Source organism: Helicobacter felis ATCC 49179, from assembly GCF_000200595.1.
GTDB classification, from domain to species: Bacteria; Campylobacterota; Campylobacteria; order Campylobacterales; family Helicobacteraceae; genus Helicobacter; species Helicobacter felis.
Genome location: NC_014810.2, coordinates 1381384 through 1439054, shown reverse-complemented (window position 1 = coordinate 1439054; position 57671 = coordinate 1381384). Strand labels below are relative to the sequence as shown.

At 44.1% G+C, this 57671-nt stretch carries 52 protein-coding genes, 1 tRNA gene, 1 other RNA gene and 1 pseudogene (2 of these 55 only partly in view); 33 read left to right on the top strand and 22 right to left on the bottom strand.

Translation table 11 applies throughout. The features are described from left to right. On the top strand, positions 1-915 hold the 3' portion of the coding sequence (locus tag HFELIS_RS07280; protein WP_013469905.1) for a COG3014 family protein. 456 nt of this gene lie to the left of the window's left edge; 915 of the gene's 1371 nt are visible here — the last part of the coding sequence; its start codon lies off the left edge, out of view; it ends in the stop codon at positions 913-915. A gap of 35 nt (positions 916-950) precedes the next feature. Next, positions 951-1880 (top strand): LPP20 family lipoprotein, encoded by a 930-nt coding sequence (locus HFELIS_RS07275; protein ID WP_013469904.1) that lies wholly within the window; start codon positions 951-953, stop codon positions 1878-1880. Here HFELIS_RS07275 and HFELIS_RS07270 read toward each other — a convergent pair. Continuing rightward, on the bottom strand, positions 1877-2725 hold the full coding sequence (locus tag HFELIS_RS07270; protein ID WP_013469903.1) for a glycosyltransferase family 2 protein: 849 nt from the start codon (positions 2723-2725) through the stop codon (positions 1877-1879). The two genes, HFELIS_RS07275 and HFELIS_RS07270, sit on opposite strands and share 4 nt — an antisense overlap. An 82-nt stretch (positions 2726-2807) precedes the next feature. Between HFELIS_RS07270 and HFELIS_RS07265 the strand changes: the two genes are divergently transcribed. The 10 genes from HFELIS_RS07265 (at position 2808) to HFELIS_RS07220 (ending at position 12919) form a co-directional block, all read left to right on the top strand. Next, positions 2808-4478: a 30S ribosomal protein S1 gene (locus HFELIS_RS07265; RefSeq protein ID WP_013469902.1), complete on the top strand. Its 1671-nt coding sequence runs from the start codon at positions 2808-2810 to the stop codon at positions 4476-4478. Positions 4479-4488: 10 nt separating this feature from the next. Further along, positions 4489-4962, top strand: coding sequence for a hypothetical protein (locus tag HFELIS_RS08565; RefSeq protein ID WP_013469901.1), 474 nt, complete (start codon positions 4489-4491; stop codon positions 4960-4962). Positions 4963-4970: 8 nt separating this feature from the next. After that, complete coding sequence (serA, locus tag HFELIS_RS09130) at positions 4971-6548, top strand: phosphoglycerate dehydrogenase (RefSeq protein ID WP_013469900.1); 1578 nt, start codon at positions 4971-4973, stop codon at positions 6546-6548. Then, positions 6549-8381, top strand: coding sequence for a menaquinone biosynthesis decarboxylase (locus HFELIS_RS09125; RefSeq protein ID WP_013469899.1), 1833 nt, complete (start codon positions 6549-6551; stop codon positions 8379-8381). Next, positions 8371-9027 carry a YggS family pyridoxal phosphate-dependent enzyme gene (locus tag HFELIS_RS07245; RefSeq protein ID WP_013469898.1) on the top strand — a complete coding sequence of 219 codons (657 nt, stop codon included), beginning with the start codon at positions 8371-8373 and terminating at the stop codon, positions 9025-9027. Before HFELIS_RS09125 ends, HFELIS_RS07245 begins: the two co-directional genes overlap by 11 nt. Before the next feature lie 39 nt (positions 9028-9066). Beyond that, positions 9067-10215, top strand: a complete 1149-nt coding sequence (locus HFELIS_RS08810; RefSeq protein ID WP_013469897.1) for an FtsW/RodA/SpoVE family cell cycle protein — start codon at positions 9067-9069, stop codon at positions 10213-10215. Continuing rightward, positions 10177-10253, top strand: a tRNA-Ile gene (locus HFELIS_RS07235). Before HFELIS_RS08810 ends, HFELIS_RS07235 begins: the two co-directional genes overlap by 39 nt. Positions 10254-10269: 16 nt before the next feature. Beyond that, the gene (rpe, locus tag HFELIS_RS07230) at positions 10270-10905 is read left to right on the top strand and encodes a ribulose-phosphate 3-epimerase (RefSeq protein ID WP_013469896.1); all 636 of its coding nucleotides are present in this window, start codon (positions 10270-10272) and stop codon (positions 10903-10905) included. A 28-nt stretch (positions 10906-10933) separates the two neighbouring features. After that, positions 10934-11701: a flagellar biosynthetic protein FliR gene (fliR, locus tag HFELIS_RS07225; protein ID WP_013469895.1), complete on the top strand. Its 768-nt coding sequence runs from the start codon at positions 10934-10936 to the stop codon at positions 11699-11701. Between the two features lie 9 nt (positions 11702-11710). Further along, positions 11711-12919, top strand: coding sequence for a molybdopterin molybdotransferase MoeA (locus tag HFELIS_RS07220; protein ID WP_013469894.1), 1209 nt, complete (start codon positions 11711-11713; stop codon positions 12917-12919). Here the strand turns inward: HFELIS_RS07220 and HFELIS_RS07215 are convergent. The 9 genes from HFELIS_RS07215 to HFELIS_RS09390 form a co-directional block, all read right to left on the bottom strand. Beyond that, on the bottom strand, positions 12914-14305 hold the full coding sequence (locus HFELIS_RS07215; protein ID WP_407918933.1) for an outer membrane family protein: 1392 nt from the start codon (positions 14303-14305) through the stop codon (positions 12914-12916). The genes HFELIS_RS07220 and HFELIS_RS07215 overlap by 6 nt on opposite strands. A 77-nt stretch (positions 14306-14382) precedes the next feature. Then, entirely contained in the window at positions 14383-16071 is a 1689-nt protein-coding gene (locus HFELIS_RS07210) for an outer membrane family protein (RefSeq protein ID WP_013469892.1), read from the bottom strand. A gap of 198 nt (positions 16072-16269) precedes the next feature. Continuing rightward, positions 16270-17754 (bottom strand): outer membrane family protein, encoded by a 1485-nt coding sequence (locus tag HFELIS_RS07205; RefSeq protein ID WP_013469891.1) that lies wholly within the window; start codon positions 17752-17754, stop codon positions 16270-16272. Between the two features lie 120 nt (positions 17755-17874). Further along, a complete protein-coding gene (locus HFELIS_RS07200) occupies positions 17875-19215 on the bottom strand; it encodes an outer membrane family protein (protein WP_013469890.1) in 1341 nt (446 codons plus the stop codon). An 8-nt stretch (positions 19216-19223) separates the two neighbouring features. Then, on the bottom strand, positions 19224-20723 hold the full coding sequence (locus HFELIS_RS07195) for an outer membrane family protein (RefSeq protein WP_104686896.1): 1500 nt from the start codon (positions 20721-20723) through the stop codon (positions 19224-19226). A gap of 166 nt (positions 20724-20889) precedes the next feature. After that, positions 20890-22365, bottom strand: a complete 1476-nt coding sequence (locus tag HFELIS_RS07190) for an outer membrane family protein (RefSeq protein WP_013469888.1) — start codon at positions 22363-22365, stop codon at positions 20890-20892. Positions 22366-22540: 175 nt separating this feature from the next. Beyond that, a complete protein-coding gene (locus tag HFELIS_RS07185; RefSeq protein ID WP_013469887.1) occupies positions 22541-23476 on the bottom strand; it encodes an ACP S-malonyltransferase in 936 nt (311 codons plus the stop codon). 25 nt (positions 23477-23501) lie between these two features. Further along, positions 23502-24125, bottom strand: coding sequence for an outer membrane protein (locus tag HFELIS_RS07180; protein ID WP_324725631.1), 624 nt, complete (start codon positions 24123-24125; stop codon positions 23502-23504). 8 nt (positions 24126-24133) lie between these two features. Continuing rightward, positions 24134-24457 (bottom strand): hypothetical protein, encoded by a 324-nt coding sequence (locus tag HFELIS_RS09390; protein ID WP_013469885.1) that lies wholly within the window; start codon positions 24455-24457, stop codon positions 24134-24136. 70 nt (positions 24458-24527) lie between these two features. Here HFELIS_RS09390 and recG point away from each other — a divergent pair, with 70 nt between their 5' ends. From recG to HFELIS_RS07135, 8 genes are all read left to right on the top strand, one after another. Then, complete coding sequence (gene recG / locus HFELIS_RS07170) at positions 24528-26381, top strand: ATP-dependent DNA helicase RecG (protein WP_041303351.1); 1854 nt, start codon at positions 24528-24530, stop codon at positions 26379-26381. A 93-nt stretch (positions 26382-26474) separates the two neighbouring features. Next, on the top strand, positions 26475-27968 hold the full coding sequence (ccoN, locus tag HFELIS_RS07165; protein WP_104578524.1) for a cytochrome-c oxidase, cbb3-type subunit I: 1494 nt from the start codon (positions 26475-26477) through the stop codon (positions 27966-27968). Positions 27969-27977: 9 nt separating this feature from the next. Continuing rightward, positions 27978-28715, top strand: a complete 738-nt coding sequence (gene ccoO, locus HFELIS_RS07160) for a cytochrome-c oxidase, cbb3-type subunit II (protein WP_013469882.1) — start codon at positions 27978-27980, stop codon at positions 28713-28715. Between the two features lie 2 nt (positions 28716-28717). Then, entirely contained in the window at positions 28718-28927 is a 210-nt protein-coding gene (locus HFELIS_RS07155; RefSeq protein ID WP_013469881.1) for a cytochrome c oxidase, cbb3-type, CcoQ subunit, read from the top strand. Continuing rightward, complete coding sequence (gene ccoP / locus HFELIS_RS07150) at positions 28928-29791, top strand: cytochrome-c oxidase, cbb3-type subunit III (protein WP_013469880.1); 864 nt, start codon at positions 28928-28930, stop codon at positions 29789-29791. Beyond that, the gene (locus tag HFELIS_RS07145) at positions 29791-29985 is read left to right on the top strand and encodes a DUF4006 family protein (RefSeq protein WP_013469879.1); all 195 of its coding nucleotides are present in this window, start codon (positions 29791-29793) and stop codon (positions 29983-29985) included. Before ccoP ends, HFELIS_RS07145 begins: the two co-directional genes overlap by 1 nt. A 178-nt stretch (positions 29986-30163) precedes the next feature. Beyond that, positions 30164-30697, top strand: a complete 534-nt coding sequence (locus HFELIS_RS07140; RefSeq protein WP_231844167.1) for a hypothetical protein — start codon at positions 30164-30166, stop codon at positions 30695-30697. Next, positions 30687-31238, top strand: coding sequence for a hypothetical protein (locus tag HFELIS_RS07135; protein ID WP_013469876.1), 552 nt, complete (start codon positions 30687-30689; stop codon positions 31236-31238). The genes HFELIS_RS07140 and HFELIS_RS07135 overlap by 11 nt, the downstream gene beginning before the upstream one ends. On the opposite strand, the gene HFELIS_RS07130 is transcribed toward HFELIS_RS07135, so the two are convergent. Both HFELIS_RS07130 and HFELIS_RS07125 read right to left on the bottom strand, forming a co-directional pair. Then, positions 31228-32049, bottom strand: coding sequence for an outer membrane protein (locus HFELIS_RS07130; RefSeq protein WP_013469875.1), 822 nt, complete (start codon positions 32047-32049; stop codon positions 31228-31230). The two genes, HFELIS_RS07135 and HFELIS_RS07130, sit on opposite strands and share 11 nt — an antisense overlap. 88 nt (positions 32050-32137) lie before the next feature. Further along, positions 32138-32830, bottom strand: a pseudogene (locus tag HFELIS_RS07125) (outer membrane protein); the annotation flags it as partial. Between the two features lie 681 nt (positions 32831-33511). On the opposite strand from HFELIS_RS07125, the gene HFELIS_RS07120 reads away from it, so the two are divergent. Next, the gene (locus tag HFELIS_RS07120) at positions 33512-35047 is read left to right on the top strand and encodes a BspA family leucine-rich repeat surface protein (protein ID WP_231844166.1); all 1536 of its coding nucleotides are present in this window, start codon (positions 33512-33514) and stop codon (positions 35045-35047) included. Here the strand turns inward: HFELIS_RS07120 and pseC are convergent. Continuing rightward, positions 35033-36163, bottom strand: a complete 1131-nt coding sequence (pseC, locus tag HFELIS_RS07115; protein WP_013469872.1) for a UDP-4-amino-4,6-dideoxy-N-acetyl-beta-L-altrosamine transaminase — start codon at positions 36161-36163, stop codon at positions 35033-35035. The genes HFELIS_RS07120 and pseC overlap by 15 nt on opposite strands. A 252-nt stretch (positions 36164-36415) precedes the next feature. After that, entirely contained in the window at positions 36416-36955 is a 540-nt protein-coding gene (locus HFELIS_RS07110; RefSeq protein WP_013469870.1) for a phosphorylase family protein, read from the bottom strand. 54 nt (positions 36956-37009) lie between these two features. On the opposite strand from HFELIS_RS07110, the gene HFELIS_RS07105 reads away from it, so the two are divergent. From HFELIS_RS07105 to HFELIS_RS07065, 9 genes are all read left to right on the top strand, one after another. Further along, positions 37010-38623: an inorganic phosphate transporter gene (locus HFELIS_RS07105; RefSeq protein WP_013469869.1), complete on the top strand. Its 1614-nt coding sequence runs from the start codon at positions 37010-37012 to the stop codon at positions 38621-38623. Between the two features lie 62 nt (positions 38624-38685). Then, positions 38686-39975, top strand: a complete 1290-nt coding sequence (locus HFELIS_RS07100) for a hemolysin family protein (RefSeq protein WP_041302882.1) — start codon at positions 38686-38688, stop codon at positions 39973-39975. Continuing rightward, positions 39975-41426: a TolC family protein gene (locus HFELIS_RS07095; protein WP_013469867.1), complete on the top strand. Its 1452-nt coding sequence runs from the start codon at positions 39975-39977 to the stop codon at positions 41424-41426. The genes HFELIS_RS07100 and HFELIS_RS07095 overlap by 1 nt, the downstream gene beginning before the upstream one ends. 7 nt (positions 41427-41433) lie before the next feature. Then, positions 41434-42420 carry an HlyD family secretion protein gene (locus HFELIS_RS07090; RefSeq protein ID WP_013469866.1) on the top strand — a complete coding sequence of 329 codons (987 nt, stop codon included), beginning with the start codon at positions 41434-41436 and terminating at the stop codon, positions 42418-42420. Further along, the gene (locus tag HFELIS_RS07085) at positions 42420-43487 is read left to right on the top strand and encodes an ABC transporter permease (protein WP_013469865.1); all 1068 of its coding nucleotides are present in this window, start codon (positions 42420-42422) and stop codon (positions 43485-43487) included. Before HFELIS_RS07090 ends, HFELIS_RS07085 begins: the two co-directional genes overlap by 1 nt. Further along, positions 43388-44572 carry an ABC transporter permease gene (locus HFELIS_RS07080; RefSeq protein ID WP_231844164.1) on the top strand — a complete coding sequence of 395 codons (1185 nt, stop codon included), beginning with the start codon at positions 43388-43390 and terminating at the stop codon, positions 44570-44572. Before HFELIS_RS07085 ends, HFELIS_RS07080 begins: the two co-directional genes overlap by 100 nt. After that, a complete protein-coding gene (locus HFELIS_RS07075; protein WP_013469863.1) occupies positions 44565-45242 on the top strand; it encodes an AzlC family ABC transporter permease in 678 nt (225 codons plus the stop codon). The genes HFELIS_RS07080 and HFELIS_RS07075 overlap by 8 nt, the downstream gene beginning before the upstream one ends. Continuing rightward, complete coding sequence (locus HFELIS_RS07070) at positions 45239-45589, top strand: branched-chain amino acid transporter permease (protein ID WP_013469862.1); 351 nt, start codon at positions 45239-45241, stop codon at positions 45587-45589. The genes HFELIS_RS07075 and HFELIS_RS07070 overlap by 4 nt, the downstream gene beginning before the upstream one ends. A gap of 20 nt (positions 45590-45609) precedes the next feature. Then, positions 45610-47835, top strand: a complete 2226-nt coding sequence (locus HFELIS_RS07065) for a polysaccharide lyase family 8 super-sandwich domain-containing protein (protein WP_231844163.1) — start codon at positions 45610-45612, stop codon at positions 47833-47835. Between the two features lie 65 nt (positions 47836-47900). On the opposite strand, the gene HFELIS_RS07060 is transcribed toward HFELIS_RS07065, so the two are convergent. From HFELIS_RS07060 to HFELIS_RS07030, 8 genes are all read right to left on the bottom strand, one after another. Next, positions 47901-48230, bottom strand: a complete 330-nt coding sequence (locus HFELIS_RS07060) for a hypothetical protein (protein WP_013469860.1) — start codon at positions 48228-48230, stop codon at positions 47901-47903. A gap of 3 nt (positions 48231-48233) precedes the next feature. Further along, on the bottom strand, positions 48234-49100 hold the full coding sequence (rsmH, locus tag HFELIS_RS07055) for a 16S rRNA (cytosine(1402)-N(4))-methyltransferase RsmH (RefSeq protein WP_013469859.1): 867 nt from the start codon (positions 49098-49100) through the stop codon (positions 48234-48236). A 9-nt stretch (positions 49101-49109) separates the two neighbouring features. Further along, an RNA gene (gene rnpB / locus HFELIS_RS08665) (RNase P RNA component class A) lies at positions 49110-49428 on the bottom strand. A gap of 17 nt (positions 49429-49445) precedes the next feature. Next, entirely contained in the window at positions 49446-50006 is a 561-nt protein-coding gene (locus tag HFELIS_RS07050) for a hypothetical protein (protein ID WP_013469858.1), read from the bottom strand. A gap of 33 nt (positions 50007-50039) precedes the next feature. After that, positions 50040-51596, bottom strand: a complete 1557-nt coding sequence (locus HFELIS_RS07045; RefSeq protein WP_013469857.1) for a phospholipase D family protein — start codon at positions 51594-51596, stop codon at positions 50040-50042. 17 nt (positions 51597-51613) lie between these two features. Beyond that, positions 51614-52342 carry a fumarate reductase iron-sulfur subunit gene (locus HFELIS_RS07040; RefSeq protein ID WP_013469856.1) on the bottom strand — a complete coding sequence of 243 codons (729 nt, stop codon included), beginning with the start codon at positions 52340-52342 and terminating at the stop codon, positions 51614-51616. Next, positions 52339-54324 (bottom strand): fumarate reductase flavoprotein subunit, encoded by a 1986-nt coding sequence (locus HFELIS_RS07035; protein ID WP_013469855.1) that lies wholly within the window; start codon positions 54322-54324, stop codon positions 52339-52341. Before HFELIS_RS07035 ends, HFELIS_RS07040 begins: the two co-directional genes overlap by 4 nt. Next, entirely contained in the window at positions 54321-55097 is a 777-nt protein-coding gene (locus tag HFELIS_RS07030) for a fumarate reductase cytochrome b subunit (protein WP_013469854.1), read from the bottom strand. Before HFELIS_RS07030 ends, HFELIS_RS07035 begins: the two co-directional genes overlap by 4 nt. A gap of 109 nt (positions 55098-55206) precedes the next feature. Between HFELIS_RS07030 and HFELIS_RS07025 the strand changes: the two genes are divergently transcribed. The 3 genes in view from HFELIS_RS07025 to HFELIS_RS07015 are tightly spaced (each overlapping or abutting the next) and all read left to right on the top strand, a layout consistent with a single transcriptional unit that may run on beyond the window. After that, entirely contained in the window at positions 55207-55926 is a 720-nt protein-coding gene (locus tag HFELIS_RS07025) for a triose-phosphate isomerase (RefSeq protein WP_013469853.1), read from the top strand. Then, positions 55923-56942, top strand: a complete 1020-nt coding sequence (lpxD, locus tag HFELIS_RS07020) for a UDP-3-O-(3-hydroxymyristoyl)glucosamine N-acyltransferase (protein WP_013469852.1) — start codon at positions 55923-55925, stop codon at positions 56940-56942. The genes HFELIS_RS07025 and lpxD overlap by 4 nt, the downstream gene beginning before the upstream one ends. After that, a protein-coding gene (locus HFELIS_RS07015) for an MFS transporter (protein WP_013469851.1) crosses the window boundary here: on the top strand, positions 56930-57671 show its 5' portion. It continues 515 nt past the right edge of the window; only the first 742 of its 1257 coding nucleotides appear in the window; its start codon is at positions 56930-56932; the stop codon falls past the right edge of the window. The genes lpxD and HFELIS_RS07015 overlap by 13 nt, the downstream gene beginning before the upstream one ends.

The window sequence follows — 57671 nt, the reverse complement described above, 5'->3', positions numbered from 1 at the left end:
AGGCGCGCTAAAGAGTTCTACCACAAGCAGATCGAAAAAGCCGTAGAAAAAATGCGCCATGAAGGTTCTTCAAAATTGAGTGAAGGCACTTCAGAATCCAAAGTTAACGAGGTGTTGAGCGAAAATTATTCGAACTTGGATCGCTTTACCGCTTATAATAATTTGATTAACCCTGCCGTGTCGTATCTCTCAGGATTATTCTTTTCATTGGATAACGACCCTTCTAAGGGGATTGATTATCTCAAAGAAGCCTATGGGATGAGTCATTCCATCACGATAGGTGAGGATGTCTTATTTTTTCAAGACCCCACTAAGCAAAAGTTCACCTGGATTTTTATTGAGGATGGAAAACAAGCTAGCAAACAAGAATTTAAAATTAGTCTCCCTGTCCCTCTCCCAGATGGGATTTATGCCGTAAGTTTAGCATTGCCACAACTTGTAGATGGAGTAGATTTTCACCCTAGTTTTGATTTGCAAGCAGGAAGACACCATAAAAGATTTGAACAATTAGTGATGCTGGATGGGTTGATTGGAAGCGAGTTTAAAAAACAGCTCCCCTATGTGCTCACTCGTGCGATCACCTCAGCAGTGTTAAAAGTGGGCTTAGAAGCCGTTTCTAACCAATTTTTGGGCGTTTTGGGCGGTCTTTTTTCTTCTATCTATGCTGAGGCGAGCACTTCAGCAGATATTAGAATGCCTAGCGTGTTTCCCCGTAGAATTTACTTCGCACGCACCAACAATGTTGCCAAGCGACAAGTAGATATTCGATCTCAGGGGCAAAGCCTCTTCAAATTCACTTTTCAATTTTGCCACCCCAATACCCCACTTCCACCCAACACGCTTTGCTCCAACAAGCACAATATCCTCTATATCCGCAGTTTCTACTACAATAACATTGTCAGGGCACTTTGGTAAAGAATTATGTTAGAATCCACCAAAAAGGAGTTTTTATGTTGACTAAAAGCATGCGCCTTGCCTTAGTGTTTGCCCCTCTCTTGCTTGGAGCTACACCTCCAGCTTGGTATCAAAATTTTAATGGCAACCCCTCAGCATATTTTTATGGATATGGCTCAGGCGAGACCAAACAGGCAGCCAAAGAACGAGCTCTTAATGATCTGGCAAGCAGTATTGTCGTAAGTGTTTCTTCGACAACAAGTAGTCAAACAACTCGTGTGAACAAGACTCTTGATAAGCGTTCTTCTCAAAATATCAACCTAGTTGTCGATTCGATCAAATTTGTCAATGTTAAGGTAGACAAACAAGAATGCGCGCAGAACATTTGTTACACCCGCTTAAAACTTGAGAAGAATATGTTTTTAGACACTTTGGCAAAGCGTTACAACAATTTGTATAATAATCTGAGCGCATTGCACCCCCTAGAAGGTTGTAGAGGTATTTTCCTCAAAGAGATGCAAAAACTTGTAGTGGGTGTCAATAAGGCTCTACCCTTGCAAGAGTTGCTGAATGCTTATGGCCGCAATGTCGCCTCTTTAACTCCCTATCAAAATCTTCTCAAAGAGAATAGTCCTCACCCAAAGGCGCGTATCATCTACGCTCCTGGTTCTGATGAAGAGATTGCCGATGCGCTCACAGGGCAATACGCTCGCTTTGTCCAACAAGATGATGGACCCGGTCTTTATAGCATTGAAAACAAGATTTATCAGAGCAGTTCTAACGGGCAGTTCCACATTGGGCTTAATCTTAAAATTAAAAATTGTCAGGGCAATATCATTTACTCGAAATTGCTCAGTGCCGATCAATCTAGCCGTAGCGCAGCTATTGAGCGCATCAAGGCGCAGGCATTCAAGCAACTTAGAAATTACCAACAAGGTGTAGGAGCGGGCACAGCAGATGTTAATTCCAATAAGATCGATTTTTAAACAGGGGGGTCTTTCCAACTAATCTTTTTGCCTAGCAGAGTTTTTGTATGGAGGATGTGGTTAGCATGGGCGTTATGGCGGCTGTTTTCTTGGTGGTGGATATGATAGGCTAGCGCGCTAAAGCGTAACTTTTTAGCTTCTCCGCCATTAAAGAGAAAACGCGTTACAAACTCGCTGTCTTCACCACCCCAACCGATAAACCCCTCATGGAAACCTTCTATGGCATCAAAATCTGCCTTGCTAAAACTCATGTTTGCGCTTCTTACCCATTTAATCCCATCGCGCCAAATTTTAGCCTTATCCAACAATTTGCGTTGGTATGTTCGGCAAGCGACCAGCCTAGCAAACAAAAGTGAGCGGAAATTTTTCCATGAACGCTTGTTATAAGCTAGCCTAAAATTCATGTTCTCAAGCAAAAAAGCACTCTCTTGGGCATTGAGCGTGATTCGAGTGCCTTGCAGTAAAAGTTTAGGGCGCGCAAAATAGAGATGATCGTAAATAAACATAGGAGAGAGAATCATATCTGTGTCAACAATAATGATATATTCTGAGTGCGCCTCTTTAATCGCATTATTGCGACTCTTGGCCGCCCTAAAGCCCAAATCCTCTTGCCAAATATGTTTTAGGGGCAAAGATTTTTCTTGGAAGAGAGGTTGGTAGTTTTGAACTAAAGATCGGGTCGATTCTGTGCTACCATCATCAGCAATCAACACCTCATTGGGTAAACATGTCAAATGGAGCACGGAATCTAACACCATGGATAAGCGCGCTTCTTGGTTATAGGTGGTGATCACAAGTGCGACAGAAGAAAAATAAGTTTTCTTGAATACCAAAGGTGTATCCATGCTAGTGCCTTTCCATCAATGATCGCCAATTATAAGGAAAAAAGGCTATAATGGACTGAATGTTATTTTTGAAAAGGTTGGTATGGAAGAGTTAGGATCTTTGGGGAGTAGCGAATCTGAAGAATTTAAAAGATACATGGATGCCTACATGCATGAAGAGAGCGAAGCAGAACTCAAAGGTGCGCTCAAAGAGGGCATGGTTGTTTCCATTAATGAGGCTGAAAATTATGCGATGGTCAGTGTTGGGGGCAAGACAGAAGGACGGCTTGCTTTAGAGGAGATTAGAGACACTGAGGGTAGACTTCTCTTTGGTGTAAATAGCCCTATCCGCGTCTATGTTTCTCAAAGAGGCGAGAGACCTCATGTGTCCTACAAGCGCGCGTTAGTTTTTGAGAGAGTGCAGGCTAAAATCGCGCAACTGGGTCAGGATTATAAAGATAAGGTCATTGAAGGTAAGGTGGTGCGTGAGAATAGAGGAAATTATATTCTTGCTGATAAAGAAGGGGCGGAGTATATTTTGCCTAAATCTCAATCTTCTCTACGCCGTGATAGTAAACCCATTGGCAAGCATATTCGGACTTGTGTAACCAATGTTGATCCTGAAGTTGGTTCTATCGTGGTTTCTAGAAAGCGTTTTTTTGATGTTCATGATAAACAACAGCATGAAGGCGCACAAAAACTCATGGAGTCCCAAGCTGTTCACACCGGTGTTGTGAAAAGCGTAACAGGCTTTGGGATTTTTGTAGAGGTCAATGGAGTGGAGGGCTTGGTGCACTACAGCGAGATCACTCATAGAGGCTCAACCAACCCCGCCAAACATTTCAGAGAAGGCGATGAGGTGCAAGTAAAAGCTATCGCTTATGACCCGGAGAAAAAACGCCTCTCTCTTTCTATCAAGGCCACAATGGAAGATCCTTGGGAGGAGATCCAAACCAAGTTAAAAGTCGGTTACGCCATTAAAGTTGTGGTGAGCAGTATTGAAAATTACGGCGTGTTTGTGGACATTGGGAATGATATTGAGGGCTTTTTACATATCTCTGAAATTTCTTGGAATAAAGATGTCAAGCACCCCGGGGATTATCTCTCTGTAGATCAAGAAATTGATGTCAAAATCATTGAAATTGACAGTAAAAACCGCCGTCTTAGAGTTTCGCTCAAACAGCTTTCTGATAAGCCTTTTAACGAGTTTGTGTCCAAGCATCGGGTTGGGGACCTTGTTGAGGGCAAAGTGGTGAGCCTTACAGATTTTGGAGCCTTTGTAAACTTGGGGGGCGTGGATGGTCTTCTGCACAACAAAGATGCGTTTTGGGAGGCGGATAAAAAATGCGTGGATCATTTCAAAGTAGGCGATACCGTGCAAGCTAAGATTGCTCGCATCAATAAAGAGGATGAGAAAATCTCTTTGGAAACTAAATCTAAACAACCCTCGCCTGTGGAAATTTTTAACAGACAATACAAGGTTGGTGATACGATCCAGGGTAGTGTGGTGAGCATTAAAGATTTTGGAATTTTTGTGCAAGTGGATGGAATTGATGTGCTCATTAAGACTGAAGATCTAGGCCCACTGAAAAAAGAAGAGATACAAATGGGACAGGATGTGAGTAGTGTTCTGATCTCCGTTGACAAGGCTACAAATAGAGTGCGCGCTTCTGTGCGCCGCTTGGAACACAAGCGCGAGCGCGAACAATTGCAAGCCTTCAATGCCACTGGAGGGAGAATGACATTAGGAGATAAACTTAGCGGAAAATTCTAGTGTGTAGGTGATGAAGAAGCAATACTTCAGGTTTGTGGTTTTTCTTGCCGTGTTGGGGGTGGTGCTCTTGGTGGTGGTAGACATTGGGCGTAAGATTTATGTTAATCATCTCAAGTCTGCTCCTCCTCAAACACAAATTCTTGATCGAATCGATTCCGATCTGATGCCACCAACTTCTTCAAACCCTCCAAGCTCTCAAGTTGATAAGTTAGAGGAGGCTACGGATTTTAATTACCCCACTTTTCAGAGCCGTTTTACTTTGGAGTTTCGTAGCCATCCCCCTGTACAAAAATTACGCGTGCAAAATTTGGACAGCTACCAGCTTTTTTGTTTGAATGAAATTCTTAAAACTAGACATATTGATTTTGCTACAGACACAAAAGGGCGGGCCACAACTCTTATTATCTATCTTCCCAGAACCCCTATACGCCAAGCCCTCCTCAATGATCTTAGTTACTACAAAATTCCCTATAAACTTGATTAAGGATACCTATGCCCAAAATTGCCATTTGTGATCCCATACACCAACGAGGCCTAGATCTGTTGCACCAACAGGCAGATTTAGAGGTCTTAGACCTCTCAAGTGCCGAAAAATCCACCCTGCCTCAAGCCATCAAAGAAGTCGATGCTCTCATCACAAGGAGCATGACCCCAGTAAATGCCCACTTACTAACCCATGCCACAAAACTTAAGGCCATCGTGCGTGCAGGAGTTGGGGTGGATAATGTTGATGTGCCTTATTGCTCACAAAAAGGTATTGTAGTGATGAATGTTCCTACAGCTAACACCATAGCTGCTGTGGAGCTCACTATGGCACACATGTTAAACGCTGTGCGTCGTTTTCCCGGGGCAAACAAACAACTCAAGCAAGACAGGCTTTGGAGGCGGGAGGATTGGTATGGCACAGAACTTTTTGGCAAGAAGCTAGGAATTATTGGCTTTGGCAATATTGGCTCAAGAGTTGGAGTTAGAGCTCTTGCCTTTGGTATGGAGGTTTGCGCTTATGATCCCTATATTCCCAAATCTAAAGCTACGGACTTGGGTGTGCGCTATACTAAGGATTTTAAAGATATTTTAGATTGCGACATTATCACCATCCACACACCTAAAAATAAAGAGACCATTGATATCATTGATAAAGAACAAATCGCTCAAATGAAAGAGGGAGTGATTTTAATCAACTGCGCTAGAGGGGGGCTTTACAATGAAGAAGCTCTCTATGAAGCTCTAAAATCTCAAAAAGTGCGTTGGTTAGGTTTAGATGTTTTTAGCAAAGAACCGGGCACCAGTAATCCTCTTTTAGATTTAGAGAATGTCTATGTTACCCCACATATTGGGGCGAATACTTTAGAATCCCAAGAGCAAATCGCCCTACAAGCCGTCCAAGCAACAATCCAAGCTCTTAAAGGAAGTAGCTACCCCAACGCCTTAAATATCCCCATACAGGATGATATTGCTCCCTACGCCAAACCCTATTTACAACTCGCCCAACAGCTTGGTTTCTTTTGCGCCCAAGTGCATAAGGGAGCGTGGAGCGCGCTAGAACTCACCTTGGCCGGTTCTATTTGCGAATACGGCAATTCTTTACTTACCTTTGCGCTCATGGGGTTGTTAAAACCCACACTCGGAGATAAGATCAATTATGTCAATGCCCCCTTTATTGCCAAAGAGCGCCAAATTCATTTAAGCACTAAAACCCTAGAGAACGCGACCCCCTATACAAACCTCATCACCTTGCAACTCAGCGCGCCAGATTACAGCACACATATCAGTGCAACCGTCTTTAGCGAGGATATTTTAAAAATCACCAATATCGATGGTTTTGAAATGGATATTCAACCCCAAGGCACGATGATTCTATTTAAAAACACCGACAAACCCGGTGTGATCGGTAATGTCGGGCACACCCTAGCCAAGCACGGCATCAATATTGCTGACTTTAGATTAGGGCGTAATGCCAAAAAAGAAGCCCTAGCTGTGATTTTGGTTGATACCCCCATTAACTCGGCAATTTTACACGACCTGCAAGAAGTCCCTCATTGTCTAGGCGTGTCCTTGGTTTCCATCTAATTGCAAGAACTCGTTGAAAAACTTAAAGAGCGAGGGGTTTTGCGTGTAGTAGACACGCCCCTAGACATTTATTTAGAAATCCCTCATATTGCTTACATTGAGGCAAAAAAGCCCAAAGGGGGGCAGGCTTTATTATTCACACAACCCAAAAGAGGCGGCACGCTCTTAGATATTCCCATCTTAATGAATCTCTTTGGCTCACAAGATCGCCTAGAGTTTATCATCAACCGCCCCATTACAAGTTGTCAAGCACAACTAGAGAATCTATTAAATCTACAAAAGCCTAAGAACTTGAAAAATTTTATCTGCTTGGTCAAAAATCTTTGCAATTTGCGTTTTAGTTTGCCTAAAATTTGCAAGAACCCTCCACCAAGAGAGATTTTTAGGGGCGATCAAGTGGATTTAAATAAATTGCCTATTTTAACCACTTGGCAAGATGACGCTGCCCCCTTCATCACGATGGGACAAATTTACACCAAAAGTCTAGACAATAAACACCACAATCTAGGACTTTATCGCTTACAAGTGCATGGCAAAAACCGCTTAGGGTTGCACTGGCAAATCCACAAAGATGCGAACCATTTTTTCCACGCCTATAAAAAAGCTGGGGTAAAGATGCCCGTGAGTGTAGCTATTGGTGGGGACGCGCTCTATACTTGGTGTGGGCAAGCACCCTTACCTTATGGGGTTTTTGAGTTAGCTCTCTATGGTTTGATTAGGGGCAAACGGGCCACACTCGCCCCATGTGTGAGCAATCCGCTATGTGTGCCTATAGATGCAGATATTATCTTAGAAGGATGGGTAGATACGAGTCATTTAGAGATTGAGGGTCCCTTTGGGGATCACACGGGTTTTTACACCCCCAAAGAGCCCTATCCCGTGCTAGAAGTGAGCGCGATCAGCCTTAAGCCAAATCCTATTTATCTAGCTACCATCGTGGGCAAGCCCCCCTTAGAGGATAAATACATGGGCTATTTCACTGAGAGGCTGTTTTTGCCCTTGCTCAAAAAGAGTGCGCATGGACTTATGGATTATCACATGCCTGAAAATGGAGTCTTTCATAATTTAATTCTAGCCCAAATCAACCCAAGCTACCCTGGACATGCCCACCAAATTATGCACCATTTTTGGGGCACGGGGCAGATGAGTTTTGTCAAACATGCTATTTTTGTTGGTCCTAATGCGCCAAAACTCACCGATTACCCTGCGATTTTTACCCATATTTTAGATCACTTGGATTTGAGTCAAAGCCTGCTTTCTCAAGGTGTGTGCGATGCGCTCGATCACGCTAGTCCAAACTACGCCTTTGGGGGTAAGTTGGGTTTAGTCGCCCTAGAGCCTAGCCCACATCCTAAAATTCCCTTAGAGAGCCCTGAACTTTTAAAACGCCTCAAAGACTTGCTTCCCCAAGTGCAAAATTTGCAACAATACGGACTTGAGAGCAAAAACCCTATGGCGATAGTGAGCGTGGCCAAAAGCGTCCCCCTTGTTCCTCTTTTTAAAGATCTGCAAGTCTTAGCCCCCCATATCAGTGCTTTAATCTTTGTGGATAGCTCTAAAAACGATCTCAATAATCCCTATATGCTTGTATGGCGCATTGTCAATAATATAGATGCAAGTAGGGATATTTGGCTAGACCCTCCCTTAATTTGCATCGATGCGACCGATAAAGGCGCGCTAGAGGGACATTTAAGAGAATGGCCTAAAGAGACTGATTGCACCCTCAGCGTGCTTGAGGAGCTGGCCACAAAAGGACTTATCCCTCCCTTGAGCGACCCACTCTATCATAAATACCATATCTATAACTCCCCGAAAGGTGAAAATGGAACTTAAAAAACGCCTTGAAAATTTATTGCAATGCATAGAAAAAGCCCGCCTAGCCTACAGCCGTCATCACATCGTGCAATTAATCGCCGTGTCTAAAAACGCCACAATTGAGCAAGTGCAAGGGCTGTATGCTTGTGGACAAAGAGCTTTTGGGGAGAACTATATCCAAGAGTTGCAACACAAGAGCACAACTTTAGAAAATCTACCCCTAGAGTGGCACATGTTAGGTCCTCTGCAACACAATAAAATCAATAAACTTTTAGAATTAAAGCCCGCTTTATTGCATAGTTTGCACTCTTTAGAATTGGCGCAAGCCATCAATACTCGGGCCAAAGAACCTCTAAAAGCTTTATTGCAGGTGAATATTGCCGGTGAAACACAAAAGAGTGGCGTTTCTGCAGAACGCGCCCTAGAAATTTATGCTCAAATCCAAGAAACTTGCCCTAAAATTTCTTTACAAGGTTTGATGGTGATAGGTCCACTAGGAGGCATGGAAGCCCAAAATGAGAAAGTCTTTAGCCAAGCAAAAAATCTTTTTGACAAACTCCCTGATGCGAAAGTTCTCTCCATGGGCATGAGTGGGGATTTTGAACTCGCTATTGCCTATGGGGCAAATTTAGTGCGCATAGGCAGTCTTCTGTTTGCGCGTTAAACAATCTCCTAAAAATCAATTTTATGCTATTCTAATGGCATGCAAACCATGTTCGATCGCCGTATTGTTATCCACTTTGATTTCCTGTTATTATTCTTTCTGCTCCCCCTTATGGGGGTTTCCTTCTTTTTAATCTATGAGGCTAATTCTACTTTAAGTCTTAAGCAGGCGTTTTATTTTGGGATTGGTTTTGTGGTCTTTTGGTCTGTCTTTTTTATTCCCTTTAGGCGTTTGGATCGGAGTTTCCATTTCCTCTATTGGTTTTGTATTCTTTTGTTGCTGTTGGTCAATTTTGCAGGCACGAGCAAACTAGGCGCGCAACGCTGGTTGACCATTCCAGACACTTCTATTTCCATACAACCTAGCGAACCGGTTAAGATCGCTATCTTGCTGTTACTGGCCCATTTGATCCGCAGCAATCCGCCTCCTAATGGAGGTTATGGATGGAAGGCTTTTGGTAAATTTAGCTTATATATTGGACTTCCTTGCCTACTCATTTTAAAGCAGCCGGATTTGGGCACAGCCTTAGTGATTTTGATCATGGGTTTTGGGGTGCTTTTCTTGGTGGGGGTGCATATCAAAATTTGGCTTACGATCATTTTGGCAGGGGCGATCGCCTCCCCCCTCATTTATAGCTCTTTGCATGATTACCAAAAAAAACGCATCCATGACTTCATCGCCGAAAAGCCTAATTACCATGTGCGTCAATCCATTATCGCCATTGGATCGGGAGGGTTCTTGGGAAAATCTCAAGAGGAATCCACGCAGGCAAAGCTTAAATTTCTCCCCATTGCTACGAGTGATTTTATCTTTGCTTATTTTGTAGAGAGGTTTGGCTTTTTGGGGGCTTTTGTGCTTTTGAGTTTTTATATGTTCTTTGTGATGCATTTCCTCTCTTATTTTTCAAGCGATCCTAGAGATCATTTTTTGCAGGCAGTTACCGCTGGGATTGCCATTCTTATTTTTGTCTATGCGAGTGTCAATGTGGCGATGACTTTAGGGTTAGCCCCTGTGGTAGGGTTGCCCCTGCCTTTGTTTAGCTATGGGGGAAGTAGTTTTATCACTTTCATCGCGCTTTTTGGAGTCTTTGAGCATCTACTTGCATTTAAATTTGGTTTTGGTTATAATCCTGCGCATTCTAAAAAAAGGGGATTCTTAGCTCAGCTGGTTAGAGCACTCGGCTCATAACCGATTGGTCGTAGGTTCAAGTCCTACAGAATCCACCAGCCTTCAAGGTTTTTAATGCAAATCGCCCCCAGTCTTCTAAGCGCGGATTTTATGCGCCTCCAAGAGAGTTTACACCCCCTGCAACAAGCCGATTTTTTTCATATTGATGTGATGGATGGGCATTTTGTGCCCAATCTCACTTTTGGGCCATGTGTGCTCAAAAATTTAAAACAATATTATAATACGCCCTTAGATGTGCATTTAATGGTAGAAAATCCCCTCTTTTTTATCGATCTCTACAAAGATTTACAGCCTGCTTTTATCACTCTGCACATAGAAAATACCCCACATTTGCACAGAAGCGTGCATTACATCAAGAGTTTGGGAATCAAGGCAGGCTTAAGTCTTAATCCAGCCACTTCCCTAGAGGGTTTGGACTACATCATTCAAGATTTAGATTTAGTGCTCTTGATGAGTGTTAATCCGGGATTTGGAGGGCAAAAATTTTTACCCCTCGTATTGGATAAACTCCAAGCTTTCAAAAAGCGTTTTCCCAACTATCAAGGTGTGCTTGAGGTAGATGGGGGTATTAATCTCCAAAATGCGTCCCTTTTAGCTTCTTGTGGGGCCAATTTACTCGTGGTGGGGAGTTATCTTTTTAACCACCAAGACCCCAAAAACGCCCTTTTAGAGCTACAAGCGATTAGTTAAACTCTAGCATTCCGCGCTATAATACGCCATGCTTGATTGGTTAGTGTGGATGCAGGGTCAGAATATCACAGGGTTTTGGCTTCTCTTTGTGCGCATTGCTGGGGTATTAGCTTTTTTTCCTTTTTTTGATAATAACCTTGTGCCCCTCTCTGTGCGGGGTGCGTTGGGATTTTTTCTAACTTTGGTTTTTTACCCCACCATTCCCCACGCGCCCCTGCATTTGAACACGGAGGGTTTTTTGATCGCCCTGCTTTCAGAATTGCTCTTAGGACTGTGCGCCTCATTTTTCCTACACCTTGTTTTTAGCACCCTTGCCTTTGCTACAGACACCATTAGCTTTTCTATGGGTTTGACGATGGCTAGTGCCTACGATCCCATCTCAGGCGCGCAAAAGGCGATTGTAGGGCAGGTGGTCTTACTCCTAGCCATTTTAATTATGCTCCAAACCTCCATACACCACTTTATTATTTTATGGGTGCAACATAGTTTAGCTAAAGTGCCTCTGGGGAGTTTTGTTTTTTCTGCGGATGTAGTCAAGGCTAGCGTTAAAGCCTTTGCGTATTTGTTTAGTATCGGTTTTAGCATGGCTTTTCCCATTTTGGCGATCATTATGTTAAGCGATGTGGTTTTTGGGATGATTATGAAAACCCACCCTCAATTTAATCTATTGGCGATCGGTTTTCCTTTGAAAATTGCTATCGCGCTTATGGGACTAATCATGATTTTGGGCTCAATGATGCACCGCTTTAAAGACACGCTGTTACAAGCTTTTCAAACCCTCTCTACTTTATTTTAAAGGAGTCCTATGTCTGCTAAAAGTTTTAATGTGGCGCTTGCCTTGAGTTTGGATTTAGTCAAAGGCACACCCCAACAAGAGGAAATCCCCTTAGAATCTAGCTTAAATAGAGTGCTGGCCCAAAGTGTGGCCGCACTAGAACCCCTGCCCAAAGCCACAAATTCGGCGATGGATGGCTTTGCGCTCAAATGTGAGGATTTGGGCAAACCCTTAGAGATCGCTCATACCATTTATGCCGGGCAAAGTGTGGAGGGGATAGAAGTCCAAAAAGGGCAGTGCGCTAAGATTATGACAGGCGCGTTAGTGCCTGCGGGTGTAGATTTAGTTGTGCCTTTTGAGGCAATGGATTTTTGTAATCATACGCGCGCCCAAGCCCCTGCACAAGGGTTTAAAAAAGGGGCAAATATCCGTCTTCAAGGAGAGGATATTCTCAAAGATGAGCTGATTGCCCATGCTGGGCAGAGGATTCACGCTGGGTTGATTGCCCTGCTAGCCTCTCAAGGCATCACGCATGTTAGAGTTTTTAAACCTCTTAAAATTGCGATCTTTAGTAGTGGAGATGAAGTGGTCGCTTTGGGCACAAAGGCTAAAGATCATCAAATTTATGATAGCAACGCTCCCATGCTTGTTTCTTTGCTTAAAAGTTATGGGCATGAGGCCACACATGTCGGCAAGCTTAAAGATGATTTGCACGCCCAACAAGAGATGATGGAAAATTGGAAAGATTATGATGTTGTGGTGAGCAGTGCGGGGGTGAGCGTAGGAGATAAGGATTACTTCAAAGACGCGTTGCTACAAAAGGGAGCGACTATCCACTACCATGGGGTTAATCTCAAGCCCGGTAAACCCATCATGCTAGCAAGTTTTGCCAACACGCCTAGGCCCACCTTTGTCTTTGGTATGCCCGGTAACCCCGTGAGCTGTATGCTCACTTGTTTAACCCTTGTTTTGCCCATGTTAGAAAAGCTTGCCGGATCGAATGCGCAGAGCACCCTATTAGAATTGCCTTTAAGCACACCCTTATATTTCAAGGGTGAGCGTCTGCATTTAGTGTTAGGGCGCGTTGAAAAAGGGGTTTTTGTGCCCTACAGGGGGGGGCGTTATGGATCGGGAGCGATCGATGCTTTAGGGGCTTGCCACGCGCTGGCATTGATTGCCCCGGGCGTTTTAGAGGTCAAAGATAAGGTAGAGGTTTTGCTCTACCAACGCTTTTTATAAGAGTTGAAACCCATAGGTGAGAGTGAACATCAAATGGCTACGATTGGAGTCAATATTGCGGGGCAGGCGGGGGGCCCAGTTATTGGTTTCAGGGTCCCATGAACCGCATTGATTCGTGCCAACAAAGCCAAAGCCAAAACAATAGCCCTTTTTGGTGATATTGTTGTAATACTCAAGCTTGAGATCAAACTCTAAATTATAACGGCTCAAAAAGTAGCTTAAAAACAGGGCGACACTTTGCTCATCAGCGCGCGGGGAGGTTGTGAGTCGGCCTAAAACTTTCCAATGAAACCCCCGGTAATGTGAGCCAAAATATAAAAAGCCATTGAGCGCGTCCGCGCCTACAATGTTGTTAATTTCGGCATCGTAAATCGTGTTGGTCCACATATTGTAACCGAGTGGGTCGCCATAAATGCCAATGTCCCCATTGGCATTACCAATATTCTTATAAATGCTCCCCCCAAACTGCCACTTATTGTAATAAAAACGCGAGCGGAACATTAAAGTTTGGGCGGCCTTGCCCATCTTTTCTTGCCCAAATAAGATCATGTCATAGCCCCGCCCAGAGGGAGGGAAAAAGGGGAAAAGCCCTACAAAAGTCCCCACCCATCTAAAGCCCTTATCTCTAAAATTGGGGTTAGTGTCATAAGTAACATTGATCCCGGGGGCATACATTCTATTAAAGATGGCATAAAAATAGGGGTTAACTTTCCAATGATTTTTTTTATAAGCCACTTCGGCAATCATGAGAGGCTGGCCACTGGTGTAGTAACGCCCATAGGGCCAAAACCAGTCGCTAGAGGCAGAGGCGCGCGCGTCTGAATACAGAATGCGGAATTTTGTGTCTTTGTATTTGGCGTAAGCTTCTACGCCCTGACTAAAAGAGGTGAACCAGTCATAATCAGATAGTTCGTAACGCCCGCCCTTGATCCCAAAAATGCCCTTGTAGTCGTAACTCAAATAGGCGTTGTGCACCATCGCGTATCGGGGTTTTTGCACATCTTGGCCACTATGCCCGGCATACCAGCCAATATATTCCCAGAAGATCCCCCCACTATGTTCGTAATAATCTCCCGGCCCTCCGGCTTGCCCGGGTTGGATATTATTACCTTGATGGCTTGTGGAGTCGTAGGGCAAACCTGCCATCATCGCCCCCACCTCCGCGCGCAAGCCTTTATAAATATCCATGCTGACATTTAATTCTGCAAGCAAAGAAGTATAGCTACCGGTGGGGTAGATGAATTTAGAGGGTTGGTATTTTTTATTGTTAAACCCAATTTGGGTAAAGGAGCTTAGTTTGCCCGTCAGGCTCAAGTCAAAAGCTGCGGCGTGTCCTAGAAAAGCACATAAAAAGCCCAAAGAAATAAAAAATAGTCTGCGTGTGATGGGAATGCCCTTAATCGATTTGGATCAGTGAGGCGATTATAGCTAAATTGCCCCGTTTTTAAGCACGGGGCGGCTTATTAGAAGCTGTAACTAATATGAGTCATCAAGTGGCTACGATCTTGCCAAACCGTCTTGCCAACACCGCCCACATTGGCGTAGTTTTGCGCAAAAGAGTCAGAGGAGAAAACACCTGTAGTCATATTGAAAGGTTGTCCATAACTGCTTAAGAAGCCTACGCCGGGGTTGTAACCCGCATTAATACCAGCATAGAACCATTCAAGCTTGATTCCTGCCTTTACATGCTTACCAAATTGGTAATTCAAATACAAGGCTAGAGCTTGCGCTGTGGTGCGTGGAGCGTGGGTAAAGCGTTCGGCTAGCTCCCAATCAAAGTTACCATAAACACCCCCGCCTTTCCAATACACTGTAACAGCGTCAGCGGCGGTGATGTTGTTGATACTCGCAAACCCTAGACCATAGATACTTCCAGTCCATTGTTCCACACCATCGATCGCCACTGGGTTACCATAGGTTCCGATGTTGGGGTTAGGGTTACCGATATTGAGATAAATCCCAAAAGAAGTGTTGTGGTTATTGATATCAAAGCGTTGTTTAAAAAGCAAGGTCGCCCCCCCGGGTCCTTGATAGCCGTCCCAGCCACAACTACCTGTTTGCGCGCGATTCACGACATTACAGGTCCCACTGTAAAGACCCCAAGTATCCCAGGTGTTATAGCGCGCTAGCCCATAACGCCCAACATGCCCAATACCCGGAACATAGTCATTTTTCCACTGGTAAACATACATGGCATAGAATGTAGTTTGCGATCTAAACCCGCTCCCCGCAAATTCAGGGTTGGTGTCGTAGTGAAACTTGACCTCAGGAGCGGTGAACACCTGTGGGGAGAACCATACATGGGGGTGGATAGAGAAATGCTTATTGACTTGGTAGATCAAGCCGATCTTATGCTCACCCCAAGGCTTCTCGCGGTAGATAGGGAACATCCATTGCCCATCAGCAATACCACGGCCCCAGGAGCTGAAAACTTGAAGTTTGACTTTAGAGTGTAGCTTAAAGAGCCCATAAAAACCCTGCGTGAGTTGGTAGAACCAGTCGATGTCTTCAACTTGTGTGGTGTCATAACGCCCTAAGATCATCCACACTTTGTCGCTTTTATACTGAATATTGGCCTTGTAAACTTCATAGGGCCGTGATTGTCCGGGGGAGTAAGCGTAAGCGGGGTAGTAGTTAGGAAACAAGCCATTCCACTCACCCATAAACATATAACCTATCCCCCTAGGATCAGCAATGCCTCCAGGAACTCCCGTATTGGCATATTTTCCACCATCTAAAATAGAGCCACAACCCCATTTACCACCACAGGAGTTTTTTTGCTGCTCCCACACCTCCAAATATGTCTTTCCTGCATACTGCCCCTGTGTTATTTTAGTGCTTGCTGCATCCTGTATAAGATTTTTAGAATAGCGATCGTAACGGGTGCCATCATAGGGCATGCCTCCTAGTGCGCCCCCAATGCTCACACTCCAACCCTTGCCCAAATGCATGGTGCTTTCTAATTTACCGGTGAGCTCTACAAAGGTTCCGGTAGGGTAAAGCCCCTTGACCGGGTTGATGGGATTATTATTAAAACCCACCTTAGAGAAGTTGATCAAGTCGCCATGCACTTCATAGGTTATTGCGTCTAAAGCGCACAGCCCCAAAGATGAGGAGGCAAAAAGGGCAGGAATGAGCCTGCCAAGTCCCATCCTGGAACTCCGCGTGTAACTCTTCTTTGATTTCTCCATACTAAAAAATTCTCCTTTTATCATGCAATAAATGGGGGATTTGACACCCAATCTAGTGTATCGATTTTAGTATTTTTTTTCTTAAAAAAAGGCTTAGTTTTTCATTTCCTACAAGTGGCTAAGAGTGTTATCTGTAGGTATTTTATCATATCAAAATTTTTAAAATTTCAGGGTGAGATTGGTCATCATGTGGCTGCGATCTTGGTAGTTGGCGTTATAGCCGGGCTGATTAAATTTTGGAAGTCCAAAATAGCCCACTTTATACCCCTGATGGATTTGCACGCCGTAATACTCAAACTTGATATGGGCAAGAATGGATGGCGTGAAAGCGTAGTCAAAGCTGATCGCAGCTGAATATTCATTGCTACGCCCCCGGTGCCCTTGCGCGTCTTTATTGGCATTGCTCACCCGCCCAAAGATATGCCAAGCAAACTTTTTATACACACTGCCCACTGAGCCATAGATGGTTGTGGTGTTGGCATTACTGAGCGCATCAGCTAGACCATCATAGCCGATATTGTCCCAAAAGTCATAAGCTACAATCCCATAAATATTATTCACATAGGAAGTGTTATTTCCCATAGGCATGGTGTGGCTACCCAATAGAGCATCAGAGTTGCCAAAGGTATTATAAAGTCCCAAAATGTAAGTAAATTTATTCCAACGGAAAATTTGGCGGATATTTAAAGTTACGCCGTATTTGCCGGTGGGCGCGCCGTGCTGGGGGTTGTCCCAAATGCTGTAAAGCCCTGTTTTAGGGTTATACCAGCCTGAATAATAAATGGGCACGGTTACCATCAGCAAAGTTTGGGAGCGAAAGCCCACTTGCTGAAAATTTTTATTGGTGTCATAAGTGAATTTGAAACCCGGAGCGTTATAGGTTTTAGGGGCAAAGTAGTAGTAGAACTCTGCACTTAAATTCTTATAGTCGTAAGTGGCAGTGATCCCATGCCAGCCGTAGTTAATCCATGAGTTGTCATTAGCACGAGTGCCTCCGGGCTTGAGATAGGGCACAACGGCATAGAATTGGTAAATCCAAGAGTTAAACGCCAAGCCCCGCCCAAAAGAGCTCCACCACCACAATCTAAGATTTTTTATAGGTCGGTAGTAAAGCTCCCAACCCTGATTAGACCCACTCATAAAGTTGATATTGGCCTCATAACGCCCTAACTTGAACCCAAAGATATTCTTATAATCGTAATCGATATAAGCCGTGTCCAAAATATAAGGGCGGGCATTCCATGCGCCAGATTGTGCATGCCCAGCATAATCAGGACCAAAATACTTGTTAAAAAAGTAACCATGCCAACCCCCGATGAAGTTATAGACATCCGAACCAATGAGTTGACCATTCTGATCTTTCAAATATTTCGTAGAGTCGTAGGGAACCCCCGCTATCTCGCCTCCCAAACTAAAACTTAGCTTGTGATCTGTGGTGTGTTTGGGCAATAGACCTAATTTAATTTGGGCAAAACCTGCTACATCTACAAAACTCTCTGTGGGATAAATGCCTTTCTTAGTATTAATGGGCGAATGGTTGAAACCAATTTTAGAGAAAGTATCCAAGCGACCTGAAAAACTATAGTCAAAAGCTTTTAGAAAAAGACAGCTCAGTATCCAAAGACCTAAGAAACGCCTATACATTACTAAACTCCTCAAATGGATGTTCTCATTCTAAAATATTCCCTAGTGAAAAGACCTTTTAGGCGGATAAACAAGTTAGACAAAGAGATTTGAAGTTTCATGAATGTTACCAAAAGATACCTAAAATTGGGCCTTAAGAGAGGTCATTAGAAAACTGCGGTTTTGAAGAGTGGGGGCGAAATTAGGGTTGTAGGCATTGCTCCCCACTAGATAACCTCTATGTGTGCTCACTTCATGGTAAACAAGACGCACATCACTTGTAACAAAGCGACTCCATCTAAAGCCGATATTGAGCGAAGCGGTTTGCTCATTGGCTCGGGGTGAAAAAGTGAGTTTTCCTAACAAACCCCAATAAAGTTTCTTATACACCCCACCCCCAAAAATAAACCCGGTAACTGCGTTGGGCGAAACCATATTGTCTATCAAGCCTCCATAAACGCTGTTGTCCCGGTAATCAATCCCAATGGGCGCACCATACCAGCCAATCTTTGCATTGGCATTGCCAACATTTTGATAATACCCGCCCCCAAAGTTAAATTCGTTGTAATCAAAACGCTGTTGGGCATAAATACTTGCCCCCCATGAACCTAAACGCGTGCCTCTGTAGTAGGTATCATAAAGATGAGGGCTGTAGGTAGGGAAGATCACCACAACTTGCGTTAAAGATTTAAAACCCACCCCCTTAAATTTAGGGTTACTATTATAGTGAAACTTAAAACCCGGAGTGATGTAAGTATTTGGGGAAAAATAGAGCAGAGGGGAAAAGGCAAAGTGATCGGTGTGGTAGTCTATGCCGATTGCATGGACGCCTAAATTAATCGCCTGCCCGTTCTTAGTGGTGGTGATGGGGGCATACCAATCCCTAATAAATTCCCCTACGGCTAACGCTCTTCCAAAAGAACTAAACCATCTTGCTTGAAAATGCTTTAAAAAACGATAGGAAACCTCAAAACCCTCTGTATACCCGCTCATAAAGGTCGTTTTAGCTGGATACCTTCCAGCAATGAGAGTAAAGGACTTTCCATAATCATAACGCAAATACGCATTATAAAGCACATAGGGGCGCGCGTGCCGATCAGATTCTACGGCCGAACTCTTCCAAGGAGCATTGCCCAAGAAGCCCCACCAACGACCCATGTAATAAAATACTTTAGAACCATAGACTTCTCCCGTGCTTTGATCGATCAAATAACGGGTTGAATCGTAAGTAATGCCCCCCAATCCTCCCCCTAGTCCACTTTTGATTTTATGCGCTTGATGTTGCCATAAAGTGGCATCTACTTGGGCTTTGATAGTGATTGTTACAAAACTCTCAGTAGGGTAAATCCCCTTAGAAGAATTGATGGGGGAATGATTAAAACCGATCTTAGACACCGATTCAGCAACCCCGCTTAAGTGATAATCAAACCCCCACAACGACACGCTACCGGTAAAAACCAGCCTGCAAATGCGCTTGAGCATTCAAACTTCTATAGACTTACTTTAATTTCGGTAAAAATATGGCTTCTGTCTTGTTGGGTGGCGGATTGAAGTGGCAAGTAAGGACCATTCCAGCCTATTTTATACCCATGGTGCATGTCCACATTGTAGTATTCCACTTTAATATCGGCATAAAAATGTTTGGAGAATTGGTAACCCAAGTTCACAGAAAAAACTTGTTCATTAGCGCGTGGCCCATAGGTGAGTCGCCCCAAACAACCCCACAAAAATCTGTCATGCACACCCCCTCCAAAAAGAAATCCTGTAAAAGCGTCCCCATCCATCATGTAAGAGAGGGAGTTAATGGTGTTGGCATAAACGCTATTGGTCCAAAAGTCAAAGCCTAAGCGGTTCCCGTGGTAGCCAATCATCCAGTTAGCGTTGCCAAAACTCTTATAAATCCCGCCCCCAAAGTTGTAGTTATTGAAGTCAAAGCGTTGTTTGATCATCAAGCTATGCGCGTTTTTCTTGGAGAGCATGCCAAATTGATAGGTGTCCCAAAAACGCTTGGCATAAAAGGGATTGAGCACGGTAATATCTGTTTGGGAACGCCAGCCCACCCCTTTAAAATTTGGGTTGCTGTCATATAGGAAAGTGAAGTTAGGATCGTATTCATTATTGGGTGAAAAATAGAAGAAAGGCACAATACTAAAGCCCTTATATTCCCATGTAACATAAAAGGCGTGCACCCCGGGGTTGATTTTTTTACCATTAGCCAAGACATAAGTTTTTGGCGAATAAAAGTTATACAACCATTCGTTATAAGCAAAACCACGACCAAAGGAACTAAACCACCAAAGTTTGAAATGCCCTAGCTTTAAGGTCATGTCCAACCCCTGCGTGTAACCACTCATGTAGTCCGCCGGAGATTCGTAACGCCCCCCTCTAAAGCGAAAAATATCTTTATAGGAGTAATCGATATAGGCGTTGTAAATTACATAATCTCTCGTGTTGTCGGCATAGCCTTGCACACAATTAGAGGCTGCTTGAGCACTCATGGTGCCTTTGGGAGGAGGGTTTGTTGTTGAATAGTCTGATAGCGTTTGGAGTTCCTGTGCGCTCATTCCCGCATAGTCTGCTTTTGAGCCCCCACCTAGCCCATACCAACACTTTGCCCATGGCTTTTGCCCGACTAACCCCCCCCAATAACCAAAATAGTTCCAAGCCATGCTGCCATAGGGCAAACCCGTAGCTTGGTCTTTCAAGTGCTTTGTGCCATCATAAATTAGGCCCCCGCCCATACCCCCTAAACTCCCTGAAAGATGGTGTCCGGCTGCTGTGGCGCTTTTGGAGAGTAATTCCGGGAAATCCAGTTGCAAATACGCCACCACAGTCATAAAGGTTTCTGTAGGATAAAGCCCTTTTTTCGTGTTGATAGGTTTGTTATTAAAGCCCACTTTGGCAAAGGACTCGGCCCCTGCTTTAAACTTAGCAAAGGATTCCAAATTGCGCCAATCTAAGGCTTCTGCTTCGCTCAACACTCCTAACACTGCTAGTAAGCTCTTAGAAAGCAAGGTAATTTTTTTCAATGCGCGTTCCTTGTATATGATGAGGAATGAATGTTAGCGCACACCCAACGCCTACATTTACCTTTGAGTGATAATAGCATGCTAGGCGTGTTTTTTTTCTTAGTTTGCTAGTCCTTTTAGGAAATCCCTAAAATGTCGCTACCAGGCTTGTAGTCAGACTGCTACGATCTTGATACCCGCCTTGACAGCCAGTTTTGCAGGGTGCATTTAAACCAGCTTGATAGCCCTTATTAGTGTGTATACCAAAATAAGCCAAAGTTACGGTCGCGCTTAAGATTTTATTAAAGGTATAGCCTAAAAGCAAGGTAACACGGCCATCATGAGAAACCGGCGAACTACTCCATTGCCACTGCATTTCCCAGTTAAATGTGTCTTTAAAATGTTTCCCTCCATAACCAAAGTTACCCGTTACCGCATCCGCTTTAATGGAAGTGCTCCAGTTCCCCGCATAGATACTATTATCTCCCGTGAGCACCCCGGCAGGGTTACCCATATTCCCAATCTTAAAATTAGGATTTTGAAAATTTTTAAGGAAAGTGCCCACGATAAAAAATTCGTTGAAATCGAAGCGTTGCTTGATCACTAAACTCTGCCCTGTGCGCGTTGCCGGAGTGTCAAAGGCGTAAGCAGGCGAACCGTCAGATTTGACAATCATCCATGGATAATAAATGGGGAAAAAGGCGAGCAAGGTTGTTTGGGAGCGAAAACCTCGCCCCGAGAAGTTGGGGTTGCTATCCCAACCCACTTTAAAGCCCGGAGCATTAAAAATTTTGGGGGAAAAGTAAAAAAAGCCCTCCAACTGAAATTTATGCCGTGAATAGTTGAGTTGCAGGGCATGCGTGCCTAAAAGAATGGGGTAACCGTGTTTATCATAACCCCCACTGCTGTTTTTAGTGTAATTGCCAGAAAAAGTGGGGCGTGCGGCATACCAATCTTGGATATAAGAACCGTAGGCAAAAGCGCGCCCCCAAGAGCTAAACCAAGTCAGACGAAAATCCCTACCCCCTCCATAGACCTCAAAGCCCTGTGTCCACCCACTGCGGTATTCCATTTTAGACTTGTAACGCCCTCCTTTGAAACCAAAATGATTTTTGTAGTCATACTCTATATAGGCATCGCTAAAAATATAATTGCGCACGGCGTTGCGATACTTGGCGTTTTTGACCGGAATTGAATCGTCATCCAAGACATTGACATAACCCCCCATAAAGCCATCGTAATAACCAAAAAAATCGCTGACAACAGACCCTTCAGAAGAGTTTTTAGTGCCATCATAGAGCACGCCACCCACTGCGCCCCCAAATTTTACCTTGATCTTATGAGAGGGGCTTTTGGGCAAAAAGTTTAAGTCCAAGCCTAAATACCCAACGATAGTGGCAAAACTCTGGGTGGGGTAAATACCCTTGTTGCGATCGATCTTGGAGTTGTTGAAGCCAATGAAAGCGGACTGATCGGCAAACCCCCCCAATTTATACGCAAAAATGTCTTTATAGGCATTTGACAGGGCAAAGGCATCCAAAGAGCCAGCACCCAAGGCCAAAGAGCCTACAAAAACCACAGCAGAAACCCTTGAGGTTGTCTGTCCACACGACCCATCTTGCATGAAGCCTCCTAGATCAGTAAATGGTGTTACTTGGCTATACTTTTTAAGAAAACAGCTCGCCGTAACTCTCTACATTATTACAAAATCTTTAGAGAGTCCCTAATAAATATGAGTTTTTTTTGCATAAAATAGACGATGCGCTACACATAGTAACTAAAAATGCATATATGAACCATTATTGAGGTGAAAGATTTCCTATAGAGTCTAACGCCTCTTGCAAACTTAGCATATCTGTAATGCTCAGTGTGGGCTTATTGCTTAACCTTTTGTTGAGATTTTTTAAAACACTTGTGCCAAATTCAAGATAATAGGAGGTGGCCAACTCGCAAGCTTGTAAACAGGTGTCATAAAGCACGGGTTGGATTAACTGCACGCCTAGATATTTTAGCGCGTCTTCTTTAGAGCTATAAGACACACCGCTAGCATTAGAGAGCACACTAAAATGATAGGTGTCCTCTAAACTTTCTGTTAAAAGCGCGCTAAAGTCTTTTAAGATGGGGTTTAAAATAGGGCAGTGGCTCACAACACTCATAGGCAACATCACTAATTTTTTAGCCCCCAAATCTTTAGCCTGCAATGCCTGTAAAATTTCTTTATGCCCTGCTAACACGACCTGAGAGCCGTTGAAATTAGCCGTATAAATCACCTGCCCTTTTTCTCTAGCCTGCGTGCAAAAATCTATAAGATTTTCTTTAGACGCGCCCAAGACTGCCAACATGCCTAACTCTTTAGGACTTTGTGCGCACGCGCGCTCCATCAAACGCCCCCGCTCAAACACTAATTTTAAGCCTTTTTCAAAAGACAACGCCCCACTAGCTCCATTGGCACTAATTTCACCCAAAGAGTGCCCCAAAGCCATTTGGACACGAAAAGAACCTACCTCAGCCATAAAAGCCCTAAAAGCCACCATAGACACCAAAAACAACGCGCTCTGTGTGTAGGGGCTTTGGTTTAATAATTCATTTTCTTCCCAAAGTAAGGCTTGCATGTCCGTCTTTAAAACATCGCTAGCTTCTTCAAACATCTCCCTAGCCAATTTGAGATGATTGTAAAAATCCTTGCCCATACCTACATGCTGAGAACCCTGTCCTCCAAATAATAGAACTGCCATATTTTTCCTTTTTAAAAAGTGTAACTTAAAAATACCAAGTGTGTGAAACAAACATGCTGTAGTCGCGCACAAACTTAGAACCAATTTCGGTATCAAAAGGGAATTTGAACCCTATTTCAATAGAGATGTCATGGTAGAGGATCACGGTTTGGAAACGGATTCCCACTTGGCCAAAGAATCGAAAAAAAGTATCTTTGAAACGCAAACTTGTAAAGGAGCGGTAATTTTCGATCAAAAAATTACGCGAAAAGCGTGAAGTGGTCCAAGTGTTTCCTGCAACCATCATGCCATAAAAGAACCCCCAAACATTCAGAGGATTTTTATTGTATTCCAACACAATATCTCCGCCTACTCCATAAGTAAACATGTTAGTTTCTACATTGCTACTCTTGTCCAAAAGCACGAAACCATAGTCTAAAAACGCATAATAACGGCTATACAGCCAACGATCTAGAGGGTTATACTCATAGCCAAAGAGAATCCCCGCCCCTTCAATGAGGCGCGTGTGTTTGACAGGCGTGCCATTTGTATCTGTATAAAAATGCATCACGCCTAATTGATACTGGCTTAAAAGAAAAGTGCGACTCTTGGCTGCATGTAAAAAGCAGATGGAGAAAATTCCTATAATACTTAAACAACGCGCGAAAATGCCTAATCCTAATAGTTATGATTGAGAGGGGAGCTCAAATTATCCTCGTGATTGTTCCAATTCTGTAAAATATTGCTGTTTTGGGGAGTGAATATGGGCCCTGTAGATTGCGTGGCATCTTGGATGGCGTTTTCTGTATCAATAATGCGATCGATTCTTTGTGTTGTCTTGGCATCATCCATTTTATGCTCGAGATTCTCTAAGGCAGGGTCTTGAGCCTGAGTTGTCTTGGTGGGTGTCGGGGTGGCTTTAGTAGATTTAGCACTATCTTTACAAGCTCCTAGCCACATACACAACACAGCCAAAGCACAAGATCGAAGCAGGCCGGCCATAGACTTCCTTTTTGGGCTATAATAACATGAAAACTTAAATGGATGCGGTGTGGCAAAAATAATTGAAGAGATGGATTTAAATCTCGGTTTGCCCTTATCTGATTTTTTGCAACTCTTGCTTTATCCGCCTAAGGATTATACCGCTTACACTTTACTAGAAAAACTTGAAAATGGCCAAGAAGGTTGCCTAGAAGTGCGCAAGCTTAGTGCCCATGCAGGCAAGATTCTCAAAATTAGAGTTCTAGCTCTTGCTTTTAACCAAGAGATTGATCTAGTCTGCTTTAATTACACTCCCTACCACACTAAAAGCTTTTCTCAATCTTGCTATTTTATCTATGGTAAAATTAGCATAAACCCTTACTCTAATAACTTCCAAATGGTCAACCCTACAAGAATCGATCGACCCCAAAGCATCGCTCTGCATTTCAAGTCCAATACGCGCCAAATCCCTATTTTTAAGAATCAAAAAATTAAGGATTACCAAGTATTTTGCCTAAGCGTGATTCATGCAGAAAACCTTATAAAACTTACGCAGATAGGCATCTCTTCAAAAATTATAGAGGCACTAGAGAGGATTTTCTACCCCACTTTGGAATTTGTAGAACGCTTCAAGGCACATAAGGGTTTTTTTGGGATTTATCTACAAGCACTCAAATATATTGAAGCTTTTGTCTATATGCGCGCTTTGAGCGCTAAAAAATGGGAGTTTCCAAGCAAGTTTGCCAGGCACGCTAATTTAGAAAATCTGCAAATTTTTCTTAAAAATTTACCCTTCACCCTCACTTCAGATCAACAAAGAGCCATTACAAGCATTCAAGCAGATATGCAGGGTCAAGTGGCGGCTAAAAGATTGATCATGGGTGATGTGGGGTGTGGTAAAACTATGGTTATTTTGGCTAGCGTAGCTTTAACTTTCCCGCATAAAAGTCTTTTAATGGCCCCTACAAGCGTGTTGGCCAAGCAACTCTATCAAGAAGCTCTTAAATTCCTCCCTCCCCATATTAAAGTCTCTCTTCTTTTGGGGGGCACATCTAAGAAAATTAAAGAAGAGGTGAATCATAGCACTTTTATTATTGGCACAACTACTTTGTTATATGCCTCTTTGGACACAAAAGAAGTAGGGCTTGTGATTAGCGATGAACAGCACAGATTTGGAAGCAAACAACGCCATGATTTAGAAATTTATGCGCGCACAGAAATAGGGGGGGTGGTGTGCAGTCCGCATTATTTGCAATTTTCAGCCACCCCTATTCCACGCACCCTAGCCATGATGGAAGCGAAGTTTATTAAAACCACTTTGATTAAAGATAAACCCTACACAAAAGATATTGAAACAACTCTCATTGATAGGACACATTTTCAAGCTCTCTTGCACCATATCCGCCATCAGATCGATTCTAAAAAGCAGGTCGCCATCATTTATCCCCTTGTTGAAGAGAGTGTGCGGCAGGATTATATGCCTCTTAGACAAGCAGAAAACTATTGGAAGACACATTTTGAAGGCGTATATGTTACAAGCGGTAAAGACGCTAACAAGGAAGAAATCCTAGAGGATTTTGCCAAAGAGGGGCACATTCTTCTAGCCACAACTCTTATTGAAGTGGGGATCAGTTTACCCAAGCTCTCAACAATCGTTGTTGTTGGACCTGAACGCTTAGGGTTAGCCACTCTGCACCAACTTAGAGGGCGCGTCGCAAGATTAGGCGGGAAAGGTTATTGTTTTCTCTTCACCCACTATGTCCACGATGTCCGCTTACTTGCCTTTAGTCAAACTTTAGATGGGTTTGAGATCGCTAACTTGGACCTCAAGCACCGGAATGCAGGAGACCTCTTGCAAGGCACGCAACAGAGTGGAGCGCATTTTAATTATTTGGATTTGGCTACCGATCAAGATGTGATCGCACAAGCGAGCCTTTTATTTTAAATATGAACCTAAAGGCTATTGTATTATCCATGTCTATTGTGCTATACTTAACTTTTCAAATTAGTTTATTGAGGAGCGTATATGGATATTAGCATGCCAGGGGGCTATGCCAAGCCTGCTGAAGTGGGTCGTGTAGCTGAGTACGATTACTCCATCGCCCGCCTCTTTATTATCGCCATGATCACTTTTGGGGTCATTGGCATGGTGATTGGCGTGGTGTTGGCTTTTCAATTAGCCTTTCCTAAATTAAATTATATTTTGGGTGAATATAGTATTTTTGGGCGTTTGCGCCCCTTGCATACCAATGGAGTGATTTATGGTTTTACTTTGGGAGGCATTTGGGCAAGCTGGTATTATATTGGACAAAGAGTCCTAAAGATTACCTACCATGATCATCCATTTTTAAAGGCTGTGGGTTATTTGCACTTTTGGCTCTGGATTATTGCGCTCGTGTTGGGCGTGGTGAGTTTATTTGCAGGTATCACACAAAGCAAGGAATACGCTGAATTAGCTTGGCCTTTGGATATTTTGGTGGTCATCGTGTGGGTGCTTTGGGGGATTAGCATGTTTGGGAGCATGGGTGTGCGCCGCGAAAATACTATTTATGTTTCTTTGTGGTATTACATTGCTACCTATGTGGGTATCGCCGTGCTCTACATCTTCAACAATCTCTCTATTCCTACCTATTTTGTCGCCAATATGGGCAGTCTTTGGCACTCCATCTCTCTTTATGCGGGCAGCAATGACGCCTTGGTGCAGTGGTGGTGGGGGCATAATGCGGTAGCCTTTGTTTTTACAAGTGGCGTGATTGGCACAATTTATTATTTCTTGCCCAAAGAGAGCGGACAACCTATTTTTTCTTATAAACTAACTCTTTTCTCCTTTTGGAGTCTTATGTTTGTTTACATTTGGGCGGGCGGACACCATCTAATCTACTCCACTGTGCCAGATTGGGTGCAAACCCTCTCCTCTGTTTTCTCTGTTATTTTGATCTTGCCCTCATGGGGAACAGCCATCAACATGCTCTTAACTTTGCGCGGTCAGTGGCACCAACTCAAAGAATCTCCTCTGATTAAATTCTTGGTTTTGGCCAGCACCTTCTACATGCTCTCCACCCTAGAGGGTTCTATTCAGGCGATCCGCTCTGTGAACGCGCTGGCTCACTTCACCGATTGGATTATCGGACATGTACATGACGGCGTGCTTGGTTGGGTGGGCTTCTCTCTCATCGCAGCGGTGTATCACATGACACCTCGTGTCTTTAAAAGAGAAATTTATTCTGCCAAATTGATGGATGTCCAGTTTTGGTTAATGACTTTAGGCATCGTGCTTTACTTCTCCTCTATGTGGGTGGCAGGTATTACTCAGGGGATGATGTGGCGCGATGTGGATCAATATGGCAATTTGGTCTATCAATTTATTGACACAGTGCGGGTGCTTATCCCTTATTATGTCATTCGTGGAATCGGAGGCAGTCTTTATCTTGTAGGCTTTTTCATCTTCCTATACAATGTGTTGATGACTATCCAAAAGGGGCGCGTGCTTGAAAAAGAGCCTGCTTATGCTACCCCTATGGGTTTGCGTTAAGGAGAACTCATGTTTAATTTTTTAGAAAAAAACCCTTTCTTTTTTACTTTGGCATTCGTGGTCGCCTTTGCCATTGCAGGGATTGTAGAAATTTTGCCCAACTTTTTTAAGTCAGCGCGCCCCATTGAAGGGCTCAAACCCTACAGCATTTTAGAAACAGCAGGCAGACAGGTTTATATCAAGGAGGGATGTTACAACTGCCATTCCCAACTTATCCGCCCTTTCCAAGCGGAAGTGCAACGCTATGGAGCTTATAGTTTGAGTGGGGAATATGCCTACGATCGTCCCTTTTTATGGGGATCTAGGAGAATTGGTCCTGATTTGCATCGTGTGGGCGATGTGCGCACCACTGCATGGCATGAAAAGCATATGTTGGAACCCACAAGTGTTGTGCCCGGAAGTATCATGCCTGCTTACAAACATCTCTTTAAAAAAGATAGCGACTTTGATACCGCCTATGCAGAAGCTTTTACAGAGAAAAAAGTCTTTGGCGTGCCCTACGATGCGCCCAATGGAGTTAAGTTAGGAGATGTCAAAGAGGCCAAAGCACGCTTTTTAGCTGAAGCCAAAGCCATTGTAGACAACATGCAAAACCCTGAAATTACCACAGCACTCAAAGAGGGCAAAGTAAAAGAGATTGTCGCGCTGATTGCCTATCTCAATAGCTTGGGGCAAGCAAGAATCGATCTTGGCGGGGCGCATGCAGGCCTAGCTTCTTCTAGACCAACATCTGCTAACAAGGAGTGAAGATGGATTTAGATGCGATTAGAGGGTTTGCTTATGTCTTTTTTACCATCCTTTTTACGATTTTTCTCTATGCCTACATTGTAAGCATGTATGTTAAGGATAAAAAAGGCATCACCAATTACGAGCGCTATAGCCAGCTAGCACTGCAAGATGAGTTGCATGATACACCCATCGAACCGCGTTCCTCCCTACTCCAACATAAAAGAGGCTAAATGGAAATCCTAAAAGATCATATTAATTCGTTCGCATTGGTCGCCGCCCTTGTGATCTTGGTCGTAACCTTGACTATCAGCTCTTCCTTGTTTAAGGCAATGCGTGAGAAGACCAATGAAGGAGTATTTTATAATAATGGGCATCAATTTGATGGTATCGGCGAGTTTCTCAATAACATCCCTACAGGTTGGGTTGTCAGTTTCTTAGTCGCTATTACTTGGGGTGTATGGTATATCTTTTTTGGTTATCCTGTGTTTAGCTACTCTCAGATTGGCGAATACAACAAAGAGGTCGCTCGCTATAATGAGAGTTTTGAGACTCGTTGGAAAAGTCTCAGTGTAAAAGACTTGACACAAATGGGACAGGGGATTTTCTTGGTCCAATGCTCACAATGCCATGGATTAGAAGCGACAGGTTTGGACAATACGGCTAGAAACTTGGTCAAATGGGGCAAGGAAGAGGGCATTATGGAGGTCATTGATCAGGGTTCTGTGGGCTTGGGTTACCAAGCAGGAGAAATGCCTCCTCTTGGATTGCCTGCTGATGACGCTAAAGCTGTGGCGAGTTTTGTAATGGCCAAGATTTCTAGTCTCAAACATACGCGATACCCTCAACTTGTCCAAAAGGGAGAGGCGATTTTTGCTAGCACATGCGCGTCATGCCATGGTCCTGATGGCAAGGGACAGGGAGGCATGGCAGCTGATTTGACTCGTTATGGCACCCCGGTTTTTTTAAAGGAAATTTTAGAAAAGGGCAAAAAAGGACATATTGGAGAGATGCCTAGTTTCGCCTACAGGCATTTCAATGAGATACAAGTGAATGCGTTAGCGCACTACATCCAATCCTTGCAAGGAGAAGAGTGATGAATGGTTTGTTTGGTTTAAATGGAATTTTGGGTTGTTTGATCGTGGTTCTCATTCTTTTGGGTGTTGTGGGCTTTTTTGGATTTCAGGCTGTCAAAATCCAACAAACAGAGGCCATGCATCCCTATCATCTCAATACAGATAAAATTGAGATGTTTGAGAAAAATCACCAATTCTATCAGGTTAAGGAATAGATATGTTTACAGGAATGGAAAAATTACTTGGCTTGTTTTTATTCGCCCTATTCATCATTACTGTGGTGCTTTATTTTTTAAAACCAAGTTTTCTTTTTGCTGTCTGATGCCTAGAGGAGGGCGCATTCTCTTTGCGCTTCTTTGTATCCTAAGTTGCTTGAGAGCCCAAAAGGGCTTTGTGCAGGATAATCTTGCACAGCACCTTGTGCCTAAAAGCGCGTCTTTGATCGAGCGCGTTTCTAGCGAACTCTTAGAAAAATCTGGAGTGCGCTTGGTTGTTTTTTTAGGGGGAGATCGTTTGCAAACTAAAGAAGAGCGTTTATCCTACCAGCGTTTGCGTCTAAAAGATTTGTCTGCACCTTATGTAGCTCTCTTTGCTTACTATCAAGCGCAAAAAATCGCTATTATATCGGAACCTGCCGATTTGATCGATGCTGATGGGATTTTCTTTGAGCGGATCGCTCCTTTTTTGCCTAGAAAATGGGAAGATGAGATGGCTAAAAACAATGCTCGTTTTTCGTTTGCATTGCTCAATGGTTACACATACATGGCCGATGCGCTTGCGCAGAAGTATCATATACACCTAGAAAACAATATTCAAGAGGAGAGCGCGAATAGTTTGGCAAAAACCATCCTCTATGTGTTGCTCTGCACCCTTTTAGCTCTGTTTTTCTATGGGTATTTTTTTGGAGTCAGAAAACATGGACACTAAAGAAAAAAACTATTGGCCTTTAGGGATTTTAAGCGTATTGCTCTTAGGAGTGTTGTTGGTGAGTGCTTTAGTCGTGGTTGCTATCAAATACACACCCAAAAACGATAATTCTTATTTAACACAGCACACCTATACGGATGCACACATCAACACCATGATCGCCCACTACCATACTTTTTTACAAAACTATAACCTCACCCTACAAAGCGACAATCAAAATCTTAACCCCCCATTTCCTTATTATCTCAATCCTAGCACCCCTCTTTTGCATTTGCATCTTAAAAATAATCAAATGCAACTTGTTTTTACAAGACTTCAAAAGGTTACCCCGCCTTTAAATGTCTCTGTCATACTTGTAGATATGGCCAAAGCCCATCCTTTTGAAAAACCTAAGTGTATGGAAGATATTAAGGCAATTGTCTGCACTCTTAACCCTTTTAATCTCTCCAGGGAGGGAAATTATAAAATCCTAATCAAGGTGGGTTTTAACAAGAGCTACATCCCCCTCATTCAACCTGCCTATGCGCGCGCTAGAAAGTAAAAGTGTAGTTCACATACCAAGAGTAAAGTCTCCTGATATATAGTGTTCCTTCATTTTTAGTTTGCAAGAATGGATTGTTTTTCAGCATGGGGAACTTAATCCCTCCCTCTACACTACTATGTTTCAAAATACGCAACCTGCCTCCAACATTCAATAGATATTGAAAGGCTGTAGGGCTCTTGTTAAGACCCGCATAAGTTAGAGCAAGATCACTGAAATCCGGAGTTGCCAATAGCCAAGAGTTGCCTGCAAGCTGAACACCTCCAAATACCCCTAAGGCGATCGCTTGGTTATTGATGAGATTGATGATTAAATCCGCTCCACCACCATAGGTAAGCATATTGGGTTCAACGGGCTTGTTAGTGCCAACGAGCTGTTGCAAGATACCCATCACATTAACTTGGCAATTAGGCATATTAAATTTTGGGGCAGGAACGGGTACACCTTTAGGGGCACTAGGAATACCGGGAACACCAGGAGCAGGGAAAGTAATCGGACTCCCACCTTTAAAATCACATTGAATTGGATCGGAGCTAGCCGTATCTTGACGATTGAAATGAATACCGGAAGTGTGGGCATAATCAAAGAAGCCATAAGCCTTAATGCCTACAAATCTACCTATGAAAAATTGATAACCTAGTTGTAGTCCAAACCCTCTTATGGGGGCATCAACCTCAGTCCTTTGCCCTCCATCTTGCATGCGCAACTGCGCTTTACCTTGCTGATAACCGCCTCCAATAAAAATTCCACTTCCATCCGTGGCTCCTAAAAGAGAGGTTAAAAAAAGAGCGACCGGCGACTTAATGCGCATGCTAATCCCTTTATTTAGATTTAATTTAGATAAATTCTTACTAAATCGGCCAGGTGTCTCTAATTTTAAGGTCTAAGAGATGTAAATTCTAAAAATCGCGCAAATAACTGATTTGAAACGCATAAAGACGGCGCACATCGGCGACTAAATTTGTGCCTTGCGCATTGGTAAGACTGAAATAACGATGAGTGATAGTAGGGACTTTGATACCTAATTCAATACCATTATGTTTAGCAAATTGCGCTCGGAGGGCAAAATTGACAAGAAATTGGAAGTTAGCCGGGCTGTAGCTAGAACTTTTATTTGTCTTTTTATAACTTTGGAGGTCTTTTTGAATGGAGGTCGCCCAACTATCCCCTGCAAACTGAACCCCTAAAGCCATTCCAAAAATAAAGTGCTTGTTGGTGTAAAAATTATAGAGCATGTCTATCCCGACACCATAAGTGTAGAGATTGGCATAGTATTGTCCGGCATAACTATCTTTTTCAGTAAATGTAGTATTACCAAATGTAAAGGAGTTATCCGTTGATCTAAGCACACCAAAACGACTATGGTTATAGTCAAAAAAACCAAAATAGCGCAAACCGACATTATGTTTTTGCCCAAAGAATTGCTTGTAACCTATTGAAATCCCCACACCCATTAAGGGAGGAAACGTCATAGTAGGATTGACAGACTTATCACCAGTAGTGGAATTAACTGCCTCGTTGCCGGCGTAATGTATCATGTTAGCAATCGAGCTAGCTTGGTAATTAAACCCCGCAAAAAAACTAGAGTGTTCGCCAACCCAAGCGTCTTTTTTAGCAGAGGTCTTTGCGGTAGCTACTGCTGTAGATGGTTGTTTAGTTTTTTTTTGCGCTTGTTCTTGATCATGATCATGTTCTTCATCATGGTCATGGTGCTCGAGTTCCTGCATCTTCTTAGCGTCTTCAAGAAGCTGATCGCCCCCACCACTTCCGTTAGGAATACCCGTAAGAGGTGTGTCCCCAAACCCCCTGATTCCCACAGCTCCTAAAGGATTAAATACCAATGCACCTAGTGCTATACTCTGTATCCACAGCAAACAAGGCCTGTGAAAATTACCAAAAATCTCAGTCTCATGGTTATCCATGCGCAGAATCCTTGCTCAATTATTATTAATTGATAATATTATCATATTACTTAATACTTGCTAAAGTCTAAAAAAAATTTTATTTTATTTTGTAATACTGAATATAGTAAATTTTGTATTCTAAGCCATTTTGTGCTAAAATGAAACACTTTATATTGCCCTTTTGGGGATTGCATGTTTGTTACTTTTTCTATGAGAAGTTTTGGTTCAGCATGTTTAGCGTTATTTCCGTTTACTTTTGCTTGTTTGAGCGGGCATAGTTTGACACCTAGAAATAAAGCGCATCTTAGAGAACTGTTAAAAAATCCAAAAATTCCGCTCTCAAAAATCAACACCCGCTATATCAGAGACATGAGCTATCTGTTTTGTTTGCAAGCACCCCTAGAAAAAAAAGGAATTTGCACCCCTTATCGAGAGAATTTTTCTGGGATTGAAACTTGGGATGTAAGTCATGTGGAAAATATGGAAGGCATGTTTATGAATCAGGTGCATTTCAACCACTCTTTAAAACGCTGGAACACGGGTCATGTAAGAAACTTTAGTTACATGTTTGCCAACGCCACTAGCTTTAACCAACCCTTAAACTCTTGGAACACTTCTAGAGGTGTGGATTTTAGTTACATGTTTGCCAACGCCACTAGCTTTAACCAACCCTTAAACTCTTGGAACACTTCTAGAGGTGTGGATTTTAGTTACATGTTTTATCAGGCCAAGAGTTTCAATCAACCTCTTAGTCGTTGGAATCGTTGGCAACGCGAGCACAGCCCCCCTCAAAATTTTAGCTACATGTTTGCCAACGCTACACAATTCAAACAAAATATTCTTATGTGGAAGAATTTAGAAAATGCCCAAACACAAGGCATGTTTTTAGGGACAAAGGTCAAAACGCCATTTTCGCCCCTCTCTCAAGATATACCTCCAAACCTCTTAAAATTCCTCCATTATCCTAAAAACAAAAAAGAACTTATCGCGCTTTTAAAAGATTCAACGATCCCTTTGGAAAGCATTAACACCGGCCTTGTAGAAGACATGAGCTATCTTTTTTGCGACAAAGAAAATATTTATACGCGCCTCAAACAACTACCCATTAGAAATGGATCTTTATGGGCAACACGCGACAGCGAATATAATCAAATCTTAGAATTCTATCACCGTTGCACTACCTTAGAGAATCGCACAAATTTAGAGGGAATTGAAACATGGGATGTCAGTCATGTTAAAAATATGGAAGCGATTTTTATGGGGCGCAAGGTGGGTGTCTCGCTCAATAACTGGGATACAAGCAGTGTGATCAATATGAAAGCAGCTTTTGCTTTTACGGCTTTTAATCAGCCTTTGGACATGTGGGAAATGCAACATGTCCAAGATAGCAGCTTTATGTTCTATGGTTCTAGAGACTTCAACCAACCACTAGAAGACTGGGATGTGAGTCGCATTCAAAACATGAGCTATATGTTCAGTCTCACTTATCATTTTAATGGCAATATCACAACTTGGAAGCCTGCAAGCGCGACAAATTTACAAGGAATGTTTAAGTACGCGACCGCATTTAACCAACCTATTGGCTCTTGGGATGTTAGCCATGTCAATAATATGTCCTATCTTTTTTATGGGGCCTTTATGTTTAACCAACCCCTCAATACTTGGGATGTGAGTCGTGTAACAGACATGCAAAAAATGTTTTTCTATGCCAAGAGTTTCAATCAAGATATTTCTAGTTGGAATACCAAGAAAGTTACCAATATGTACAAAATGTTTGCCTATACCAAAAGTTTTAGTCAGGATTTGAGCAGATGGCATCTTGATCAGGCGAATGTCCGGTGCATGTTCTTCCATGCAACTGGAATGAAAACCTTTGGTATTGCTTATAATCTAAACTGCAGTTAAAGTTTGGCACAAATCTAAGAAAGTTTCCATCGTATACATGGCTAGGGCGCGTGTCATCTTTTGATGGCACGGCAGAGAGAGGGTGGCTTTGTAAAAATCTTGGGCTTTAGGCAAATGTATCGCCCCTAGGCGTTCTTGATAGAGTTTAAAAGTGTGTATGGGTTTATAATGCACTTGCACGCCAATTTGTGCCTTTAATAACCCCTCTAGCAGTTTAGATTTAGCCTCCCAAAGAGTGGGGTTGAGCAAAACAGGGTAGAGATGGTTAGAGCTTGTTATGTGGGAGGGCAAGCTAGCATGCAGTGGGATAGCGTATGGATTATCCGCTAAAAGATCGTCATAAAGACGCGCGATTTCCTCACGCACAGCCACAAAGCGATCAAGTTTAGAGAGTTGACTAAGGCCCAAAGCACTTTGAATTTCATTCATTCTAAAATTGTAGCCATAATCCAAAACCTCCACATGAAAACCTTCATTCCTCACCCCATGCGATCTCAATAGTTGGAGTTTTTCATAGAGGGCTTGGTTGTCTGTAGCAACTAGGCCTCCTTCAGCAGTCGTGATAGATTTAATGGCATGCAGGCTAAAAATGGTGGCATCGGCTAAAGAGCCTACTTTTTGTTGTTTATAGCTCGCGCCTAAGGCATGAGAACTATCTGAAATAAAAACAAGTCCATGCCGGGCGCAAAACTCTTTAATGGATTCCACTTCCACACTTTTACCCCCATAATCCACACTAATAACCGCTCTAATTTTTTGGCGATCAGAACATCGCTGGTATGTTTCTTCTAGCAAATGAGGATCAAGATTACCATCTTCGCCAATATCACAAAATACGGGGGTTGCTTGACACGCCAAGAGCATGTTAGTAGTGGCCACAAAACTAATAGGCGTGGTGATAGCATGCATTCCTGAGAGTCCTAAAGCTTTGTAAGCCATCAAAAGAGCTGAAGTCGCGCTGTTGCAAGCGATCACATATTTTACTCCCAAATAATCGGCTAACGCATTCTCAAAGTCTCTTGACAAAGGTCCTTGTGTCAAATGCGCGCCCTGCAAGGCGCGCACCACAGACTCTATATCTTCTTGGTCAATACACTGCGTGCTATAGGGATTCATGACTCTCCTTACATGATTGTAAAAGATCTAGTGGATGAAAAAAGACCAAAATTTCAGAGGTGAAAACAAAAAACCCCCGCGTATGCAGGGGAACACAAGGCGATTTTAGTTGTTTTTACCACAACCACAACCACCACTATTTTTTTCGCTATGTTTATTGCTATTGGTGTTGCAACTATTGTTATTATGATTATTGCTCATAGTGTTCTCCTTTCTAAAGATTGGAAACTGCAGTTTCCACATTCAGTATAGCTAAAATTCTCTAATACAAGTCTCTAAGTTTTTTTTAACTTGTGCGCTGTGTTGTAAAAATTCTTGATGGGCATGCGCTCCTACATAGTTACTCACGCAAAACACTCCCATAGCAGGAATTTTAAACGCCTGCGCTGCGCTGAGGACGGCAAAAAATTCCATATTTTCTAAGAGGATACCCGCACAACTCATCTGTTTGGCAAAGTCTTGATTGGTATGAATGTAATTGCTCGAATTGACCTTGGCAGAGGGCAATTTTTTAGATTCAAAAAGCGCGCTCTGCACCTCAAGATAGTTTTCTAGTGGCGTGTAACTCTGCGCTTGTGCAAAGCTTTGCTCAATTTGATAAGCCTCCTTGCTCTTAAAAAGACTTAAGAGAGGAATCTCTTTGGAATACGCCCCGGCACTGCCCACAAAGATCAGCTCCTTAGGTCTCTCTAAAAGGCAGAGTCTGCTTAAGCAGATCGCACTCTCAATAAGACCCACACCGATACTTTTAGCTCCTAACAAGTTTTCTATTCTACCTGCACACACGAACATGATGATTCCTTTTTAAGCAGTTCTTAGACTATTTTATATTAAAGTGCGCCCACAATGAAAGCCAAAGACGCTTCTCCACTTAAAAAAGCCTTTAAAGACCTCCAAAGAGATAATGTCAAGATCACTTTGGCTGTTGTGTTTGTGGTGTGTATCGCGGGCATGTCTTTAGTCTTAGGGCATGTGCACATACACCTTCCTTTGCTCGCTTTGGCGACTGTGGTGGGGGGGTATATGGCGATGAACATCGGGGCTAACGATGTCGCCAATAATGTAGGGCCTCTAGTGGGCTCTCAAGCGATCACTTTGGGCATGGCGATTTTACTGGCCGCTATTTGCGAAGTTTTAGGGGCTGTGCTAGCAGGTGCGGATGTGGTGCAAAGCATCAAGGGTAAAATTATCAACCCTGCACACATCCATGATAGCGCAGTTTTTGTAGGCATGATGCTCTCTGCTCTGCTTTCAGGGGCTATTTGGTTGCACTTGGCCACTGCTATTGGCGCGCCTGTTTCTACCACACACTCTATTGTAGGGGGGGTGTTGGGAGCAGGTTTGATGGCCGGAGGTGTGGGGGCTGTCGAGTGGCATTTCTTGGGAGGAATTGTAGCTAGTTGGGTCATTTCTCCGGTAATGGGGGGGGGAATTGCTATGGGTCTGCTTGCTGGCATCAAACATGTTTTAAGCGACAAAGAAGATAAAAAACAAGCTGCCATGCAAGTGATGCCCATTTTAGTGGGAATCATGGGTATGGCCTTTACTTGGTATATGTTTGCCAAAGTTTTAAACAAAAAGTTACCTTTTATGTTGCAGGGATGGCAGGACATTCTCTTAAGCTTCATAGCAGGTTTGTGTGTCTTTTGGATCTTTAAATCCTATGTTGCTAAAAAACTTCCTGGTTTAGAAAACACCAGAGAGAGTGTGCACACTCTTTTCACCTACCCGCTTATTTTTGGCGCGGCCTTGTTAAGTTTTGCGCACGGAGCTAATGATGTAGCCAATGCTGTAGGCCCTTTAGCAGCTATTGTGCAGAGTTTGCAACAATGGGGGCAGAATACCATTCCTACGAGTGCTTACGCGCCCATGTGGATCATGCTCATTGGGGGGATGGGGATCGCTTTAGGCCTAAGCCTTTATGGCCCCAAACTCATTAAAACCGTGGGGAGTGAGATTACAGAACTAGACAAAATGCAGGCTTTTTGTATCGCGATGGCGACTGTGATTACCGTGCTTTTTGCCTCTAAATTAGGTTTGCCTGTAAGCTCGACTCATATCACTATCGGAGCGGTTTTTGGGGTGGGTTTTCTGCGTGAGATGTTGCATAGGCGCACCCTAGAGATGAAGCAAATGATCTTAGATGCCCATGCTGGCGAAGATGCTAGCGTGATTAAAAATTTCTTAGAACGCTTTGAAAAGGCCAGTCCCCAACAAAAAAAGGAGATGTTAGCCTATCTTAAAGCACTCAAAAAAGATAATAATACCCTAGAGTACTCTATAGGTTTGAGTAAGAAAGAGCGCAAATCGCTCAAAAAAGCTTATAAGAGCGAGCTTGTTAAGCGTTCTGTGATCAAAAAGATTGTTACGGCTTGGCTGATCACCGTGCCTATTTCTACCCTGTTAGGAGCGCTAGGATATTATCTTATCGATGTCTTTGGTGTTGTGGGGCGACTCTAAAGTGAAATCCACGCTCCACTTTTTAAGGAGTTGTTTTCTTGGGGCTGTATGAACCGTTGCTCATGCTTCTTTTAGCTCTTTTATTAGTTTTACTGAACGCTTTTTTTGTGCTCTCTGAGTTTGCTATTGTCAAGGTGAGACGCTCTAAACTTGAAGAGTTGAGCTTACACAATAATCAAAACGCCATCTTGGCTCTTAAAATCAACGCCTCTTTAAATACCTATCTAAGCGCGACACAGTTAGGAGTTACCCTTGCGTCCTTGGGTTTGGGCTGGTTGGGCGAACCAGCCATTGCACATTTTATTACGCTTTTTTTACAAAAATGGATTCGTTTTGAGAGTTTATATGTCGTGGCGCATAGTCTTAGCGTGGTGATCGCCTTTAGCTTCATCACGCTTTTACATGTGATTTTGGGCGAGATTGTGCCTAAATCTATTGCGATTGTGCGCGCTGAGAGTGTGGTGTTGTGGATCGCGCGCCCCTTGCATGCTTTTTGGCTGATCTCTTATCCCATTGTCAATCTTTTTGACTTCTTGGCTAAGATTGTGCTCAAAATTTTTGGCATTGAGCCTCAACATGACAGCACGCATTCTGAAGAAGAACTAAAAATCATCGTGGGGGAGAGTCTTAAAGGGGGTGTGATCGATTTTGTCGAAGAAGAGATCATCAAAAATGCGGTGGACTTCTCTGATACCAGCGCTAGAGAGGTGATGACTCCTAGAAATGACATGGTCTGCATTGATTTAAAATGTTCTTATAAAGACAATATCCAAACCATGCTCAAACACCCTTTCACGCGCTATCCTTGTTGTGATGGTAATAAAGATAATGTCTTGGGGATGATCCACATTAAGGATGTGCTTTCGGCATCTCTGCTTGATCCGCAGGACACGCAAAATTTTAAGAATTTACTGAAAGAAATGCTGATTGTGCCCGAGAGCGCGTCTATTTCTCAGATTTTGCTCAAGATGAACAATAAACGGGTTTACACCGCCTTAGTAGTGGACGAATACGGGGGCACTTCCGGCCTGCTGACTATGGACGACATTATTAAGGAGATCATGGGTAATATTTCGGACGCTCAAGATTTGAGCAAAGAGGGCATCAAGCGTCTTGATGAAAACACTTTTGAGTGTGATGGAATGGTGGACTTGGAAAATATGGCAGAGTTGCTTAAGGTTAAATTTGACCCTGATTACGAGCAGGTTACTTTGGGGGGATATGTCTTTAGTTTATTGGAACGCCTGCCAGAGGTGGGCGATGTGGTAGGCGATGCGCATTGTATCTTTGAAGTATTGGACATGGATAAGGCGCGTATCAAAAAACTTAAATTGATGAAAAAGAATCTCTAGTGCGGTATTTGGTTGGAATTGTATGCGTTACAGGGTTGCTTTGGGGCGCATCTATTGGGAATGATGGCACGCAACAGGTTTCCCTCAAAGAAGCTTGGGGGATTGTTTTAAACAATTATGATGGGATCAAAGCGCAGGATTATGCGGAGAAAAAGGCTAAAAAACTCAGCACGGCAGCCAAACTTTCCTTTTTGCCTCAAATTGATCTGAGTGCTTTTTATGTGCATTTAAATAAGCCGGTGGAAACACAGCTGCTCAGCCAAACTACCCGCGCAAAATTACAAAAACTTGACACAAGACTAGCTACTGATTTGGGCAAGCCACCGCTAAGTGCTCTAGGGGGGGGCGCTCTAGCTGGGGGGTTGGGAAGTGCACTGGGCGTACTAAATCAACCCCTGCTTTTTTCTAAAGAAAATGTAGTTTTGGGGGCTTTGAGTATCATTTACCCTCTCTACATGGGTGGGGCGCGCTTTTATATGAGCAAACTCGCCTCTTTAGCGCATAAAGAATCAAGGGAGGTTTCGCGCTTAAAACGGCTTTCTACTTTCCAAGAGTTGGTAAAAATTTACTATGGCTTGGTGTTGAATAGAGAAGTTTTGAGCGTGCTCCAAGATGTAGAAAAGGGACACTTAGAGCATTACCAAAACGCCCTCAAACGCCAAAAGGCAGGCCAAATCGCGCGCATAGAAGTGCTCAGTGCCTCTGTAGCCTATGAAAAAAGTAAGATCAAAACCATGCAAGCTAGAGATGCCCTAGAGATCGCCAATTTAGCCTTTAATACCATTCTTTCCAAGCAAGATACTTCTAGCGCGCATTTTAGCCCTGTAGCTAATTTAAATATCCACCCCAAGAGTTTACCCAATCTCAATTTTTTTATTCAGGAAACTTTGAGTTCTTACCCTGCTCTTAAAAGTTTGGCCATTAAAAGACAGAGCGCGCATGAAATGGTCAAATTGCAGGTGTCTAAATTCCTCCCTCATTTTAACTTTTTTGGGGCTTATATTATGAAGCAAAATAATTCCACCTTAACGAATATGATTCCAGAATGGTTTGTGGGTGTGGGGGCGCGTCTGCCTATTTTGACTCCCACAGGGCGCATCTTGCACTACCAAGCTGCTAAAATTGACGAACTCCAAACCAGCGCGCTCCAAAGTCAGGCAAAAAAAGACATGGAACTTTTGGTGCACAAAACTTATTTGCAGTGTCAAGCCGCTTTGCGCGAGTACAATAGTCTTAACACAAGCATTGAGCTGGCCAAAGAAAATTTAAAACTTCAAGAAGAGGCGTTTAAGGAAGGGATGAGCACAAACTCTTTAGTGATCGATGCGCGCAACGCCCTTTCTGGCGCGCTTATTGAGCAAAAGACGAGCGCTTTTAAATACATTAGCGCACTTGTGGACTTGATGGCTTTAGGGGATCACATCGATCTTTTCTATGATTACGCACACTAGGATCAATATGGCGAAAACATCAAATAAGGGTATTTTAGTTCTCATCGTGGTGGTCTTTTTAGGAATTTTGGGGTGGCTGGGCACTCTTTATTACCAAGCCTATACCCACAAAGAAGAGCGTTTACAGGGCTTTATTGAGGCTCGAGAATACAGCGTGAGTTCTAAGCTTGCCGGGCGCATTGAAAAGGTAGTGGTTAAAAAGGGGGATCGCATCAAAAAAGGCGATCTAGTCTTTAGTATTAATAGTCCTGAAGTCCAAGCCAAACTTTTACAAGCCAGTTCTAGCCACAAAGCCGCCCAAGCCCTGCGCGATGAGGTGTTAAAGGGAAGCCGCACCCAAAGCATTCAGGGTGCAAGAGATGTGTATCGGGCCGCTAAGGCACAGAGCGATCTAGCACAAGAAACTTATAGACGAGTCCAAGAACTCTATGATAAGGGCGTAGCGAGCTTGCAGAAAAGAGATGAAGCCTATGCGGCCTTTCAGAGCGCGACCTATAACAAGGAAGCCGCTTTCCAACAATACCAGCTAGCGCGCGAGGGGGCCAGCCATGAGAGCAAGGTTGCTGCTAAAGAAAAAGAACAAGCTGCACTAGGACAACTTAATGAAGTGCAGGTATTCTTGCGCGATAAAAATGCCTATAGCCCCATTGATGGAGAAGTGAGCAATGTGATTCTCTATGGGGGCGAGTTGAGCCCTAAGGGTTTTCCGGTAGTTTTAGTTACAGACACCGCGCATGCGTGGCTTAATCTCAGTGTGCCTGAAAAATATTTGAAAAAATTTAGCGTAGGCTCTGTGTTTAAAGGCTATGTTCCAGCCTTAGATCAAGAATTGCAATTTAAAGTAACTTATGTGAGCGTGATGGGAGATTTTGCAACATGGAAGAGCACGAGCGCGAGCAAGAGTTATGACATGCGCTCTTTTAGCATTGAGGCAACCCCTTTGAGCGAAATGGCGCGCTTGCGGGTGGGCATGAGCGTGTTGGTCAATCCTTAATGCCACAACTAGGCCAAGATAAATTTACGCTTGTTTTACTTTTTGGTCTGCCCTTGTGTTTGTGGGCCTTGATGGTTGGGATTTTTTATAAAGAGCTTCCTACAAAATTACCTATTGGAATTATAGACTTAGATCATAGCCATTTGAGCCTAGAGATTAAAAACGCCTTGAATGCCAATAGCCATTTGCACATTCTGCACTTTTACCCCTCTTTAAATCAAGCAAAGCAAGACCTAGCCAGTAAGGGGATCTATGCGGTGGTGGTGTTGCCCAGCGGTTTAGAGCGGCGCACCAAGTTAGGGGTAAAAACCCCTATCGCGCTTTATTACAATGCTGAGTTTGTCCTAGTGGGCAAGGCAATTTCTAGCGCGTTTCTCCAAACTCTGATGACCCTCAATGTTAAAAACGATGTGGCGATGAATTTAGCCACACAGAGTAATTTAAACACCGCTAAAGCGCTCGCTTTTCCCGTGCATACCAAAATCCACCCTCTCTATAACGAAAATAGCAATTACGCGCAATTCTTGCTCGGGGTGATTTTGCCCTGTATGTGGCAAATTTTAGCCGCTGTGGGCATGCTCAATCTGCTAGGACACGCCCAAAGTCTTAAGCAAGCTTTCAGGGCGTTATGGCTTAATACGCTGATTTTTAGCCTGTGGGGCGCGTTGATGTTAGGATTTCTAAAACCTTATTACGCACATTTAGAACTGCTTTTGAGTGGCGTGGTGCTCATGGTGCTTGGTATTTCTAGTGTGGCCCTAGTTTTGTATGCCCTGCTGGGCGATCCTATCAAAAGCGCCTCAGCGATCGCAGCTTATACTGCCCCCTCACTCGCCTTTGTGGGGGTTACCTACCCGGTGAGTAATATGAGCGTGCTAGGGGAATTTTGGGGTTCTTTATTGCCCGTGAGCTATTTTATGAAAATGCTCATCGCTCTATCTCATTACCATGATGGGCTAGTGTTGGCATGGCAAACTTTGCTCAAGATGGGCTTTTTTCTGCTGTTTTTGCCTTTGGGGCTGTGCATATGGTCTTTGAAAGAAAAGAAAAGATGCGCACACTCTTAGAAGAACTTAAAGCCATTTTCACCCACGCAGGGGTGCGTTTTATTGTGATTGTAGGACCTCTTTTTTACGCTTTCCTCTACCCCCTCCCCTATCAAAACGACATCGTAACACGCCAAAGCGTGGCGGTGGTGGACATGGACCATAGCGCCCTCTCTAGGAAGTTGATCCGCATGTTAGAGAGCGCTCCGGGGGTGTCTATCAAGGCCTTCAGCGATTCTATGCAGGAGGCTAAACAACTTTTAGAACAAGAAAAAGTGTATGGAATTGTGTTCATTCCTGCCTTCTTTGAGCGCGCGCTCTACACCTCCACCCCCGCACAGATTGAGCTCTATGCTAATGCCAACTATTTCCTCATCTATGGAGCGATCGCCAATGCTCTTGTGGATGTCAGCAACGCGCTCAGTGATGAGATCAAAACCTATAAAAGCCATTTAAGAGAGATACGCCGCGATCATAATCTCTTTGTGCTAAAAACCATCCCACTATATAACCCCTCTATAGGCTACCTCAACTACGCGATCGCCAATGTGTTTATTTTTATTTTGCACCAAACTCTGCTCATTGGGGCGAGCATGCTCACCTGCGCACAAGCGCGTTTGATGCCCAGTTTTTTAGAGGCGTTGCGTGTGGTGCTTGTGCGCGCGCTGAGTTTTAGTGCGATCTATACGGCGTTTGTGCTGCTCTACTTTGGGGTATTATTTCCTCATTATGGCATCCACATCCATGCTAACCCCTCCGCCCTGCTCGCCCTTGCGCTCTTGTTTTTGATGAGCACAGCAAGCTGTGGGGTGGTGCTGGGCACTTATCTTAAAAAAGAGGCGCATGCCACCCAAATCATTTTACTCTCCTCCCTGCCCTTAATTTTTATGGTGGGCTTCATTTGGCCCCTAGAACTCTTGCCCCCCTTTTTGCGCACATTTTTACAAATTGTGCCCGCCTACCATGGGATTTCCTCTATGGTCATGCTCAACCAATTAGGCGCGCCCTTAGAGGCAACTTTGCCCCATTTATGGTATTTAGCAGGAATCTTTTTCCTAAGCTCTCTATTAGGGGCTTGGAGACTTTCTAGGAGACAATATGCCTAGCACTCTAGCATTTAAGGAAGCCTTTCCCCACACCATCCCCATGCTCTTAGGCTTTATTCTCATGGGCGCGACCTTTGGAGTTTTGGTGCAACAAGAGGGGTATGGCTTTTGGGTGGCCATGTTTATGGGGCTTTTTGTTTATGCCGGAGCGGTGCAGTTTTTGGTGGTTGGATTACTCAGCGCGCACGCGAGCCTGCTGAGTATCTTCCTGCTAGTCGCTCTGCTCAACACGCGCCAAATCTGCTATGCGATCTCCATGCTAGAACCCTTTAGCACAACAGGCAAACGCATCTACTATTTAGCCCACACTCTTACCGATGAAACTTTCATGCTCTTGAACTTTGCCAAACCCAAGCAGAGCGCGCGCGAGGATTTTATGTTCGCTATCGCACTCCTCAATCATATTTATTGGATGGTGGGCACGGCTTTGGGGGCAGTTTTGGGCGATGGGTTTAGCCTCAATGTGGAGGGCATCTCTTTTATCGTAGTGGGGACTTTTTTAGTGATCTTTATAGAGCAATGGAAAGCCACCAAACGCCACGCCCCTGCGCTCATCGGGCTTTTAAGTGCGCTAGCTTGCTTTATCCTCTTTGGCAAAACCCATTTTCTCTTACCTACACTATTGGTTATGGTAGGTATTTTTGTGCTCTTTAGAAGGCGTTTAGAATGAGTGATTTATATCTTTGGTGCGTTTTGATCCTCACAGCCGGGACGACCTATTTCATCCGCGTGTTCCCTTTTTTGCTTTTCAATGCCAAACGTCCCGCGCCTAAGATGTTGCTCTACTTGGGGCGGGTTTTGAGCGTGGGGGTGGTGGGTATGCTCATTGTCTATAGCCTCAAAGATACGCCCTTTTCTAGCCCGCCCTATGGATTGAACGAAATGCTAGCGGTGGCTTGTTTGGTGATCTTGCACTTGAGTTTGCGCGTCTTTGTCTTGAGTGTTGTAGGGAGCACTGCGCTTTATATGTGGTTGGTGCAGAGCGCGCCCATCGCCTCTCTATTTGCCAACCATTAATGCGCCAGAATAGACAATACTTGATCTTATGGATCGTTCTTGCTATCTTCCTACATGCTAAATCCACCACTATAGAGCGCATACAAACTAATTTTAAAGAGTATCTCTTAGACTCAACGCAGAGTTTTAAGCAAAGTTACAAAGCCCTAGATGCCCTCGCCTTAACTTCGTATTCTGTCTTTAAAGAGTTGCCCAATCTCAAACAACCCAAGCAACTACAAGATACCCTCAAGGGCATTGCAGACTTGGTTAAATTATACGCCACGCCACGCAGTCCGCTCTACAAAAATCCCCAACTTAAAGGCAACATTGTACAAGCTTTAAGGGTTTTTGCCCAATATTACTCCAAAGGCGGACTAGAAAGGGGGAATTGGTGGACTTGGGAAATAGGGATTCCTAAAATCCTCAATGAAATATTGATCATGGGGGCGGATTTTATCCCCATATCCTTACAATCTACTCTCTTGCAAGCCCAAACCTATTACCAGCCTGATCCTAAATATTCCGGCTTGAGCGAGAGCGCGCGCGCGAGCAGTAATCCTAAGCCTAGATTAAGTCAGGGGGCTAATCGGGTAGATACCGCCTTTATCATCTTAATTCGAGGCGCGATTGAACAGGACCAAACGCAAATCTTAGCTGCCCTTGATGCGCTCAAGAGCGTGTTTGAAATTGTAAGTTCTGGGGATGGCTTTTATGCTGATGGTTCGTTTATCCAACACCAACATGTCCCCTCCAATGGGTCTTATGGAATCGTGTTTTTAAGAGGTTTGGCGCAATTTATGCTAGTGTTGGATAACACACCTTTTGAAGAAAATTTAATCCCCCCTAGCTTGTATACCAGTGTGTTAAAATCCTACCCCTATTTTCTCATTCAAGGCGGATTAAACCCCTCTGTGTGTGGGCGTAGCATTAGCCGCGACCATGAGAGTGATTTTAGCCGTGCTAAAGCCCTCATTGAGGCTTTGGCTATTCTCTCCAAACATGCCCCCAACCTCTATAAAACCCCCCTGCAACGCCTCATTCAAGACGCTCTTAAGGCTAACCCTATTCAAGTTAACCACACCGCTACCAATAAAATCCTAGAGCAGATCGCCCATGCTAATTTGCCCCCCTTGCCCTTAGAGCCTGTGCGCGTTTTTGGGGCGATGGATCGGGTGGTGCAAAGAGGGGCGCATGGGGGTAGTATTGTGCTTGCCATGCACTCAAATCGCATTTTAAATTATGAAACTATGAATGGGGAAAATCTTAAGGGTTTTGATACTAGCGATGGGATGACCTACATTTATGGAGATTCCAAGGCATTTGTGGATTACTGGCCTCTTGTCAACCCTACTAAATTGCCCGGTACCACAGAGTTAGCCCATCAAGAGGAAATAATTCAAAGAAGGGGCAATTTGGGGCTACAAAGCTTTGCAGGGGGTGCGGCTAATGGGCACTATGGCTTTGTAGGGCTGGATTTACAAAAGGTGGGCTTTAGAGCGCAAAAATCCTATTTGTTCTTGGGCGATGAAATGATAGCACTAGGGAGCGTGCAAAGCTCCAACCCCACGATCACACCCCTAGATAATCGCAAAATCACCCCCACAGATGAGCCATCCATCAATAACCACCCATTTAACCAAAACTCTAGTTTGGCTAAAAAAGGGGATTTTGTTAACTTTACTAACCTCACAAAAGGGTTTAATATCGGCTATGTATTATTGCAAGATGCCCAAGTGTCTATAGAGAGCGTGCCTAAAAATGGAAGTTATTTGCAGATTGGGGGCAAGAGCGCGCGCAAACTAGAAGCCTCGTTTTTGGAGATGATTTTACACAACACGCCCAAACAAAACAAATACGCTTACTTGGTTCTGCCCAATTTTAGCCCTAAGGAAGTGCAAAATTACCCTATAGCAGATATTCAAATCATTGCCCAAACCCACAAACTCCACGCCTTGCGCGTTCGATCTAAACACCTGCTTGCCATCAATAAATGGGAGAACGGATGGAGTAAAATAGGGGATTTAAAGATCAAGGACCCTCTATCGATCTTAGAAATTACAGACAATACGCATTTACAACTTAGCATCGCCGACCCCATCCAACAACTCAAAGAACCCACAAAACTTATCTTAGAGGGGCGATACAACCTAGCCCAGCCCAACCCTGCTGTGCAACTCTCTTACAAGGGCAAACACACAGAATTAACTATGCAACTCCCACCTCTTGGGGCTTCGCTTGTGCTAGATTTGGCGCGCATAGAGTAGAAAACTTGAAAAGAGAATTATCGCTAAAGATGAGGTTTTAGGAAGAATATAAAGACTGCGCGGGCTTATGGCATATTTTCTACACTATATTTGTAGCGTTGTTTTTCTAATTGTAATTGGAGTTGGCGTTTTTCTTCCTGCAATAAATCCTCTTGTCCCTTGAGTTTTTGGATAGTGCGGCTAGTGTAATAGATATTATTGGCTAGGTAAATTTTAGGGGCAAAGAGCACAATGGTTAACACAAGCCCTATGGTAACTAAAAGCAACCAAGATAAAGGAATTCCCTGAGCGCTCTCTGTAGTTTGACCAAAAAGCGCATAGCGTTCATGTTCGCTAGTGCGCAAACGGCGTTCCTCAACTTGTTGTTCACCTTCTGAAACGGATTGATGTGGCATAGCTTAACCTTGAAAATGGAAGATGCGCATTTTAGCGCTCCGGGACCTAGGATTGTCTTGTATTTCTTGCTTGCAAGGTGTGATAGGTTTTTTACTCAAGCAAACTCCGTAGGATTTTGCATATTCTTTAAAAGTGTGCTTGACCTCTCTATCTTCAAGAGAGTGGAACGAAATAATGGCTAAATGCGCATTTTGAAGTTGCTTAGAATATTCTAAAAGCGCGCGCAAATTCTGTATTTCTGCATTGACCTCCATACGGACAGCTTGAAAAACTAAAGTAGCAGGGTGGTGATGGGTGCGGCGCAGATGTTGGCTTAAAAACTCCGCAAGCTCCATCCCGCTCTGAAATAAGCATTTATGCCGCCTATTTACAATGAGATGGGCGATCTTCTTAGCCCCCCTCACCTCTCCCTTTTCTAAAACCTGTTCTAAATCATAAAGGCTATAGTGGTTGATCACTTTAAAGGCATCTAGGCTAGCTTGCGTGTCCATGCGCATGTCTAGGGTATGGGAGGCAAACCCAAAGCCTCGAGAGGGGTTATCTAGTTGCAATGAGCTTACTCCTAGATCGGCTAAAACACCATGGCAATTTTGCCAAATGCCCTCATCAATGAGCTGGGCGATCACTTCCGCATAAGTCCCGTAGCGGTAAGTAAAACGGGAGGCATGAAGGGCAAGGCGTTGTTCAGCTATAGAGCTCGCCTCCAAATCGCGATCAATGCCAATAATGCGTAAATGTGGGTAAGTTTGTAATAGGGTTAGGCTGTGTCCACCCAAACCTAGAGTGCAGTCGATCAACAGGGGATCGCGCGCTTGTGCAAGGGGCGCAAACGCTTGAATCACTTCTTGCAATAAAACGCTCTGGTGCATGTTATCCTTTAATGTGCATGGGCATAAGCCGAGTTCTGTCGTGGGTGGTTATTTATCTAGGATAGGTTTTACAACCCACCTCTTGCGAAGCGCTGCATCTAAGACTCACCATGCGCTTCTTGCTACGGATTGGGTTTACCTAGCCACGCCCAATTGCTTGGGGTGCGGTGGGCTCTTACCCCACCTTTTCACCCTTACTCTTAACGAGCGGTTTGTTTCTGTGGCACTTTCCCTTAGCTTACGCTAGCCATCCGTTAAATGGAATCCTGTCTTAGGTAGCTCGGACTTTCCTCTTTGGTTTGATCCAAAGCAACCACCGCCCATGCGAGGGCATTCTAACCAAAATTAGCTTAATTCCTTAGCAGTCTCATCGCGACCGATTTTTCCACTTTCTCTAGTCAACAAGGATTTTAGGGTTTGCTCTGCCATTCTCTTTTGCAACACGGTCAATATTGCTTTGGCAAATCCTGTAGTGCTCTCTTTGAGCCTAGAAACTTCTCCTTGAAGCTCTATAACCTTTTTTTCAAGCTGGGCGTTTTCTTGTCTGAGTTCTGTATTCTCTTTGGTCAAAGCTTCGTATTTGCTGGTCAATTTCATATTTTTGTGCTGGATTTCTTGGATATTTTCACTCAAGAGAGCTTCATTTTCTTCTTGAAGTTGCGCGTTTTGCGTTTTTAGTGTAGAAAGTTCAGCTTCTAAGACTTGTTGCTCACGGCGTATTTTATCTAAACACATTGCGCGATCTTCTAATTCACATGTCAACTGATTCCGTTCATTTTGCAATGCATCTAAATATTCTTGATATTTTGTCAACGCGTGTTGAAATGCCTCTCGTTCTTGATTTGCCTCTTCTATTTCACATTTAAGCTTTCTAATTTCTATCTGCATCCTCCCTTGCTCATTCATAGGCATTTCCTTATATGATGAAGTCAATAATAATTATAACTCACTCTCTGGCAAAATCTTGGACCAGTTTTTAATGAAGCGCAGGAAGGCAGAGGTGTTAGGAGGTTTGTCATGGACGATCACATGCCCATTCTCCACGCCCTCCCATAAAAGTTTTTGATGCAGGTGATGTTTTTCTAACACCAAATGCCAGCTCTCTTGCATCTGCTCTTGCATCAAATTCTGCAGATAACCCGCAAAGCGCTCATTTTCAAACACCACCACCGATTCAGTATTAATATTTGCAGAGCGTGCGTCTAAATTGAAACTTCCAATCCAAACCTTACTCCCATCAAAAATCAAAGTTTTGCTATGGAGCGAGTTTTTAAGTCTCCCGCGTATTTTGAATTTGAGTCCTCGCGTGGTATAAAAAGCGTATTTAGAGAGATCGCTTTTAGTCTCATAGACATTCGCCCCTGCCTTAACAAGTTTTTTAGCATACCGCTCCCAAGCTCCATAGACAACAATCGCATCGGTGGAAGCGAGCGAGTTGGTGAGGATATTGATCTCCAAACCTCTTTGAAGTTTCTCTTTAAAAATCTTTAAAAGTGTTTGTCCGGGAACTAGATAAGAGGAGGCAATATAAAGCGTGTTAGTCGTATGATTTAAAATCTCTTTTAAGGCTTGTTTAATGGGTGATGTGGGGTGATGGGCATGGATTTTGTAGGGGCTATCGGCAATAAAGGTCGCCTTGCCCTGATAAGCAATCTGTTTTTGATGTCTAAAATCTTGCATAAATTCTTTGATATGAGCCTCGTAATGTGTGTGGCGATTTGGAGGGTAGAGAATCTTTGAAAGGCGATTTTGGTAAGTTTTGGCGTATTTTTTGAGTTTAGAATGGCTGGGAAGCAGATGGGCAGGAATGGAGTTGGGAAAATTCCAATATTGTAAAAAGCTTTGCTTGGCCTGCAGGCTTACTGGGCCTAAAAAAAGCGCGTCAATGTCTAAAAAGTTTTCCTCTAAATCATTATCAAAATACACATCGGCGATGTTGCGCCCCCCAATCACTAGAGCGATATTATCCACAATAAAAAGCTTATTATGCATGCGTTTTTTAATGCGATCGTAATCGGCCAACATCTCAAAAATACGCAAACCTTTGTTGCGCACGCGGTAGGGGTTAAAGATTTTCACATCAATATTAGGATGTGTGTCCAGCATGATGATGTCTGACATGTCCGAATCTAAGCCATTATCATCAATTAAAAGCCGCACATGCACTCCTCGATTGGCAGCTCTATAGAGTTCAAACATCATCGCGCGCGAAGCGATGTCGTTTTTATAAATGTAAGTTTGAATATCAATATTGTGTGTCGCCATGCGGATCAACACAATGCGTTGCAAAAGAGCCTCATCCCCTTCTTGTAAAAGGAAGCTTAAACTCTGATCAGGGTGTTGCGCTAATTGCGCAACATAAATTTGGGCTATGGGAGTTTGTAGGGGGTTATAAGTTTCTAGTTTAGAGTATGGGTAGGGGTTTGGTTGGCGGATGATGGTACACCCGGCCAATAAAAACACCCATAAAAAAGCAAAAAGACAGAAAAAACGCAAGAGAGGAGCTTGATCCTTTAACGACTCTTGCCAACCTTCACCATGCGATTACGCAAATCAGCCAAGCTATCCTTGAGAGGGATTTCTTTAGGACAGGTGTCATGGCAACCAATCAGGCTCATGCACCCAAAAATCCCATCATCATCACCCACCAATTCGTAAAAATCCTCATCGGTGCGTTCGTCATGGGAGTCGATGAGAAAGCGCATGGCACGATTGAGCCCAGCAGCACCCAAGAAGTTTTCGCGCATTAATTTAGTCCCGCAGGCAGCAATGCAACACCCACATTCAATACAACGATCCAACTCAAACACCTCTTGAGCCTCATCGGGATCGATGCGCTCTTCAGGCTGAGTGATGTCTACTTCCTTGCGGTGGTGCGCCCAACTCTCTACCCTCTTAGTCATCTGAAAAAACCACTCGCCCGTGTTCACGCTCAAGTCTTTAATGAGAGGGAAGGAGGGCATGGGCATGAGTGTGATCACACCCTCGCTAAAGCTAGAAGTAAGAGTTTTACACGCCAAACGCGGGCGGCCATTGACCATCATCGCACAGCTCCCACAAATCCCTGCACGGCAGACAAAGTCAAAGCTCAAATCCGGATCCAAAGTTTCGCGGATAATCCCCAGCGCGATAAAAAGCGTCATAGAGGGGATTTCTTGGAGTTGATATTCTTTAAAATGAGGCTTAGACACCGCGCTTTGAGGGTCAAACTTCAGGGCTCTAATGGTGATGGTGCGGCTCATTGCTTATCTCCTAGTCTAATATTGCGGGCTTTATACTTGGGTTGCAAATCAAAAGGCATCAAGGCCTCTTGTAGGTCGTAGCGGTCTCCACCACGCGCCTTAATCTCCTCTGTGATTTTGGCGATTTGTGCATCGCGCTGTTCTTTGAGGGGATGGGGAATAAAATTACCCTTAGCCCCATAACCCCTAAAGTCAGGACTAATTTCCATTGCCATGATGTCCAAATCCTCATATTCTAAGGTGGGCAAAGTTTGCTCTGGGTTGCTCCAAGAGGCGAGTGTGCGTTTTAACCACTGCGCATCATCTCTTTTGGGGAAATCCATACGCGTATGCGCCCCACGACTCTCTGTGCGATCCAGCGCGCCCTTAGAAATACAAAGGGCGAGTTTGAGCATTTTTTGTGTGCGATACGCGTCTTCAAGCTCGGGGTTATTATGTGTTTTCTTATTTTTCACATGGATATGTAGAGAGCGTTTGTAGAGCTCTTCGAGTTCATGCACGGCCTCTTCTAGCCCTGCTCCATCTCTAAAAACTCCCACTTTTTCATCCATAATCTCACGCATGCGCTCTCGAATCACATAGACATCTTCCTTGCCCTCATTATGCAAGAGACCTTGCAAATGATCCTCTGTCTTTTTGATGAAGTTTTGGGCAATTTGGGTGCTAATTTCAATGTTGGCTTGTGCGCAGTGTTGGGCGAAGTAATCCCCAATAATCATCCCAGCGACCACTGCCTCACTTACCGAGTTGCCTCCCAAGCGGTTGAAGCCGTGTAAGTCCCAACAAGCCGCCTCGCCCGCGCAAAAGAGCCCTTTTAAATAGCTCTCACCCTTGTAATTGGTGCGCAAACCACCCATAGAATAGTGTTGCATGGGCTTAATGGGCACCCAGCCCTTAGAACCTTCATCAGCCGGATCGATGCCTGCAAAGGTTTTAGCGATGTCTTGGACATCGCGTAGGTTTTTTTCTACATGGGCACGCCCCAAAATGGAAATATCCAACCACACATGCTCGCCATAAGGAGAGGGCACGCCTTTACCACTCTTGATATGCTCTAAAATGCGCCGACTCACCACATCCCGACTGGCTAGCTCTTTTTTCTCAGGCTCATAATCGGGCATGAAGCGGTAACCATCTTTATCACGCAACACGCCTCCATCGCCCCGACAGCCCTCTGTCATCAAAATCCCGCTAGGCACAAGCGCGGTGGGGTGGAATTGCACCGCTTCCATGTTGCCTAGTTTAGCTACCCCTGTTTCTAGCGCACAGGCAATCCCCACGCCATCACAAATCACCGCATTAGTGGTGTGTTTATACACTCGCCCATAACCCCCAGTGGCTAGTAGTGTGCCCTTCGACACATAGGCACTTAGCTCTCCGGTGATGAGATCACGCACCACTGCGCCATAACACACGCCCTCATGGTGGATGAGGGTCAAAATTTCCTTACGATCTTGAATGTCCACATTGTAACGCAGGGCTTCATTGGCCACCGCATAGAGCATGGTGTGTCCGGTCGCGTCCGCAGTAAAGCATGTGCGCCATTTTTTCGTGCCCCCAAAGTCGCGGCTTTGAATATAACCATGACGATCTTCTCTTTCGGTAATGGTTACATGTTCGCCATTGATCACAGCAGGACGATCGCCCTTTTTAATGCGTGTCCAAGGCACACCCCAGCTAGCCAACTCTCTAATGGCTTTAGGCGCAGTGGTAACAAACATGCGCGCCACTTGTTGATCGCAACCCCAGTCGCTCCCCTTGACTGTATCTAGGAAGTGTAAATCCTCATTATCCCCCTCGCTCATTTTGGCATTCCCCAAACTCGCCTGCATGCCTCCTTGCGCGGCAGCGGAGTGGGAACGCCTTACAGGCACTAGAGAAAGCACAATAGTGTGCAACCCCCGCTGTTTGCACGCAATGCTGGCGCGCAAACCCGCCAATCCACCACCCACTACCAACGCATCACAATAGATAATGTTCATTCTTTTCCTTCCTTGTGCAATTGTTCATCTAGCTGAACTGCTTGTTGCATGCTCATAACACCCTGACCTTTTTGGCTAAGTCCTTTTTTGACATAAGCAGCATAAGTGAGCAAGCCCAAGACAATAAAAAACACACTCATGCTCCATTTGGCCTTGCGCAAGCCCTCAATACCCAGGTTTTTAAACCAACCCCATTTGATCGCCAAACGATACAGCCCAATAGAGCCATGCAATTCCACGGCAAAGAGCAAGAAAATATAGAGCAACCAAAAATGCTGACTCACAAAGCGATAAGAGGAGGCGTGTGGGCCAATGCTATGGGGTGCTGTGAGCATTACAAAGAGATGCACACTTGCCAAGAAAAACATCGCAAAGCCTGTGCCTACCTGCACAAACCACAAAGAGGTGTCCCCATGTTTCATCAGATGTTTATGGGTTTTAAAAATCTTGTATTGGCGGTAATTGATAGGAAACTTCCTCAAAGCCAAGAAAGCATGGGCGACTAAAATGAGAATCACCCCTGCAGCCACCGCGCTCACAATGGCCGGCTCGCCTGCTTTGATAAACAAACTGCCCTCAAAAAACTTTGTAACCGCATACATGGCGCGATCGCTAATTAAAATACTGCTCACAAAAAACATGTGGGCAATCATAAACAAGGCTAAGATCAGCCCTGTCGCGCTTTGCCAAAAATCCAACTTTGCGTAAACCCCACTTTTCTTACGCTCCGTGGTAACCCCATAGTAGCCCTCTATGATTTCCTCTTGCTGCATGCCACTCCCTTCTTATTTTCATAAAATGATAGCAAAATTATAATACTTTTTGGGTTATCTTTGCCATCTTTTGCTAAGATTATTTGAGTTTATCATTGTGGAGCGTGCCATGAAATATGTTTTAGCCAATCTTAAGTCTTATACTTTAGACCTAAGAGACTATTTAGAGACCTTAGAAAATCTGCTCAAACCCACCACAGCCCCCTATGTGAGTGTTTTCCCCCCCCTCTTAGAATTGGGCGCGATCAACACCCCCTATAAACATTTCCACTTGGGCGCACAAAACGCTTACCCCGCCCTAGAGGGTGCATTCACCGGGGAGGTTACCCTACACACTTTGCAAAAAAGGCAGATTAAGAGCATCCTGATTGGGCATAGTGAGAGGCGTTTACTCTTGAACGAAAGTCCTGCACTCTGTCAAGAGAAGTTTAACTTTTTTGCAAAACATGGTTTTCAAATCGTCTTTTGCATTGGGGAGAGCTTGGAGCAACGCCAACAAGGAGAAGACGCGCTTTTACAACATCTCTTAGCTCAGCTTCAAGGCGTGGATTTAGAATACCCTAAACTTTTGATCGCCTATGAGCCCATTTGGGCGATCGGCACAGGCGTGAGCGCTACCCCTAAGGACATTGCCCAGACCCTAGAGAGTTTGCGCGCCAAGCTCAAGCCTAATCCCCTGATTGTCTATGGGGGCAGTGTGCAGTGTGAAAATGTCGAGGAAATTTTGGATTTAAACGCGGTAGATGGAGTTTTGGTTGGTAAGGCGAGCCTAGAGGCGCACAATTTAGCTAGAATGGTAGAAATTTCTGCCACAAAGGAGTTTGCATGACTTTAAGCACGTTGTTAAAACACTACCAACTGGATATCCATTTGCCTTCTAATTTTAAGGATTTTGAAGTGGCCGGGATTGCCCCCCTAGAGGACGCTACACCCAACCACTTGAGTTATGTGGATCAAAAGTCTTATTTAAAAAAGCTCAAAGACACAAAGGCGGGCGCGATTTTCATCCGCGCCGAGCATGCGGGTAAAATCCCTGCCCATTCTTTAGCTCTCACCACTCCCAACCCTCATCTAGCCTTTGCGCGGGTTTCAGAGACTTTTAAAACCGATATGTTTGTGCGCCCTATTAGTCCTACCCCTCCTAAATTAGGCGAGGGTGTGGTGCTCATGCCCGGGGTGGTTTTGGGCGAGGGGGTAGAAGTGGGGCAGGGGAGCGTGCTCATGGCAAATGTTGTGGTGGGCGATGGAGTGAAAATTGGGGCGCATTGTAAGATTTACCCCAATGTTACTATCTATCAAAATACCCAAATAGGCAACCATGTCTACATCCACGCCAATAGTGTCATTGGAAGCGATGGCTTTGGTTATGCCCACACGCCAGAGGGCACGCATGTCAAGATCGAGCATACGGGTATTGTGCGCATCGATGACCATGTGGAAATTGGCGCGAACACGACAATTGATCGCGCGGTTTTTGGGGTTACACATATCCAAGAGGGGGTTAAAGTGGATAATTTGGTGCAGGTGGGGCATAATTGCGTGCTGGGCGCGCATTCCATCATTGTCGCGCAAGTGGGGCTCTCAGGTTCTACGACAATGGGGCGCAATGTGGTTTTAGGCGGGCAAGTGGGCACGGGGGGACACATGCATATTGGAGAATTTACCCAAATTGGGGGCAAGGGCGCAGTGGGCAAGGACTTACCCCCTCATACCAATTATGCCGGGGCGATCCCAGCGATGGAAATCCACGAATGGCATCATTTCTTAGCCACCCTACGCCGTTATGCTAAAAAGCAAAAGCCTAGTTTGATCGCTAAAGGATTGTCCAAAGTATGGAAACGCTAAAAGACACACGCAAACGCTCCATCATCGCAGCGGCTAGTGGGAACTTAGTCGAATGGTTTGATTTTTATATCTACGCTTTTAGCGCGACTTATTTTGCGCACGACTTCAGCGAGTCCTCCAATCCCATTATCCAGCAAATCCAAGTTTTTGGGATTTTTGCGGCGGGCTTTTTTATGCGTCCTTTGGGCTCTTGGCTCTTTGGATCGCTAGCTGATAAAATTGGGCGTAAAGCTTCGATGATCGCTTCTGTCATTGTCATGGCCTTAGGCTCTTTTATGATTGCTGCACTGCCTAGCAAAGAGTTAGTAGGAGATTTTGCGATCCTTTTGCTCTTGATAGCGCGCTTGATTCAGGGTTTGAGTGTGGGGGGAGAATATGGCATTGTAGCGACTTATTTAGCCGAATTATCTGCAAAGGGCAGGCGTGGGTTTTATGGCTCTTTCCAGTATGTAACTCTCATTGGCGGGCAGTTTTTAGCAGTGGCAAGCCTTAGTGTTTTGTTGAGTATTTTTAGCGTAGCGGAGGTGAGTGCTTTTGCGTGGCGTTTTCTTTTTGTTTTAGGGGGTTTGTTGGCTCTAGGATCGCTGTTAGCGCGTAAATTCATGGAGGAGAGTTCTAGTAATTTAGAAGCGCATGAGCAACGGGGCACACTCAAAGCATTGCGACCCCACTGGCGTGCCTGCGTGCTAGTAGCAGGCATCACAGCTGGAGGTTCTCTAGGCTTTTACA

Coding starts and splice junctions, on each gene's coding strand:
- lpxD (WP_013469852.1), top strand. CDS start 55,923: ATGACTTTAAGCACGTTGTTAAAACACTACCAACTGGATATCCATTTG.
- HFELIS_RS07220 (WP_013469894.1), top strand. CDS start 11,711: ATGTCTGCTAAAAGTTTTAATGTGGCGCTTGCCTTGAGTTTGGATTTA.
- HFELIS_RS07185 (WP_013469887.1), bottom strand. CDS start 23,476: ATGGCAGTTCTATTATTTGGAGGACAGGGTTCTCAGCATGTAGGTATG.
- HFELIS_RS07025 (WP_013469853.1), top strand. CDS start 55,207: ATGAAATATGTTTTAGCCAATCTTAAGTCTTATACTTTAGACCTAAGA.
- HFELIS_RS07080 (WP_231844164.1), top strand. CDS start 43,388: ATGGCAAACTTTGCTCAAGATGGGCTTTTTTCTGCTGTTTTTGCCTTT.
- HFELIS_RS07120 (WP_231844166.1), top strand. CDS start 33,512: ATGAGCTATCTGTTTTGTTTGCAAGCACCCCTAGAAAAAAAAGGAATT.
- HFELIS_RS07070 (WP_013469862.1), top strand. CDS start 45,239: ATGAGTGATTTATATCTTTGGTGCGTTTTGATCCTCACAGCCGGGACG.
- rpe (WP_013469896.1), top strand. CDS start 10,270: ATGCAAATCGCCCCCAGTCTTCTAAGCGCGGATTTTATGCGCCTCCAA.
- HFELIS_RS07205 (WP_013469891.1), bottom strand. CDS start 17,754: ATGTATAGGCGTTTCTTAGGTCTTTGGATACTGAGCTGTCTTTTTCTA.
- HFELIS_RS07030 (WP_013469854.1), bottom strand. CDS start 55,097: ATGCAGCAAGAGGAAATCATAGAGGGCTACTATGGGGTTACCACGGAG.
- HFELIS_RS07075 (WP_013469863.1), top strand. CDS start 44,565: ATGCCTAGCACTCTAGCATTTAAGGAAGCCTTTCCCCACACCATCCCC.
- HFELIS_RS07270 (WP_013469903.1), bottom strand. CDS start 2,725: ATGGATACACCTTTGGTATTCAAGAAAACTTATTTTTCTTCTGTCGCA.
- ccoP (WP_013469880.1), top strand. CDS start 28,928: ATGGAAATCCTAAAAGATCATATTAATTCGTTCGCATTGGTCGCCGCC.
- HFELIS_RS07035 (WP_013469855.1), bottom strand. CDS start 54,324: ATGAACATTATCTATTGTGATGCGTTGGTAGTGGGTGGTGGATTGGCG.
- HFELIS_RS07210 (WP_013469892.1), bottom strand. CDS start 16,071: ATGGGACTTGGCAGGCTCATTCCTGCCCTTTTTGCCTCCTCATCTTTG.
- HFELIS_RS07040 (WP_013469856.1), bottom strand. CDS start 52,342: ATGAGCCGCACCATCACCATTAGAGCCCTGAAGTTTGACCCTCAAAGC.
- recG (WP_041303351.1), top strand. CDS start 24,528: ATGGATTTAAATCTCGGTTTGCCCTTATCTGATTTTTTGCAACTCTTG.
- HFELIS_RS07050 (WP_013469858.1), bottom strand. CDS start 50,006: ATGAATGAGCAAGGGAGGATGCAGATAGAAATTAGAAAGCTTAAATGT.
- HFELIS_RS07090 (WP_013469866.1), top strand. CDS start 41,434: ATGGCGAAAACATCAAATAAGGGTATTTTAGTTCTCATCGTGGTGGTC.
- HFELIS_RS08810 (WP_013469897.1), top strand. CDS start 9,067: ATGCAAACCATGTTCGATCGCCGTATTGTTATCCACTTTGATTTCCTG.
- HFELIS_RS07275 (WP_013469904.1), top strand. CDS start 951: ATGTTGACTAAAAGCATGCGCCTTGCCTTAGTGTTTGCCCCTCTCTTG.
- HFELIS_RS07130 (WP_013469875.1), bottom strand. CDS start 32,049: ATGCGCATTAAGTCGCCGGTCGCTCTTTTTTTAACCTCTCTTTTAGGA.
- HFELIS_RS07155 (WP_013469881.1), top strand. CDS start 28,718: ATGGATTTAGATGCGATTAGAGGGTTTGCTTATGTCTTTTTTACCATC.
- pseC (WP_013469872.1), bottom strand. CDS start 36,163: ATGAATCCCTATAGCACGCAGTGTATTGACCAAGAAGATATAGAGTCT.
- HFELIS_RS09390 (WP_013469885.1), bottom strand. CDS start 24,457: ATGGCCGGCCTGCTTCGATCTTGTGCTTTGGCTGTGTTGTGTATGTGG.
- HFELIS_RS07100 (WP_041302882.1), top strand. CDS start 38,686: ATGCTTCTTTTAGCTCTTTTATTAGTTTTACTGAACGCTTTTTTTGTG.
- serA (WP_013469900.1), top strand. CDS start 4,971: ATGCCCAAAATTGCCATTTGTGATCCCATACACCAACGAGGCCTAGAT.
- HFELIS_RS07265 (WP_013469902.1), top strand. CDS start 2,808: ATGGAAGAGTTAGGATCTTTGGGGAGTAGCGAATCTGAAGAATTTAAA.
- rsmH (WP_013469859.1), bottom strand. CDS start 49,100: ATGCACCAGAGCGTTTTATTGCAAGAAGTGATTCAAGCGTTTGCGCCC.
- ccoO (WP_013469882.1), top strand. CDS start 27,978: ATGTTTAATTTTTTAGAAAAAAACCCTTTCTTTTTTACTTTGGCATTC.
- HFELIS_RS07200 (WP_013469890.1), bottom strand. CDS start 19,215: ATGCTCAAGCGCATTTGCAGGCTGGTTTTTACCGGTAGCGTGTCGTTG.
- HFELIS_RS07245 (WP_013469898.1), top strand. CDS start 8,371: ATGGAACTTAAAAAACGCCTTGAAAATTTATTGCAATGCATAGAAAAA.
- HFELIS_RS07105 (WP_013469869.1), top strand. CDS start 37,010: ATGAAAGCCAAAGACGCTTCTCCACTTAAAAAAGCCTTTAAAGACCTC.
- ccoN (WP_104578524.1), top strand. CDS start 26,475: ATGCCAGGGGGCTATGCCAAGCCTGCTGAAGTGGGTCGTGTAGCTGAG.
- HFELIS_RS07145 (WP_013469879.1), top strand. CDS start 29,791: ATGAATGGTTTGTTTGGTTTAAATGGAATTTTGGGTTGTTTGATCGTG.
- fliR (WP_013469895.1), top strand. CDS start 10,934: ATGCTTGATTGGTTAGTGTGGATGCAGGGTCAGAATATCACAGGGTTT.
- HFELIS_RS08565 (WP_013469901.1), top strand. CDS start 4,489: ATGAAGAAGCAATACTTCAGGTTTGTGGTTTTTCTTGCCGTGTTGGGG.
- HFELIS_RS07135 (WP_013469876.1), top strand. CDS start 30,687: ATGGACACTAAAGAAAAAAACTATTGGCCTTTAGGGATTTTAAGCGTA.
- HFELIS_RS07110 (WP_013469870.1), bottom strand. CDS start 36,955: ATGTTCGTGTGTGCAGGTAGAATAGAAAACTTGTTAGGAGCTAAAAGT.
- HFELIS_RS07190 (WP_013469888.1), bottom strand. CDS start 22,365: ATGCAAGATGGGTCGTGTGGACAGACAACCTCAAGGGTTTCTGCTGTG.
- HFELIS_RS07060 (WP_013469860.1), bottom strand. CDS start 48,230: ATGCCACATCAATCCGTTTCAGAAGGTGAACAACAAGTTGAGGAACGC.
- HFELIS_RS07085 (WP_013469865.1), top strand. CDS start 42,420: ATGCCACAACTAGGCCAAGATAAATTTACGCTTGTTTTACTTTTTGGT.